The following is a 50,822-nucleotide window of genomic DNA, read 5'->3' as shown; positions in this document are numbered from 1 at the left end:
TCGCCGCTGTGGAAGAGCTGGTGAAGGCAGGGGAAGTCCTTCTGCAAAAGGGGGGATACGTCCTCAGCCGGAGCTTGGGGCTGCGCCCCGCCACAGTGGTGAAGGTGCTGCCCGCCTTTGGCTTTGCCCGCCCCGACGGGGAAGAGGAGGATGTCTTTCTCCCCGGCCGGGCGATGAAAGGGGCTATGCCTGGGGACCGGGTGCTGATTTCCAGCCGCCGCTCCAACGGGGAGCTGACCGAAGCGGAGGTGGTCCGCATTCTCCAGGAGGGGGATTACCGGTTCACCGGCGTGGTGGTCAAGGAGGAGGGGAAGCTCTCCATCCTGCCCGACCGCCAGGTGCGGTTCGCAATTGAGATCGGCCGTTCCAGCAAGATCAAGGTCAAAGAAGGGGACAAGGTGCTGGCAAACCTCTGTTACCGGGGGGACCGGCATTTCTCCCACAAAGCGGCGGTGCTGGAGAACTTCGGCGACGCCCAAAAGGCCAGCGGCTGCTGTGAGGCTATCCTGGCCGCCAACGGCATCGAGCGCCAGTTCCCGGCCGAGGCCATCGCCCAGGCCCGGCAGATCGAGGCCGACGGCAGCCACCCCAAAGAGCTGGCCGCCCGGCTGGACCTGCGGGGGGAGGACATCTTCACCATTGACGGGGCCGACACCAAGGACATCGACGACGCCATCTCCCTGAAAAAGTTGGAAGACGGCTGGCTGCTGGGGGTGCACATCGCCGATGTCAGCTATTACGTCACTGCTGGCAGCCCCCTGGACCAGGAGGCGTTTGAGCGGGGAAATTCGGTGTATTTCCCGGGTTCGGTGGTGCCCATGTTGCCCCCGGAGCTCTCCAACGGCATCTGCTCCCTCAACCCCGGGGAGGACCGCCTTGCCTTCTCCGCCCTGGTGGAGCTGGGGGAGGACACCTCCATCCGCTCCTACCGGTTTGTCAAATCGGTGATCCGATCCCAGGTCAAAGGGGTGTACAGTGAGATCAACACCCTTTACGATGGCACCGCCTCCCCGGAGATCCAGGAAAAATACGGGGAACTGAAGGACACTTTGTTCCTCATGAAGGATCTGGCCTCCCGCCTTGCCCAGGACCGCACCCGCCGGGGCGCACTGGACCTGGAATCGGTGGAGTCCAAAATCAAGCTGGATGAAAACGGGGTCGCGGTGGATATCCAGCCCCGGATACAGGGCATCAGCGAGGGGATGATTGAGGAATTCATGCTGGTGGCCAACCAAGCGGCTGCCCGCTTTGCCGGGGAGAGGGGCCTGCCCTTTGTCTACCGGGTTCATGAGTCCCCCAACCCAGAGAAGCTTCAGAACCTCAAAGAGACGCTGGACGCCCTGGGCATCCCCTCCAAATCCATCAAAGCAGGGGTGGCCCAGGGGGAGCTGTCCCGGATTTTGCGGGAATCCCGCCAAACCCCCTTTGGCAAGATTGTCAACAACACTCTGCTGCGGTCGATGGCCAAAGCAAAATATTCCGAGAAGAACATCGGCCACTACGGCCTTGTCATGGCGGATTACGCCCATTTCACCTCCCCCATCCGCCGGTATTCCGACCTGATGATCCACCGGATTATGACTGCCAGCCTGACCGGCATGCGCAAAGAGAACATCGAGCGCCGGTTCCGGGAGCAGGTGGGCACAGTGGCCCTGCGCACCAGTGAACGGGAGGTGCGGGCTATGCAGGTAGAGCGCAGCTGCGACGACTGCTACAAGGCGGAGTATATGAAATCCCACCTGGAGGAGGAGTTTGACGGGGTGATCTCCTCTGCGGTGAACCATGGGGTCTATGTGGAGCTGCCCAACACGGTGGAGGGCCTGATCCGGGTGGCGGATCTGGGCGATTACCAGTACGACGGCAAAATGGAGTTTGTGGACCAGCACAGCGGCCGGAAACTGCGGGTGGGCGACCCCATCCGGGTGACGGTGGCTGGGGTGGATGTCTCCGCCGGGCAGATTGACTTTGTCCCTGCGGATGAGGGGGAAGGCCAGTAGGCCTGTCCCCTTGTAACCGGGGGAAAAGTGTGATACTATGGACGTAGCAATCTGATTAAACAGTGATATAGGAGGCTTCGTTATGAAAATTGTATTGCTGGAATCTCTGGGCGTTCCCCAAGAGGTGTTGGAAGAATGTGCCAAACCCCTGATCGATGCCGGCCACAGCTTTACCGCCTACCCCAAGGACACCGACCCCAAGGTGCAGATTGAGCGGGCTAAAGACGCCGATGTGATCATGCTGGCCAACATGCCGCTGAAAGGGGAGGTCATCTCCGCCTGCGATAACCTGAAATACATCGATATCGCCTTCACCGGCGTGGACCATGTGGATCTGGAAGCCGCCAAGGCCAAAGGGGTCAAGGTGAGCAATGCTGCCGGATATTCCACCCAGGCGGTGGCCGAGCTGAGCATCGCTATGATGATCTCCCTGCTGCGCAACGTTCCCCAGGTGGAAGCCCGCTGCCGTGCAGGCCAGACCAAAGACGGCCTGGTGGGCAGCGAGCTGGGCAGCAAGACAGTGGGCATCATCGGCACGGGTGCCATCGGCCTTCGGACCGCACAGCTCTGCAAAGCTTTTGGCTGCAAGGTGATCGCCAACGCTCCCCATCCTAAGAAAGAGGCCGAGGGCATTGTGGAATATGTGGACTTGGAGACTTTGCTCAAAGAGTCGGACATCATCTCCCTTCACTGCCCCCTCAATGACAGCTCCCGCGGGCTGATCAACAAGGAGCGCATCGCCCTGATGAAACCCACCGCCATCGTCATCAACGCCGCCCGCGGCCCCGTAGTGGATTCCCAGGCTCTGGCTGACGCCCTCAACGAAGGACGCATCGCTGGCGCAGGCATTGACGTCTTTGAGGTGGAGCCTCCTTTGGATGTGAACCATCCCCTGCTCCACAGCAAAAACACCATTGTCACCCCTCATGTGGCCTTCGCTTCCGCCGAGTCTATGGAGGCCCGGTGCCACATCGTATTTGACAACATCACCAAATGGCTTGCCGGTGAGCAGGTCAACGTGATCCTGTAATTCCAGCCGCTAAAGTGACAGCGGGCCCTGGCTCTGTCTCCCCATGGGAGGCGGCCAAGGCCCGCTTTTTTCTTTTGGGGCTGCGCCCCCAGCCAGGCGGGCTTTGGCAAGATTCCATCTTGTGATTAGTTTGTAGGGGAGCGCACCCCCACACCCCGATTATGCAGGCGCTCCGCCCTGCACCCGGCACTATTTTCTTCAGGAAAGTTTCCCTGATACCCGGTAGCCTGGGGCTTCCAGCCCCCGCACCCCCGGCCAGGCGCCTTTTTATGTGAAAAAGGCCCTGGACCCAAAAGCACATTTAAGGGGGGCCGAACCACTCGCGGCACAGGCGAAGTCAGTACGGTCAGCATCAGCTGACTGTGCCCCCTTAAAAATCCCCCTGTTCCTGGGATAGTATCATATAAAATTATGTATTTGTCTCCGTTTTGGGTTCTTCCAATAAAATGGTACCATGTTCTTCTTCAAATACCGAGATATATTTTTTGATTAAATGCAAAATCTGCCGATTCATTGATCGGCCCTCATAACGTGAAATATATAGAATTTTTCTATGTATCATGGCATCTATTCGAAGACTTAAATATTTCACCTTCGCCACAATCTCTCCCCCGCTTTCCAATTTGTAAATATTGTATCATGAAAGAGGGAAGAAAGGCGAATATGCGACCACTTGGTAGCAGAGTAGAAATAACTTTTACTATGCCCCGCGAGGGCATCCGCGAAGCGGAAAAATCCTTCGCTCGAGGCGTGGAGAGCCTCTAAGAGGGATTTTCCGAGCGTACTAATTGCCGCGAAGCAGGGGGGCCGGGGTCTCCCCGGCGAGCTTTTGTCCCTTTCTCTCGTTAGAAAGGCACCACGGGGGTTTGGGGGCGTGTAGCGCCCCATAAAACTGGCCTACAAGATGGAATCTTGAATGGGCGACCGGGTGCAGGGCGGAGCGCCTTCAAAAACGATTGTGAGATGGAATCTTGAATAAGACGCTGGGTGTGCAGGGGCGAGCAGCACCCCATAAATCAGTCGGATATGGCTACGATGGGGTCAAAAATATCATACTTACGGTAGTATTCCTTGGATTCCTCATCCCGTTCTACCGTGGCCTTGTTCTGGGAAAGGAGCCGGACAATCTCATAGGCGTTGATCCAGATTTCATTTTCCTCGGCTTGGGATTCATCGAAAATCAGCTGGATGCCGAAGTGAAGATGGGGCCGGGTCATGCCGTTGACGTTCTCGCTGGTGGAGTAGCCGGTCATCCCCAAGTAGCCGATGACCTCCCCAGCCTTGACCACCTTTCCTTCATATAAGTCTCTGTGATAGGGGTGGTCTTTGCGCATGTGGGCGTAGTAGTAATACCGTTTGCCATCCAGGCTGCGGATGCCAACCCGCCAGCCGCCGTATTGGTTCCAGCCCAAGTGCTCTACAATGCCGGATTCCACTGAGACGATAGGGGTGCCCACCGCCCCCAGCAGATCGTTGCCCAGATGCCGCCGGCGGTAGCCGTAATCCCGGGAGTTTCCGAAGTCGTCATAATGGCTGTAGCCGAATCCTTCTGCAATCGGGCAGTAGGCTTTAAGGCCGTATTTTTCCACGATGGTTTTTTCCCCAGGCCGGCTGGGATCGGGGGCTTCCTTGCGGTAGGGGCCGACCATCCCGCCCAGCACCGCTTCATAGGCTTCGGCATAATAGCTGTAGTATTTGTTGTCCGCCATCAATTCTTCAGCGGAGGTGGAGGAGAGGGTATCCGCCATCTTTTGCAGGTCAGCATACCGGTACTCTCCCCAATTCCCGCCATATTTGACCCCCAGACAGGCCAAAAGATCGATCCAGCTCACCGGGTGATTGGTGTCATAGGTGTCGATGTCCACTTCCAAAGCGGCGTTTAAGGCGGAGTAGGGGATGTCAAACTCCACCCATTTCAAGTAGCCTTCTGCCGGGAGGGATTCCTCTTCCTTGGGCGACAGGAGAAAGAGGGAGAGGCAGCACAAAAGCACAGCAGCTAGGCAGATTTTTTTCTTCACAAAGCTTCCCCCTTATTCAGACGTTCCTCTGAATTCATATGCGACGGGAGGGGGGAGGAATGCCCATACAGGGGATATTTTTGAAAACGATAGGGAAAAAGCCTCCCTTCCAGATGGAAGGGAGGCTTTTTCTCTTGGAAAGCAGGATTACTTGTTGAATACGTATTGGTCGAACCGGCGCATGGCCTCTTCGCACTGGCTTCTGGGGCAGGCCAGGTTCATGCGGACATGGGTCTTGCCGTTGAAGGTCCGGCCGTCGTTGACGATGACGCCGCAGGCATTCATCCGGTCCAGAACTTCCTGGATGTCCATGCCGCAGCCGGAGCAATCCAGCCACATTAGGTAAGTGCCTTCAGGGATATAGGTCTTGACCCCTTTGAAGTGTTCGGTGATGTAGTTGTATACATACTCCTGGTTGCCGCGGATGTAAGCATTGAGTTCATCCACCCACTCAGCACCGCCTTCATAAGCGCCGATCAGCGCGGTGCAGGACAGCACGTTGTTCTGGTTGTAATGAGGCATGGAGGCCACTTTGGCAACCCGGTTGCGGATGTACTCATTGTAAATCACCGAGTAGGAGCCCACCAGGCCGGCCAAGTTGAAGGTCTTGGAAGGGGCGTACATGGCCATGGTAATCTCCTTGGCCTTGTCGGAAACGGTGACGGTGGGGATGTGTTTCTTGCCGGAGGGGGTGAAGTCCGCCCAGATCTCATCGGCCAGCAGGATGACTTTGTGCTTGTAGCACAGGTCGACAACTGCCTCGATCTCCTCTTTGTCCCATACGCGGCCGGTGGGGTTGTGGGGAGAGCAGAAGATGTACAGGCCGATCTTGTTCTCCACGATCTTCTTCTCCATGTCCTCCAGGTCAAGGCGGAAGATACCGTCCTTATCCTGCACCAGTTCGCTCAGGCACAGCTGGCGGCCCAACCCTTTGACGGTGTTGGTAAAGCCGGTGTAGGTGGTGGCGTTGCAGAGGATCTGGTCGCCGGGCTGGGTAAAGGCGGAGATGCAGGAAGCCACGCCGCCCAGGACGCTGTTTTGGTAAGCGATGTATTCTTTCTTCAAGGTGTCGTTGCCAAAACGGGTTTTGTGCCAGTTGATGATGGCGTTAAAATACCGGTCGCTGAGAATGAAGTAGCCGAAGATGGGGTGTTCAATTCTCTCTTTCAGGGCGTCAATCACCGAAGGGGCGGTGGCGAAGTCCATGTCCGCAACCCACATGGGAACGATGTCGGTGGTGCCGTGGTCTGCAGCGGGCTTATCCCATTTGCTGGAATCCTTGCCAATGCGGTCCCATTTTTTGTCGAAATCGTATTTCATTTCAATCTACCTGGCCTTTCTTACAATATTGGAAAAAAGTAGTTCACTGCAAAGCGGCAGAACCGCCTTTAAAACGGGGAAAAAGCCCTTGTTCAGCGCGTAAACAATAGCCTTGTATCAGGATAGCACTGTGCCAAATCAATTGTCAATAGAAAACAAAATAGATAATCCCTATAGAAAATAGCCTTCTATAAAGGAAGAAAATACCACTTTTCTTTTCGAGAAAACACTGGGAGGACTACCGCCCCAGGCCCTCCTTCAGTTCTACAAACTGGCGGATCAGCTTCACCGCACCGTCGATGCCGATGAGGCCGCTGTTGATGCACAGGTCATAGTTTTCCAAGTGGCCCCATTTGCGGCTGGAGTAATAGTTATAGTAGCTGGCCCGTTTTTTGTCGATCTTATGGACGGTATCCTCTGCTTTTTCAGGCGAGATACCGTATTCGGTGGTAGCCCGTTGGATTCTTTTTTCCAGTTCCGCATGGATAAAGACCCGCACTAGGTCTGGGTTTTCCCGCAGGATATAATCGGCGCAGCGCCCCACGATGACACAGGGGCCCTCTTTGGCAAACTGCTTGATCAGATCCGCCTGGACAATGAAGAGGCGGTCGTTCATGGGCAGGTTGTAGAGGGTGGGGCCGGTGCCGGTGTGCAGGTTGACCATGCCGGTGGATAGGGAGTACAGCAAGCTGTTGCTGGCCCGCTCATCCACTTCTTTTAACAAATCTGCGCTCATGCCGCTTTTTTCTGCAGCGAGGGCAATCAATTCTTTATCATAAAAGGGGATGCCCAGCTCCTTGGACAGTTGCTCGCCGATGGCTTTGCCGCCGCTGCCGTACTGTCTGCCGATGGTGATGATGGTGTTGTTGCTCATGTGGATCCCTCTCTTTCTCATAGGCGGATCATCGCTGGTGCGCAGTTGATCCTTTCTTTAAGGATAGCACAAAATTATACAACATACAATATAAAATAGATATTATATTGTAAAATTTTAGATAGATTGATGATAATGTACCCCTGTTTTTGGCGATTCTATTTGAGACTTCCCCTGCATACAATGGGGAACAAGGCCAAACGACAAGGGAGTGGATTGCATGCAGGAACAATTGGACCGTATGATAGAAGACCTAAACCGGGAAATCGATATTTTTTTAAATGCTTGGAGCAAAACCGGGGTGCAGCGGGAGATGAAGGACCTGCAGATGCAGCTGGGCAACGTAAAACGCCAACTCTCCGCTATCCGGCTGGGGGAACGGGAGGCTCGGCTCAATCTGCAATCGGTGCGGATGGCCCAGCGCTCGATCAACAATGTACAGCGGATGATGCGCCCCTCCATGCTGCGCCCGCGGCCCATGTGGGCCATCAACCGCACCCAGGGTATCGCCCAGCGGATGGGGCGGATTTTTCAGTATGTCCAGAGCCAATCCCAGCAGCAGCCGCAGCAGCAGAACCGGTTCCAGCAGTTTTCCCGGCAGCAACAACAGCCGCCGGTGGAGAAGACCCCCACCCCCCGCAGCCAGCCAGGGAACTTTTCCCGGAGCTTTTCCCCTTTCCGCACTGGGGTGTACAACGGGGATGGCACCCCCACAGCCCAGCATGTGGAGGACGATCTGCCCGAGGAATTGGGCGGCGGTGTGGAGTACCAGCCCAACAAGACCTTTACTCCCCAAGAGCTGGCACGGTTTTACAATGGGATGGGGGGCCGGCCAGCCTACATCGCGGCAGCGGGGTATGTATTTGATGTGACCGCCCATCCTTCCTGGCGGGCGGGGAGCCACCACGGCATATTAGCGGGCCAAGATGTGACTGACCGCCTGCTGGAAAACCACCCGGAGGGTTTGCAGATGCTTTTGGAGAACCTACCTGTGGTGGGCCGCCTGCGCCCCTCCCCAAAGAAAGGGTTTTAGGGGGCACTTTGATAAAAAAAGCCGGCAGAACCCGAGCACCGGCCGATGGGTTCCGCCTTTCCTAGATTGTGTTCGGGTGGAAGGATAAAGCCCCTCTGCTCCCCAAGGAGCAGAGGGGCTTTATCGCGCTGTCAGCTGTGGAGGGCTTTGCCCCCAAATGGATCCAATGGGCCAGCCATTCCCGTCCGAAGCTTGGAGTCCAACCCGCCGGCGGGCGGTACGTAGCCGCTGCATTTAGGGTCGGGCGATGTAAGCAAAGCCCACTGCACCCGGCCCAGCGTGAGCGCCGATGACCGTCCCCACCTCCACCTGGACGGCGCCCGTGCAGTCCACGCCCTGCTGGCGCAACAGCTGAACAAACTGGTTGAGGCCCTCCGGGGAATCGGCGTGGGCGAGAGCGATCGGGTAATCCGGATCGGCGGGACAGGCCCGGTACTGGTCCAGCATCCATTGGAAGGCCCCGGAAGAGCCTCGGGCTTTGGCCACAGCCTCCAATTTTCCATCCACCAGGGAGACAAGAGGCTTCACCCCCAGCAGTTCCCCGATGACCGCAGTGGCGGCGGGGAGGCGTCCCCCCATTTTCAGGAATTTGAGGGTGTCCACCATGGCAAAAAATTTCATCCGGCCTTTGAGTTCCTCCGCTTTGGCGGCGATCTCTCGGGCGGAAGTGCCCTCGTCCCGCATCCGCGCCATCTGGGTGAGCAGCAGGGCCATGCCAAAGGTGGCGCTGTGGGAATCCACCAGGAAAATCCCCTCTTCCCCAGCCATTTGGGCGGCGATCACCGCCGATTGGTAGGTGCCGCTGATCTGGCTGGACAGGGTGAGGACCACAATCTCATCCCCCTGGGCCCGGTAAGTTTGAAATAGGGAGAGAAATGCCTCCGGGTTGACCTGGCTGGTGGTGGGCAGGGACTTAGCCTGGCGCAGCCGGTCATAGAATTCCCGCCGGCCCATACCGGTGCCGTCGGCATATTCCTGCCCGTCGAAAATCAACTTTAACGGCAGCACATCAATGTGAAGGCGCTGGGCCTCTTGAGGGGTGAAATCACAGGTGCTGTCGGTGATGATGCGAATTGCCATAACTGTTTGCCTTTCCGCCCTGCGGAACCCGCTGGGGCTTAGGTTTTTTCTTTGTTTTTGAAATACCGCTGGATGGAGTGAAGGCCCCGTGTCAAGGCCACCAGTTCCTCCGGGTTCAAAACTTCAATGATCGAGGCGGCCATCTCGTGGTGGAAGTGGCTGTGAATCCGGTTGACCTCCAAGGCGGATTGGGTGGGGAAGAGGCGGACCACCCGTTTGTCCCCGCTGTCCCGCCGCCGCTCCAGGTAACCTTTGCGTTCCAAGGTGTTGACCGCCACCGTCAACGTGCCGGCGGTGACCCCCAATGCTTCGGCGATGGCGCTGGCCCGGTTGTCCCCACCGGTTTGGGAGGCGTTGCACACCGCTTCAATGATGTGAATCTCCTTGATGGAGAGGTTTTTAAACTCGTTGCTGCTCAGGCAGTGCTCTTCAATGCGCAGTATGTCGTTGAACAGGTTGACCAGAAAATCATTGAGCTGGGTATAGCTGTCCTCCGGCATCCTTTCATCCCCTTCCCAAAATAGTTTGAACTTCAAAACAATTGTATCATAACACAAACGGATGGGGTTGTAAAGCGGGGCTGAAACAAAACCGGCGGCACAAACGGCCGCCGGATGAGGGGTTATAGGCTGTAGTAGTCCCGGTTTTCGTTTTGCAAAAGGTCGATGGCCCGGGCCAGCTGCTGGGTCATGGTCTCTTCATCCGGGGCGCTGGCCACCACGTTGATAAAACCCGCTTTATCTTCGGGGGAGAGGCAGGCAAAAAAGTGCTGGGCCGCCGGGTTCTCCGCCAAAGCCATGCTGAAGTTGATGGGGATAATCTCCGGTTCTCCATAGTTCTGCAAACAATCACCTCCTTTGGGCTGTTTGGTGTTAGTTTGACCCAAATGGCGGCGAAAGATGCGGCTTTTCCGCAAATTTTGGGGGAATGGGAACAGGAGTGTCCCTCTCTTAGTATTTTGGTGGGATACAGGGGATTTTTTCCGACTAATTTGCCAGGATATATCGCGAACAAATATTCCTTATTTTCTGCAATCCGGTTGATTTTAGCCGCCTGGTGAGCTATAATGTTTGTAATGTGGGCTGGGGAGAAGAAGGGGAAGAACCCTTGCCCGGCCGCACATATTTGCCCTGTGACACACAAGAAATTGAGAAAACAAACGCCACTGCGCCGCCTTGGGCTGCGCCGCTGGATGATGGAGGAGAAAACGCCTATGGCAGACAAGGACAAGGCACAAGCGCTGGAAACTGCGCTGAACCAAATTGAAAAACAATTCGGCAAGGGCGCGGTGATGCGCCTGGGGCAGAATTCCACCATGAATGTGGAGGCCATCCCCACCGGGTCGCTGGCGCTGGATATCGCCCTTGGCATCGGCGGCGTGCCCAAAGGCCGCATCATCGAGATCTATGGGCCGGAGAGCTCCGGCAAGACCACCGTCGCCCTGCACATCGTGGCGGAGGCCCAGAAGATGGGCGGCGACGCGGTGTTCATCGATGTGGAGCATGCCCTCGATCCGGTTTATGCCCAGGCGTTGGGGGTGGACATCGATTCCCTGCTGGTCTCCCAGCCGGACACCGGTGAGCAGGCGCTGGAGATCGCCGAAGCCTTGGTCCGCTCCGGTGCCATCGATGTGGTGGTGGTGGACTCGGTGGCCGCCATGGTCACCAAGGCGGAGATCGAAGGGGAGATGGGCGACTCCCATGTGGGTGTCCAGGCCCGCCTGATGAGCCAGGCCCTGCGCAAGCTGACCGGTGCCATCAGCAAATCCAACTGTGTGGCTATCTTCATCAACCAGCTGCGGGAGAAGATCGGCGTGGTCTACGGCAACCCGGAAACCACCCCCGGTGGCCGGGCCCTGAAGTTTTATTCCTCGGTGCGGCTGGATGTCCGCCGGGTGGAACAGCTGAAGCAGAACGGCGAGGTGGTGGGCAACCGCACCCGGGTGAAAGTGGTGAAAAACAAGGTGGCCCCGCCCTTTAAAGAGGCGGAGTTTGACATCATGTACGGCCAGGGCATCTCCAAAGAAGGGGAGATCCTGGATATGGCGGTGAAGCTGGACATCATCAACAAATCCGGCGCCTGGTTCACCTATGGCGACGCCCGGTTCCAGGGCCGCGACAACCTGAAGGAATACCTGAAGGAACACCCCGATATTGTGGAGGAACTGGCCCAGAAGATCCGGGAGAACGCCGACAAACTGACCGGGAAACCTGCCAAAAAAGGTGGAAAAGCTCCGGCAGCGGCAGCTCCCGCCCCGGCTCCTGCGCCTTCCACTGCCAAAATTGACATCACGGTGGAGGATGAGGCGTAAGGATGCGGATCACCGACCTTTCCCGGACCAAACGGGGCCGCTACGCCGTAAGCGTGGAGGGGCAGTACCTTTTTTCGCTGCACGAAGAGGTCTTTTACACCGCTCGCTTGGCGGTGGGGATGGATCTTTCGGTGGAGGAATTGGAGGCGCTGCGCCGGGAATCCGATTATAAAACCGCCAAAGAGCGGGCGCTGCGGCTCCTCTCCGCCCGGGGATATACCGCCCATCAGCTGAAGGAGAAGCTCTCCCGCTACGCCGATGAGGAGGCTTCCCAGGCGGCGGTGGACCGGATGGAGGAGCTGGGCTTGGTCAACGACGGGGACTATGCCTTCTGCTGCGCCCGGGATCTATACAACCTAAAGCATTATTCCCCCCGGCGGATCGAGCAGGAGCTGCAAAGGAGGGGCATCCCCCAGGACATCTGCCGGGAGGCCGCCGCCCAGTTCGACGAGGAGGAGACCCAGTCCCAGCTGGAGGGAGTCATCCGCCGCAAATACCTGCGGTACCTGGGGGAAGAAAAAGGCTGGAATAAAACAGTCGGGGCCCTTTCCCGGCTGGGGTATTCCTACGACCAGATTAAATCCGCCATCCGGCGGGTCATGGAAGAGGAAGAGGCGGATTAGCCTTTTCCCAAGTTGCCGGGAACCCGGCGGAATGGAGAGAATACAACTATGGCATATAAAGTGGGCATGGTCTCCCTGGGCTGTTCCAAGAACCAGGTGGACGCGGAAATCATGCTGGCCCTGATCCAGGAAAATGGGTTTGAGCTCTGCGCCGACGCCGAGCAGTGCGACGTGGTCATCATCAACACCTGCGGCTTCATTGAGGACGCCAAAAAGGAATCCATCGAGACGATTTTGGAGTTCTGCCAAATGAAGGCGGAGGGAAAAATCAAGGTGGTGGTGGTTACCGGCTGCCTGGCCGAGCGGTACCAAAAAGAAGTGGCTCTGGAGATCCCCGAGGCGGATGTGGTGCTGGGCATCGGCTGCAACGGGGAAATCGTCAAGGCCATTAAACAGGCGCTGGCAGGGGAGCGGGTCGTCTCCTTTGCCGACAAGACCCTGATGCCCTTAAGCGGCAACCGGGTGCTGGCCAATGCGCCCTTCTTCGCCTATGTGAAGCTGGCCGACGGCTGCAACAACCGCTGCGCTTTCTGCGCCATTCCCCTCATCCGGGGGGACTTCCGCAGCCGCCCCATGGAGGACGTGCTGGACGAGGTCAAACGGCTTGCCGCCCAGGGGGTGAAAGAGGTCAACGTGGTGGCCCAGGACACCACCCGCTACGGCGACGACCTCTATGGGCGGTTGGTGCTGCCCGAACTTCTGCGGGAGATCTGCAAAATCGATGGCATCCGCTGGGTGCGCATCCTGTACTGCTACCCCGACCGAATCACCGACGAGCTTCTGGAGGTCATGGCCCAGGAGGAGAAGATCGTCAAATATGTGGATGTGCCCATTCAGCACGCCAGCGGGGAGGTCCTCAGGGCCATGAACCGCAAGGGCAACGCGGACACCCTCAAGGCGCTGCTGCAAAAGATCCGGGACAAGGTGCCCGGCGTGGTGCTGCGCACCACCATGATTGTCGGCTTCCCCGGGGAGACGGAGGAGCAGTTTGAAGAACTGTGCAACTTCATCCACGAGGTGAAATTTGAGCGCCTGGGCTGCTTTACCTACTCCCGGGAGGAGGACACCCCCGCGGCGGAGATGGCGGATCAGATTGATCCGGAGGTGATGCAGCGCCGGGCGGAGGTGCTGATGACCGAACAGCTCTCCATCGCCGAGGAGATCAACAAAACCTTTGTGGGGAAAACCTTCACCGTCATGGTGGAGGATATGGACGAGGAGTCCGGCCTCTATTACGGCCGCAGCTATATGGACGCCCCGGACATCGACACCAAGGTCTATTTCTCCAGCGAGGAAGACCTCTGCCCCGGCGATTTCGTGGAGGTGGTTATCGAAAATTTTGTGGAGTACGACCTTGTGGGCCACATCAAAGAATAAGGGGGGCTGCTGATGAACACGCCCAATAAGCTGACCTTGATCCGGGTAATCCTCATCCCGTTTTTTGTCCTGTTCCTGATGACCGACCTGCTGCCAGCCTCCCAGCTGTGGGCGCTGGCGGTGTTTGCCATTGCCTCCTNCTTCATCAACCAGCTGCGGGAGAAGATCGGCGTGGTCTACGGCAACCCGGAAACCACCCCCGGTGGCCGGGCCCTGAAGTTTTATTCCTCGGTGCGGCTGGATGTCCGCCGGGTGGAACAGCTGAAGCAGAACGGCGAGGTGGTGGGCAACCGCACCCGGGTGAAAGTGGTGAAAAACAAGGTGGCCCCGCCCTTTAAAGAGGCGGAGTTTGACATCATGTACGGCCAGGGCATCTCCAAAGAAGGGGAGATCCTGGATATGGCGGTGAAGCTGGACATCATCAACAAATCCGGCGCCTGGTTCACCTATGGCGACGCCCGGTTCCAGGGCCGCGACAACCTGAAGGAATACCTGAAGGAACACCCCGATATTGTGGAGGAACTGGCCCAGAAGATCCGGGAGAACGCCGACAAACTGACCGGGAAACCTGCCAAAAAAGGTGGAAAAGCTCCGGCAGCGGCAGCTCCCGCCCCGGCTCCTGCGCCTTCCACTGCCAAAATTGACATCACGGTGGAGGATGAGGCGTAAGGATGCGGATCACCGACCTTTCCCGGACCAAACGGGGCCGCTACGCCGTAAGCGTGGAGGGGCAGTACCTTTTTTCGCTGCACGAAGAGGTCTTTTACACCGCTCGCTTGGCGGTGGGGATGGATCTTTCGGTGGAGGAATTGGAGGCGCTGCGCCGGGAATCCGATTATAAAACCGCCAAAGAGCGGGCGCTGCGGCTCCTCTCCGCCCGGGGATATACCGCCCATCAGCTGAAGGAGAAGCTCTCCCGCTACGCCGATGAGGAGGCTTCCCAGGCGGCGGTGGACCGGATGGAGGAGCTGGGCTTGGTCAACGACGGGGACTATGCCTTCTGCTGCGCCCGGGATCTATACAACCTAAAGCATTATTCCCCCCGGCGGATCGAGCAGGAGCTGCAAAGGAGGGGCATCCCCCAGGACATCTGCCGGGAGGCCGCCGCCCAGTTCGACGAGGAGGAGACCCAGTCCCAGCTGGAGGGAGTCATCCGCCGCAAATACCTGCGGTACCTGGGGGAAGAAAAAGGCTGGAATAAAACAGTCGGGGCCCTTTCCCGGCTGGGGTATTCCTACGACCAGATTAAATCCGCCATCCGGCGGGTCATGGAAGAGGAAGAGGCGGATTAGCCTTTTCCCAAGTTGCCGGGAACCCGGCGGAATGGAGAGAATACAACTATGGCATATAAAGTGGGCATGGTCTCCCTGGGCTGTTCCAAGAACCAGGTGGACGCGGAAATCATGCTGGCCCTGATCCAGGAAAATGGGTTTGAGCTCTGCGCCGACGCCGAGCAGTGCGACGTGGTCATCATCAACACCTGCGGCTTCATTGAGGACGCCAAAAAGGAATCCATCGAGACGATTTTGGAGTTCTGCCAAATGAAGGCGGAGGGAAAAATCAAGGTGGTGGTGGTTACCGGCTGCCTGGCCGAGCGGTACCAAAAAGAAGTGGCTCTGGAGATCCCCGAGGCGGATGTGGTGCTGGGCATCGGCTGCAACGGGGAAATCGTCAAGGCCATTAAACAGGCGCTGGCAGGGGAGCGGGTCGTCTCCTTTGCCGACAAGACCCTGATGCCCTTAAGCGGCAACCGGGTGCTGGCCAATGCGCCCTTCTTCGCCTATGTGAAGCTGGCCGACGGCTGCAACAACCGCTGCGCTTTCTGCGCCATTCCCCTCATCCGGGGGGACTTCCGCAGCCGCCCCATGGAGGACGTGCTGGACGAGGTCAAACGGCTTGCCGCCCAGGGGGTGAAAGAGGTCAACGTGGTGGCCCAGGACACCACCCGCTACGGCGACGACCTCTATGGGCGGTTGGTGCTGCCCGAACTTCTGCGGGAGATCTGCAAAATCGATGGCATCCGCTGGGTGCGCATCCTGTACTGCTACCCCGACCGAATCACCGACGAGCTTCTGGAGGTCATGGCCCAGGAGGAGAAGATCGTCAAATATGTGGATGTGCCCATTCAGCACGCCAGCGGGGAGGTCCTCAGGGCCATGAACCGCAAGGGCAACGCGGACACCCTCAAGGCGCTGCTGCAAAAGATCCGGGACAAGGTGCCCGGCGTGGTGCTGCGCACCACCATGATTGTCGGCTTCCCCGGGGAGACGGAGGAGCAGTTTGAAGAACTGTGCAACTTCATCCACGAGGTGAAATTTGAGCGCCTGGGCTGCTTTACCTACTCCCGGGAGGAGGACACCCCCGCGGCGGAGATGGCGGATCAGATTGATCCGGAGGTGATGCAGCGCCGGGCGGAGGTGCTGATGACCGAACAGCTCTCCATCGCCGAGGAGATCAACAAAACCTTTGTGGGGAAAACCTTCACCGTCATGGTGGAGGATATGGACGAGGAGTCCGGCCTCTATTACGGCCGCAGCTATATGGACGCCCCGGACATCGACACCAAGGTCTATTTCTCCAGCGAGGAAGACCTCTGCCCCGGCGATTTCGTGGAGGTGGTTATCGAAAATTTTGTGGAGTACGACCTTGTGGGCCACATCAAAGAATAAGGGGGGCTGCTGATGAACACGCCCAATAAGCTGACCTTGATCCGGGTAATCCTCATCCCGTTTTTTGTCCTGTTCCTGATGACCGACCTGCTGCCAGCCTCCCAGCTGTGGGCGCTGGCGGTGTTTGCCATTGCCTCCTTCACCGACTTTCTGGACGGCTACCTGGCCCGGCGGGATCAGCTGGTCACCAACTTTGGCAAGCTGATGGACCCCCTGGCCGACAAGCTGTTGGTCACCGCCGCTCTCATCTGTTTTGTGGAGATCGGCCTAGCTCCGGCTTGGGTGGTTATCATCATCATCTCCCGGGAGTTTTTGGTCACCTCCATCCGGCTGGTGGCCGCCGGGGAAGGCAAGGTCATCGCCGCTGACAAGTCCGGCAAGTACAAAACTGCCACCCAGATGGTCTGGGTCTGCTACGCCATCCTTTTGCAGTTTCTGGCCGGGCAGATGGCGCTGCCTTCATTCCTCTGGGGGCTCCATTACGCTTTGATGGCCGCTGTGGTGATCCTCACCGTTTACAGCGGGATGCACTATGTATTGGGCAACCGGGAGTTCTTCGCCCAGTAAAAATTCCCTTGAATTTCCTGTCCCTTTGTGATAAAATAGCTACCAAAGCGGTGGATATTCGATTTATCCCATCCCAAAGGGAATCAGGACAGCCACTGCGGCATATACTAGGAAAATAGACCGATGCAACGACGCGGGAAGAGTACCGCCGACACCCCCTTGGCAGAGAGGAAATGGGACTGCGCTGAAACCGTTTCCAGGGGAGGATGGCCGGGAAGTGCGCCCGAGGAGCACGGGGTGGGAACCGGGAAAGGGATTTCCCCCAGTATCACCCTGCGGGATGGCTTCCCGTTACCACCGCCTGTGGAGTGAAAAACCAGAGTGGAACCGCGAGTCCCCATCGCCTCTGTTTCGGGAGAGATCCCGGAACGGGGCGTTTTTTGTTGGCTGGCAAATGTACCCCGCTGGGGGGAGTTTTTTGGAGGTAATCATGAAGATTTACAACACCCTGACACGGCAAAAAGAAGAGTTTGTGCCCATTGAGCCCGGAAAGGTGAAGATCTACGCCTGCGGCCCTACCGTGTACAACTACATCCATATCGGAAACGCCCGGCCCATCTGCGTCTTTGACACCCTGCGCCGTTACCTGGAGTACCGGGGGTATGAGGTCACCTTTGTGCAGAACTTTACCGACATCGACGACAAGCTGATCAAAAAGGCCGCTGAAGAGGGGATCACCGTCAAAGAGGTGGCCGAGCGGTACATCAAGGAATATGAGGTGGACGCCAAGGGCCTTGGGGTCAAGGAGGCCACCTTCCATCCCCGCGCCACCGAAACGGTGGACACCATCATCGAAATTGTCAAGACCCTGGAGGACAAGGGCTACGCCTATGCCAAAAACGGGGATGTTTACTTCCGCACCAAAAAGTTTCAGGACTACGGCAAGCTCTCCCACATGCCGCTGGAGGAGCTGGACGCCGGAAACCGGATCGATGTCAGCGACCAGAAGGAGGACGCCCTGGACTTTGTTTTGTGGAAGGCTGCCAAGCCCGGCGAACCCGCTTGGGAATCCCCCTGGGGGATGGGCCGCCCCGGCTGGCACATTGAGTGCACCGCTATGATCCACAAGTACCTGGGCGACACCATTGACATCCACTGCGGCGGCAACGACCTGGTGTTCCCCCACCATGAAAATGAGATCGCCCAAGGGGAGTGCTGCACCGGCAAGCCCTACGCCCACTACTGGATGCACAACGGCTTTATCAACGTGGATAACCGGAAGATGAGCAAATCTTTGGGCAACTTCTTTACCACCCGGGAGGTGGCGGAAAAATTCGGCTATGAGCCCATCAAATTTATGATGCTCCAAGCCCATTACCGCAGCCCCATCAACTACAGCTACGACGTCATTGAACAGTGCAAGGCATCCCTGGCGCGGCTGTATAACTGCCGGGAGAATATGGATTTCGCCCTGAAAAACGCCCTGCCCGAAGCTGGGGAAGGGGATGAGGCCTTCTTTGCGGCTATCGACAACCGGGTGGCACAGTTTGTGGAGGCCATGGACGACGATCTGAACACCGCAGACGGCATCGCCGCCCTGTTTGAAATGGCCCGGGAGATCAACACCTACCTGTCTGAGCCCCGGTCCAAAGCCGCAGTAGAGTATGCCGCCAAAAAGTTTGACGAGTTGGCCGACGTGCTGGGCCTTCTGTACAACCGGGATGACGGAAGCTTGGATGCCCAGGTGGAGGAGCTGATTGCCAAGCGGCAGGAGGCCCGGAAGAACAAGGACTTTAAAACCGCCGACGCCATCCGGGATCAGCTGGCCGATATGGGCATCGTGCTCAAGGACACCCCTCAAGGCGTCCAGTGGAGCCGGAAATAACAGTATTTTTACAGATAAAAAAGGGCTGCCAATCGGCAGCCCTTTGCTTTTTAAAAAACAAGGTGGAAAGGGAGAGCTCTTCCTTGTTTCGGTTTATAAACTCATCCAAAGAAGTAGGCGATGGCACAGGCGGCGGCCGCCATCACTAGACAGCCAGCGCCCATCCGCTGGAAAGAGACGGTGAATTTCTGGGATGCCGATTCCTCTTTGACATAGTAGTTCTGGGGGTTGCCAGGCTGGAAGTACACCGATACCGGGTCGCCGGGTTCAAACTGGGAGGTATACCAGGCGAAGCTGGATTCCACCGTGTATTTCTGTCCTTCTGCGAAGTAGGTGAACACCGGGTAATAGGCAACCTGCCCCCGGCGGTGGGTGCGGGTGTGGATTTCCGCCACGGTACCTGCGGCTAGTTGGGTACACAGCTTTTGGCGGCGCTTTTGATCCCGGGAGATGTTCCACCCCACCAGGAACAGAACAGCCCCCACCAACCCCCAGATCCCGCCAAAGGAGAGGGCGAACATAGTGCTTTGGCTCATTAAAAAATCCTCCTTATCCTATGTGAACTTGGAAAAACGCGCGAAAAACAGCTGGGTGCTTAGGGTTATGAGGAACCCTTCGCTGGGAGCCTGCTGTGTCCCCCAGCCTCAATTCCATCTTTCCCGTCAATCCGAAAAGATGGTGGTGGCGTAGGCGATGGTCATATCCCCCTCCTGGGCCAGGTAGATGCCCACCCCGATTTTGGTGTAGGTGTCCCGCAGCATGTTTTCATAATGGGGCGGGCTCTCGATCCAGGTGGTGACCCAATAATCCCCATCATAGGCGTAGGTGCCGCTTGGGTCGTTGTACTCTACCGAGGCCAAGTTTTCTCCTGCGTGATGGAAGGCGTACAGAAGGTCCTGGGTCAGCACGGTGACCCAAGAGTCCCCGTTGGGCCGGGTGTGGTCAAAGTGATCGTTTTCATACAGCTCCCGGCTGCGGATGCGGGCTGCCTCCCCTAGGGTGGAGTCGGTCTCCAAGCGGTTGAGGCCGTTGCGTTCCCGCTCGTCGTTAGTGAGCTCGATGACCTTCTTTTCCACCTTGCTCAAAAAGGCGTCACCGCTGGCATATGCGGAAAAGTTTTCCAATTTCTGCTGTTGTTCCATTTCCTGGGCCTTGTGCTCTTCTTCCGCCTTCTGAGCGTCAGCCTGCTGTTCAGCTGCCCGTTGGGCGGCAACCTGTTCCCCTGCGTCCTCCTGTTCCGATTGGTTGGATTCAGAGGAACGTTCCGGCGCAGAGGATGCTGGGCGCTCCTCCAGCTCCTGGAAGGAGGGTTCAGAGGAGGACTCCATGGTACTGGACAGGTCCCCCGGTTGGGAGGGCTCCTCCGCCGGCTGGCAGCCGGCAAGGACCAGCGAGAGGGCGGCCAGCCATATGAGGACAATTCGTTTCAAACACGGTCACTCCTTTCTAAGACGAAGATAGTTGGGGATGGGAAGAGAATACCACCCCTCGGTGACAAAAGGGTGAAAACCGAATCCAGATGATAAGATTTTATAAATCGGCGCAGACGGCACCGGTCAGTTCCGCCAGATAGACGGCTTGTTTTAGGTCGATTTTTGCCTGCTTAAGCCGGCAGGAGAGCATGTCGCAACCGGACAAGGTGGCGCCTCGCAGGTCAGCTTTGTCCAGTTTGGCGGCGGATACCACCGCTTGGGAGAGGTCGCATCCCCGCAGGTCGGCTTCACAGAGGTCACAGCGGGAGAGATCGGCGTGGTCCAGCCGGGCGCCGTCGAACTTCATCCGGGAGAGGTCGCACTCCGAAAAGCAGACATAGGAGTAGCTGCCGCCGGAGAACTGGGTGCCGATTAAGGTGGAACCCATAAAGGAGCTCCCAGTGCATTTACACTGGTGGAAAGAGGCGCAGAACAGGCTGGTGGAGAGAAATTCGCAGTTGATAAAGGCGCTGTTTTGATGGTCGGAGCCGTTGAGCTGGGCCATGGAAAAATCGCAGCTTGTAAACAGGCAGCGCTTGGTGGAAAGGTCGCTCAGTTTACAGCAGCGGAACTTGCAGTGGGAAAAGGTGTAACCGCAAAGATCCATGCCAGAAAAATCCATGCCGGAAAAGTCCTCGTGCTCGTATTGGGTGCAAAGCTCGGTGATCATGGCGGTCCTCCCTGGAATATTTGTTCTTATTGTATCACGAATGCTCTCCCTTCGCAAGGTGGGAATCCCCCCCCGGGGCAAGGAGATGATAAATTTGTCAAACGATGAGAAGGGATTTACAATCCTTGGCAGCTGTGGTACCATAGAAGCATCGGTTGCGACAAAAAACAGGGGGGATGCCGGTAAAAAACTGGCGGGATTTTCCGAAGAATACGGCCTTTTGGCCGACTTTGACAAGGAGGCGGATTTGATGTTTGATTTATTGCTGATCAACGGTTGTGTCATCACAGTGGACAGCGCCCACACCGTCTATCAGCCTGGATATGTGGCAGTGGAGAAGGACACCATTGCGGCTATCGGCCCCATGAGCGACCTTCCTGTTCTGCCGGAGGCGGGTCGGGTCATCGACCTGTGCGGCCATGCGGTTCTGCCCGGTTTGGTGGACGCCCACGGCCACGCTGGCCATTGCCTCATCAAAAACCTGTTTGAATACCGGGACGACTGGGATGATCTGGCGGAGCAGGTCTATTACCAATGCACCGACACCGAATTCTGGCGGGCGGAGGGCTCTCTGGCCGCAGCGGAGCGGATAAAATTCGGCATTACCACCGGCGTTTCCATGGTGGGGAGCACCCCCCGCATCGACATCATCGAGCCGGTGGGGGCTAACCTGGAGGGCTCCAGCCGGGTGGGCATCCGCCAGCTGAGCGGCATCGGCTGTGCCAATGGCCCCTGGCCTAAAAAAGCCCGGGCCTGGAATGGGAAGGAGTACACCGAATCCACCGTCACCCCTAAGATGGCCTACCGTTCCACCGAAGAGGCGCTGAAGGCTTACAATGGCCGCCACCCCTTGGAGACCTGCATCGTCGCCCCCGGCCGGATGGGTTTGCGGCCAGGGGAATCGGCGGAGGACAACATCGCCCACAACAGGGAGATGTACCGTTTGGCGGAGGAATATGGGGTGCCGCTGCACACCCACGCCTTTGCTGGGGATATTCAGTTCCTCTACGACACCACTCCGGAGGTCCTCAAGGTGGGGCTTTCCCTGACCCACAGCACCGGACTCTCCCAGGAGGAGATCGCCATCCTGGCCAAGACCGGGGCCTATGTGTTCCACGGCCCGGCCACCCACTCCAACATCCTGAAAACCTGTCCGGTTTACGAGCTTCTGCAAGCTGGGGCCCATGTGGCGGTGGTCACCGACGGCACCGCCCCCGACCGCAGCTACGACATCTGGCGGGATATGAAGATGCTCCAGGTCTTGCAGCGGGGCCGGTTCCACGACCTGTCCCTGCTGCCCTGCGGCAAGGTGCTGGAGCTGTGTACCATCGAGCCGGCCAAGGCCCTCAAGCTGGATCATTTGATCGGCTCCCTAGAAGTGGGAAAGAAGGCGGACATCATCGCAGTAGATGTGGAACAGCCCCATCTGGCCCCCTTTGGGGATATGCCGGTACAGCGGCTGGTGTACCACGCCATGGGCCAGGATGTGGATTTGACTATTGTAGACGGCGCCGTGGTCATGGAGGGCCGCAAGCTCACCAAGGTGGATGAGAAGAAGATCATCGCCGACGCCCGCGGGGCATACGCCACCATGCTGGAGCGCCTGGGCGACCCGACCGTCACCCAAAACCCAAAACTGTACGAGCTCACCCAGAAAATGTAATCCAATGGGGGAAGAACCAGTGGAACGCCCCGCCTTGGCAGCACCGGGGCTTTCGGGCGTCCAGTGGTTCGCCCAAACAAATAATGATTAGGGGGAAACACAACCATGGCAACCAAACGGGATGCCGTCATCATCGGCGGGGGCATCATCGGCTGTTCCATCGCCTACTACCTGGCAAAAAAGGGAATCCGCCCCATCGTGGTGGAGCGCCGGGGCGTAGGGGAGGGGACTTCCAGCGCCTGTGACGGCTTCATTTTCATGCAGACCAAAAAACCGGGACTTCCATTGACCTTGGCGATGGAGAGCGCCGGCATCTACCAGACCCTTTCCAAGGAGTTGGGGAGCGAGGTCTATTACCAGCGCCCCGGCGGCTTGATTTTGATTGAAACAGAAGAACAGCTGGCCGTCATGGAGGAAGTGGTGGCCAACCAGAAAAAGTGCGGCATGGAGGTGGAGATCATCTCTGGGGACGACGCCCGTAAAATGGAGCCCTACCTCTCCAAGAACATCGCTGCCGCAGCCTACAGCGCCTTAGACGGCCACGCCGACCCCATTGCCACCACCTTGGCCTTTGCCAAGAAGGCAAAGGAATTGGGGGCGGAGTTCTGGACCCACACCCAGGTCACCGGCATCACGGTGAAGAACGGCGCCGTCCGCGGGGTGCAGACCAGCCGCGGGGAGATTGAGACCGAATGTGCGGTGGTAGCCGCCGGGGCATGGTCCCCCTTCATCGGGGAGATGGTGGGCCTGGATGTGCCCATCCGCCCCCGCCGGGGCCAGACGATGGTCACCGAGCCGCTGCCGCCCATCTTCCACAAAGAGCTGCTCTGTGCCCGGTACATCGCCATCAAGCACCATCCTGAACTGGCCAAGGGTTCCGACGATCCCGGCCTGAAGCTGGGGGTGGGCCTCTCTATCGAACAGACCGAACATGGAAACCTGCTCATCGGCAACAACCGGGAATTCGCCGGGTATGATGTCTCCACCAGCTTTGAGGTCCTCCGGGAGGTCTGCAACTATGTCACCCGGTTTGTGCCCTTCCTCAAGGATGTCAACATCATCCGCACATTTTCCGGCCTGCGGCCCTTCTGTGAGGACGGCTCCCCGATTATCGGCGCCACCAAAGCACTGCCGGGCCTGATCTTCGCCACCGGCCACGAGGGGGACGGCATTGCCTTGGCCCCCATCACCGGGGAACTGGTTTCTGACCTGATCAAAGAGGGAAAGACGAAGCATGATATCTCGTCCTTCTCCTACGACCGGTTTATCAAATAGCGGGAGGGAGAAAAGCGACCATGAACCGAATGGAACAACATCCTATCCTCACCTTTGACAAGGGGAGGAAGGTCACATTTACTTTTGAAGGCAAAACACTGGAGGGCTACGAAGGGGAGTCAGTGGCGGCGGCGCTCCACGCAAACGGCGTGCGGGTACTCCACGAAAGTGAGGTCAAACACCGGCCCCGGGGCCTTTTCTGCGCCATTGGCAACTGTTCCTCTTGCATGATGAAGGTGGACGGCGTGCCCAATGTGCGAACCTGTGTGGAGCCCCTTCGGGAGGGGCTGCGGGTGGAGCGGCAGGAAGGCCATGCCCATCCCAAGCTGGATGTGGAGATCGAGAGCCGCCTTGGGGAAAGACGCAACCTGATCGAAACCGATATCCTAGTGGTGGGCGCGGGCCCGGCTGGCATGTGCGCCGCCATCGAGGCCGCCAAAGGCGGGGCCAAGGTCATCCTGGTGGAGCGGGGTCAGAAGCTGGGCGGCCAGCTGGTGAAGCAGACCCATAAATTCTTCGGGTCGGAGAAGCAGCAGGCCGGCACCCGGGGCATCACCATCGCCGAAGGTTTGGAGAAGGAGATCGCCGCCAGCCCCAACATCGAACTATGGGTCAACACCTCCGCCTTAGGGTATTATGCAGATGGCATCGTCATGGTGGAGCGGGATCACCAGGTGGAGGGCATCCTCCCCAAGCGGGTGATCGTGGCAACCGGGGCCTTTGAGAAGAACCTGGTATTCCCCAACAACGACCTGCCCGGCGTCTACGGCGCGGGCGCGGTACAGACCCTGATGAACCTGGAAGGGGTGCTCCCCGGCAAGGACGTCATCATGATTGGCGCGGGGAACATCGGCCTCNCTCAAGGTGGGGCTTTCCCTGACCCACAGCACCGGACTCTCCCAGGAGGAGATCGCCATCCTGGCCAAGACCGGGGCCTATGTGTTCCACGGCCCGGCCACCCACTCCAACATCCTGAAAACCTGTCCGGTTTACGAGCTTCTGCAAGCTGGGGCCCATGTGGCGGTGGTCACCGACGGCACCGCCCCCGACCGCAGCTACGACATCTGGCGGGATATGAAGATGCTCCAGGTCTTGCAGCGGGGCCGGTTCCACGACCTGTCCCTGCTGCCCTGCGGCAAGGTGCTGGAGCTGTGTACCATCGAGCCGGCCAAGGCCCTCAAGCTGGATCATTTGATCGGCTCCCTAGAAGTGGGAAAGAAGGCGGACATCATCGCAGTAGATGTGGAACAGCCCCATCTGGCCCCCTTTGGGGATATGCCGGTACAGCGGCTGGTGTACCACGCCATGGGCCAGGATGTGGATTTGACTATTGTAGACGGCGCCGTGGTCATGGAGGGCCGCAAGCTCACCAAGGTGGATGAGAAGAAGATCATCGCCGACGCCCGCGGGGCATACGCCACCATGCTGGAGCGCCTGGGCGACCCGACCGTCACCCAAAACCCAAAACTGTACGAGCTCACCCAGAAAATGTAATCCAATGGGGGAAGAACCAGTGGAACGCCCCGCCTTGGCAGCACCGGGGCTTTCGGGCGTCCAGTGGTTCGCCCAAACAAATAATGATTAGGGGGAAACACAACCATGGCAACCAAACGGGATGCCGTCATCATCGGCGGGGGCATCATCGGCTGTTCCATCGCCTACTACCTGGCAAAAAAGGGAATCCGCCCCATCGTGGTGGAGCGCCGGGGCGTAGGGGAGGGGACTTCCAGCGCCTGTGACGGCTTCATTTTCATGCAGACCAAAAAACCGGGACTTCCATTGACCTTGGCGATGGAGAGCGCCGGCATCTACCAGACCCTTTCCAAGGAGTTGGGGAGCGAGGTCTATTACCAGCGCCCCGGCGGCTTGATTTTGATTGAAACAGAAGAACAGCTGGCCGTCATGGAGGAAGTGGTGGCCAACCAGAAAAAGTGCGGCATGGAGGTGGAGATCATCTCTGGGGACGACGCCCGTAAAATGGAGCCCTACCTCTCCAAGAACATCGCTGCCGCAGCCTACAGCGCCTTAGACGGCCACGCCGACCCCATTGCCACCACCTTGGCCTTTGCCAAGAAGGCAAAGGAATTGGGGGCGGAGTTCTGGACCCACACCCAGGTCACCGGCATCACGGTGAAGAACGGCGCCGTCCGCGGGGTGCAGACCAGCCGCGGGGAGATTGAGACCGAATGTGCGGTGGTAGCCGCCGGGGCATGGTCCCCCTTCATCGGGGAGATGGTGGGCCTGGATGTGCCCATCCGCCCCCGCCGGGGCCAGACGATGGTCACCGAGCCGCTGCCGCCCATCTTCCACAAAGAGCTGCTCTGTGCCCGGTACATCGCCATCAAGCACCATCCTGAACTGGCCAAGGGTTCCGACGATCCCGGCCTGAAGCTGGGGGTGGGCCTCTCTATCGAACAGACCGAACATGGAAACCTGCTCATCGGCAACAACCGGGAATTCGCCGGGTATGATGTCTCCACCAGCTTTGAGGTCCTCCGGGAGGTCTGCAACTATGTCACCCGGTTTGTGCCCTTCCTCAAGGATGTCAACATCATCCGCACATTTTCCGGCCTGCGGCCCTTCTGTGAGGACGGCTCCCCGATTATCGGCGCCACCAAAGCACTGCCGGGCCTGATCTTCGCCACCGGCCACGAGGGGGACGGCATTGCCTTGGCCCCCATCACCGGGGAACTGGTTTCTGACCTGATCAAAGAGGGAAAGACGAAGCATGATATCTCGTCCTTCTCCTACGACCGGTTTATCAAATAGCGGGAGGGAGAAAAGCGACCATGAACCGAATGGAACAACATCCTATCCTCACCTTTGACAAGGGGAGGAAGGTCACATTTACTTTTGAAGGCAAAACACTGGAGGGCTACGAAGGGGAGTCAGTGGCGGCGGCGCTCCACGCAAACGGCGTGCGGGTACTCCACGAAAGTGAGGTCAAACACCGGCCCCGGGGCCTTTTCTGCGCCATTGGCAACTGTTCCTCTTGCATGATGAAGGTGGACGGCGTGCCCAATGTGCGAACCTGTGTGGAGCCCCTTCGGGAGGGGCTGCGGGTGGAGCGGCAGGAAGGCCATGCCCATCCCAAGCTGGATGTGGAGATCGAGAGCCGCCTTGGGGAAAGACGCAACCTGATCGAAACCGATATCCTAGTGGTGGGCGCGGGCCCGGCTGGCATGTGCGCCGCCATCGAGGCCGCCAAAGGCGGGGCCAAGGTCATCCTGGTGGAGCGGGGTCAGAAGCTGGGCGGCCAGCTGGTGAAGCAGACCCATAAATTCTTCGGGTCGGAGAAGCAGCAGGCCGGCACCCGGGGCATCACCATCGCCGAAGGTTTGGAGAAGGAGATCGCCGCCAGCCCCAACATCGAACTATGGGTCAACACCTCCGCCTTAGGGTATTATGCAGATGGCATCGTCATGGTGGAGCGGGATCACCAGGTGGAGGGCATCCTCCCCAAGCGGGTGATCGTGGCAACCGGGGCCTTTGAGAAGAACCTGGTATTCCCCAACAACGACCTGCCCGGCGTCTACGGCGCGGGCGCGGTACAGACCCTGATGAACCTGGAAGGGGTGCTCCCCGGCAAGGACGTCATCATGATTGGCGCGGGGAACATCGGCCTCATCGTCAGCTACCAACTGCTCCAGGCCGGGGTCAATGTCAAAGCGGTGGTGGAGGCCGCCCCCCGCATCGGCGGGTATGAGGTCCACGCCGCCAAGCTGCGCCGGGCCGGGGTGCCCATCCTCACCAGCCACACCGTCTCTTACGCCTATGGCGAGGGGAAGCTGGAGGGTGCGGTCATCCATCAGCTGGATGAAAAGTGGCAGCCCATCCCCGGTACCGAAAAAGATATCAAGGCCGATATTATGTGCATGGCAGTGGGCCTTTCCCCCCTGGTGGAGCTCTTCTTCCAGGCGGGGTGCGAGATGAAGTTCGTCCCCGAGCTGGGGGGCTATGTCCCGGCTCTGGACGACTGCCGCCGCACCAGCGTGGGGACCATCTATGCCGCCGGCGATGCCAGCGGTGTGGAGGAGGCCTCCAGCGCCATGCTGACCGGCAAGATTGCCGGGTTGTCCGCTGCCAATGACCTTGCAGCCGTCGATGGATTCGAGGAAAAATTCGCCGATTACCAGGGCCAGCTCCAGATGCTGCGCCAGGGTCCGGGCGGAGCAAAGATCCGCAGCGGCGTTGAGAAACTGAAGGAAGGGAAGTGCGTTGACTATGCCAAATAGCCATGCCATGGAAGTGGAACAGAAAGTGCGGGAGCGCCTGCCCTCCCCCGAACGGCGGAAACAGGGCCCTTATGCGGTGTTTGAGTGCTTCCAGTCCATCCCCTGCAACCCCTGCTACACCGCCTGCAAATTCGGCGCGGTGAAGCCTTTGACCGACATCAACGACCTGCCGGAGGTCTACTACGATAAATGTACCGGCTGCGGCCTGTGCATGACCGCCTGCCCGGGCCTTGCGGTTTTTGTCATCGACGAGACCTATTCGGAGGACAAGACGGTGGTCCGCATTCCCTATGAGTTCCTCCCCCTGCCCCAGGTGGGGGATACCGTCGACGCGGTGGACCGGGACGGCCAAGTGGTGGGAAAAGCCCAGGTGGTCAAGGTGCAGAAATTCCCCAACAAGACCTCCATCGTCTCCTTGGCGGTGGACAACAGCCTGGCACAGACTGTCCGCGGCATGAAGCTTGCGGTTACCGAGGGCAACGGGGCATTCTCCGCTCCCCGGTGCAAAGGCTGCGGGGAGAGCATCGTCTGCCGCTGCGAGGACATCTCTATGGAAGAGCTGCTGAAAACCATCGGCGACGGCAACTTGACCCTCAATGAGGTGAAATTGGCAACCCGGGCCTCCATGGGCCCCTGCCAAGGCAAGACCTGTATCTCTCTGATTATGAAGGAACTTTCCACCGCTGCGGGAAAGCCGGTGGAGGAATTGGGCGGCCCGCGGTACCGGGTGCCGGTGAAGCCGGTGACCATCGGGGCTATCCGGGGGGATCGCTCCAAGTAAAACCCCAATATTTAAGCAGCGGCATGGCTATGGGGCCATGCCGCTGCTTCCTTTTTGAAAGAGTATCGAGGATGAATTCGTCAAAAAGACGGAAAAACCATAAAAAAATTGGAACAAAACTCTTTTTCCAACAGGTAGAATGTGCTATAATATCAAACTGGACTGCCGCAGAACCTTTGCCGGCAGGTGCGGAAAGGAAGGGGCGTATTGTGGAGACGGCCCTTCCAAGACCAAATCAGGCGGGTTGCTTCTGCCCGCCCCCGCCAATATCCTAATTTTTGGAGGTACTTGACCCATGTGGCTACTCTTTTCTCTGTTTTCCATCCTTGCCTGGAGCGGCTCCGATCTCTTTTCCAAACTGGGTTCCCGCCCCGACGATTCCTACAGCCATTGGAAGATGGTGATGGCAGTCGGCCTGGTGATGGGCGCTCACGCCATCTTTGAAATGACCATTGGCGGGGTGGACTTCGACTGGAACAGCGTGATGATCTACCTGCCGGTCTCCGCCCTATATATCCTCTCGATGATCTTCGGCTATGCCGGCCTCAGATACATCGAGCTTTCCATCTCCTCCCCCATCTGCAATTCCTCGGGGGCGATCACCTCGCTGCTGTGCTTCTTTGTCCTGGGCCAGAGCATGACCGGCCTCCAGTTTGTGGGCGTCACCCTGGTGTGCCTGGGGGTCATCGGCTTGGCGGCGCTGGAGCGCTCCCAGGCGGTGAAGGAGACGGTGGACAGCGGGGAGGAGGTCCCCTCCAAGTACTCCAAGAGCTTCTTGGCGGTGCTGTTCCCCATCCTGTACTGCATCATCGACGGCCTGGGCACCTTTGCCGACACGGTGGTGCTGGACAGCGGTATGCTGGCGGAGCGCCAGGCCAACATCGCCTATGAGCTGACCTTTTTGTGCATGGGCATCGCCGCTTTCATCTATGTGGTGCTGATTAAGAAACAGCCCCTGACGGTGGAGCGGGAGCGGCCCAAACTCCTTGCCGCCCTCTGCGAGACCGCCGGCCAGTTCACCTATGTGTTCGCCATCGGGGCCAACGCCATTCTGGCGGCTCCCACCATCGCCTCTTACAGCATCTTCTCGGTGCTGTGGTCCCGCATCTTCCTCAAGGAGAAATTGACCCCCAAACACTATGCCATCATCGGCATGGCAATGGTGGGCATCTTCATCCTTGGCATGGAATAATCAAATGGAAAAAATCCCCTCTCCTTCGATACGCACCAATAAAGAAGTTTCAGGCCGCCGATTCCATCGGCGGCCTGAAACTTTGAAGGGGCGCAAAGGAAACCAACCATTGGAACCGAGAAGATGCGCCCCTTGTGGAGGGGGGATTTTTTGCTGCAATTACAGGGTGTAGGCGCGGATCAGGTCGTAGGTGGCCTGGACCCCTTCCAAGTGGGTGCGCTCGTAGCCGTGGGAGACATAGACCCCCGCCCCGATGAGGGCGTGGCGCAGGTCGTGGCCGGCTGCCAGGGCGCTGTCGGCGTCACTGCCATAGAAGGGGTAGACGTCGGCTGCGTAGGGGATGCCCTTCTCCTTGGCAAGGGCGATGAGCCGGCTGGTCATCTCATAGTTGGAGGGGCCATTTTTGTCCTTGACGCAGATGGAGACCATGGTCTCATCGCACTCCAGGCCGTCGCCCACGCAGCCCATGTCCACGCAGAGCATCTCGGTGACACCGGCGGGGATGGATGCGGCGCCGCCGTGGCCCACCTCCTCAAAGACGGTGATGTGCAGGTAGGTGGGCCGGGCGGGGGTGAGATTCTCCTCCCGGAGGGATTTGGCATAGCCCAGCAGGATGGCCACGCTCAATTTGTCGTCCAGGAAACGGCTTTTGATGTATCCGCTGGCGGTGCGGATAAACCGGGGATCAAAGCATACAAAATCCCCGTTTCCAATGCCCAGGGCCTTGGTCTCCGCCTTGGACTTGGTCTTTTCATCAATGACCACCTCGGTGGTGTCAAAGGTGCGCTGGATGGTCTTGTAGTCCTCATTGACGTGAACCGATGGGTTGATCAACTGCAAGGTTCCGTCGTAGACTTTGCCCCCCCGGGTGTAGATGCGGCAGGTTTCGGCCTCGCCATTGTTGGCTTGCATACCGCCCACCGGAGAGAGGCGCAGCCGGCCGTTCTCTTTGACTTCGGCCACCATGGCGCCCAATGTGTCGATGTGGGCGCTCATGAGAAGGCCCTCCCCCTCCTTGCCGCCCAGGGCGCAGAGGACACCCCCTTTGGCGGTCTGCTGGGGCTGATAGCCCAGGCGGGTCAGTTCTTCTATGACATACTGGGCCGCCTTGTGGGTAAAGCCGGAGGGGCTGTCGATGGAAATCAGGTTCTGGAGCTGTTCCAGGATATAGTCGGTTGTGTTCATAGGATACCTCTCAATTCTGTATTTGGGGAGGGGAGCTCCCCACTCCCCCTTAGTATATCATAAAACCAGCACAAATCGGAAAAATCTCGGTGCCGGTATGTGGCAGGAGGGGCGTGCAAACAATCCTTCCAATTCACCCCTGGGGCGGAAAGGTGACATCAGCCCGGACGTGTGGTAATCTAAAGGAAAAGGAGGGGAAGGAAGATGACAAGCCGGTATTTAAACAAGCTGCTTCTCCACTGGGAACGGGTGGAGGGGGAGCCCTACTTCGCCAGCATCCCGGCCATCCGGTCGCTGAAAGAGCTAAATTTCCCCAGCAATGTCACCTTTTTTGTGGGGGAGAACGGCACTGGGAAATCCACTTTGCTGGAGGCCATCGCAGTGGAGTACGGCTTCAACCCAGAGGGGGGAAGCCGGAATTTCAACTTCACCACCCGGGACAGCCACTCGGATTTGTACCGCTGCATCTCCTTTCATAAAGGGCCAGTGCGGCCCAAAGATGGGTTCTTCCTACGGGCGGAATCCTTTTATAACCTGGCCAGCCAGGTGGATGAGTATGCTTCCGTCCCCGCCAGGGGCAATTTTTACCAGAACTATGGGGGGAAGTCCCTCCACCAGCAATCCCATGGGGAGAGCTTTTTCTCCCTCCTGAAAAACCGGTTTTGGGGCAATGGCCTCTACCTTCTAGATGAGCCGGAATCCGCCCTCTCCCCCCAGAGGCAGCTGGCGGTGCTGGCCCTTCTGTATCAACTGGGCCAGGAGGGTTCCCAATTGATCATCGCTACCCACTCCCCCATTCTGTTGGGGCTGCCGGAGGCTGCCATTTACTCCTTTGATGGGGAAGCTGTCCATCCGGTGTCCTATGAAGAGACTGAGAGTTACCAGGTTACCAAAATGTTCCTCACCCGCCGGGAACAGATGCTGGAGGAACTGCTGCGGCAATGATTATTTTGGAGGTAAGGAAAAATCTGCCGGTTTTTTGGCACTGAATAGATGAACCAAAAAATCGGGTCAGAAAGGGGAATATACTATGAAAAAAGCAATACTCGCCCTTGTGCTGGCAGGGGCTCTGGTGATGTCTCTGGCGGGGTGCGGGGCGCAGCCACAAGGGATGGCAGCCTCGCAGACGGTGACGGTCAATGGCACCGGTGAAGTGGAGGCCATCCCGGATATCGCCATCCTGCAATTGGGGGTCGAGTCCAAAGGGGCAACTTCAGAGGCGGCCCGCAGCGCCAATGCTGAGGCCATTAACGCCACCGTTGAGGCGGTGAAGGAACTGGGGGTAGCCGAGGAGGATGTACAGACCTCAAATATGTATCTGCGCCCCACCTATGGGGATGCGGGCAACGTCACCGGCTACCGGATGAGTGTGGATATGGAGATCACGGTGCGGGATATTTCCAAGGCCGGTGAGGTCATCGATGCGGCCATCGGCTCCGGCTCCAACACATTGGACCGCTTTTCTTACTCCATCAGCAATGAGAGCGATCTGTATGGCCAGGCGCTGGAGGCCGCGGTAAAGAGCGCCCGCCTCACGGCGGAAAAATTGGCCGCCGCAGATGGCCGGACAGTGGGCAAGATGATTTCGGTCACCGAGTACGGCTCCGGCGTGGTGGTACGGGAAAATCCTGAAACTGGAGGCGGGGCCAATAAGGCGCGGGCTATGGCGGACACCACTGTGATGGCGGGAACCGATACCATCTCCGCCCAGGTGGAAGTGGTATTTGAACTGCAATAGAGGTGAGTTTGAGAGAGGCTAGAAGTTGGAGGATCTGAAACAGTAAGGCGTGACTGGTTATCCCTTTGCCAGGCATGTCAACACCGCTAAAAACTTGAGGGAGATTCCCTTTGTGTCGTTGGAGCCCTCTGCAAAGTTCACCCCAGCTCTCTATGAGAAAAAGGGGCGTTCTGGGAAGGTGGGAGCATCAGCATCTTCTCCCCAGTGCTGAAATTAACCTTGTTGGAGCGCTTCTCCCAGGATGGCCTGGAAGTGGTGGAGACCATGGAGGTAAACGGTGTGTGGACCCTTGGGTGTGATCGGCCCCTGGAGTACCGCCGAATCAACAACCCCATACAATAAACTTATTGAAAGCCTCGGAGGAGCTTGTACAGCCTCCGGGGCTTTTTCGTGGAGGGCGGGCGCCGCCAAGAGTGGGGGACAGGGTGGTGGGGACGCAGCGCAATCCTCACCGTTTGTGCGCATTTTGTGGTACAATGGCCACAGGTTCCCTGTGGCTATCCGAAGAGCCGCTGTCAGGCCAGGGGCTTCCTGCCGCAAGGCGGCACCGCGGCGCTTCGGGTTTCAATGGTTTTTGTGGTATAGGAGGCAATTATGAATCATCTGTTGATCGTGGAAGACGACCGGGCATTGGGAGAAGGCGTCCGCTTGGCCCTGCAGGGGCCGGCTTTGGAAGTCAAGCTCTGCCACTGCCTGGCCGATGCCCGGGTTTTGCTGAAAGAGCAGTCTTTTGATTTGATCGTTTTGGATATCAACCTGCCCGACGGAAGCGGCCTTACCTTTTTGCAGCAGCTGCGCCAGGGCGGCGGTCCTCCCATCATCCTGCTGACGGCCAACGACCTGGAGACCGATATTGTAGCGGGTTTGGAGCTGGGCGCTGACGACTACATCACCAAGCCCTTTTCCCTGGCGGTGCTGCGGGCAAGGGTCAATGCCCAGCTGCGCAAAGCCGTTTCACCCGCCCGGTACGCAGGGGAGGGGCTGGTCTTTGACTTTGACCGGATGGAATATTTCAAAAATGGGGCTGCGGTGGAGCTGAGCAAGACCGAACAAAAACTCCTGCGGCTGTTGGTGCAGAACCGGGGGAGGACCCTCTCCCGGGCGGACCTGGTGGACCGCATCTGGACCGACGGCGCCGACTATGTGGATGAAAACGCCTTGTCGGTGGCAGTCAAACGGCTGCGGGATAAGCTGGAAGACACCCCGTCCAAACCCCGTTTCCTCAAGACGGTATACGGCGTGGGGTACACATGGGCGGTGAAGGGATGAATCTATGGGAAATTCTAGCCCTGGTGTCCATCTTAGGGGCAGGGGCCGTTGTGGTGTGGGACCGCTGGAGACTGCGGCAGACCTTGCGCCGGATGGACGCCATGCTGGAGAGGGCTATCCGGGGGGATTTCACCGAGGATACCTTCGATGAAACCCTCCTCTCCTCGGTGGGGACCAAATTGGCTCACTACCTCACTGCCTCGGCGGTATCCGCCCGGAATTTGCAGGCGGAAAAGGACGCCATCAACACCTTGATCGCCGATATCTCCCACCAGACCAAGACCCCCATCGCCAACCTGCTGCTCTACGCCCAGCTCCTTTCGGAACAGGATTTGCCCCAGGACAGCCGCCGGTGCGCTGCCGCCCTGGAACAACAGGCGGAAAAACTCCGCTTTTTGGTGGAGTCCTTGGTGAAAATGTCGCGGTTGGAGACCGGCATTCTGGAAATGCACCCCAAACTGTCACCCCTTCAGCCCATCCTGGAGGATGCGGTCTCCCAGGTTACCCCAAAAGCCGAGGCCAAAGGGATAGCCCTGACCATGGAGCCCACCGGGGAGGTCGCTTTATGTGATCCCAAGTGGACAGCAGAGGCGTTGTACAACCTGCTGGACAATGCGGTGAAGTACACCCCTGCCGGCGGGAAGGTCGCCGTCCGGTCAAAGAGTTATGACTTCTTCTGCCGCATCGACGTGGCGGACACCGGCACCGGCATCCCGGAAGGGGAACAGGCCAAAATCTTCCAGCGGTTTTACCGGGCGGACTCCGCTTACCAAGAGGAAGGGGTGGGCATTGGGCTGTACCTCAGCCGCCAGATTGCCGCTGGGCAGGGGGGATACCTTAAGGTCTCCTCCGCACCGGGGAAAGGCTCGACCTTTTCCTTGTTCCTGCCCCGCAGGTAGGGCGGACCCAAAAATCTTGCAGAACTGTTAGATTTCAGAAAGAACCTGGAAAGATTGGTGTGGTAAAGTCTGTATTGTGGAAACCCGATACAGACTTTTCTTTATGGAGGAAACCCAGTATGATTATTCTACAAACCAAGGATTTGCGGAAAACCTACGGCGCCGGAGAGGCGGAAGTACACGCCTTGGACGGGGTGGACCTGGCTGTGGAAAAAGGCGAGTTTGTGGCGGTTGTGGGGACGTCCGGTTCCGGAAAATCCACCCTGCTCCACATGCTGGGGGGATTGGACCGACCCACCAGCGGCACCGTCACGGTGGACGGCAAGGAGCTCTCCACCCTGAAAGATGAAGAGCTGACCATCTTCCGCCGTCGGAAGATCGGCTTTGTGTTCCAGAATTACAACCTGGTTCCGGTGCTCAACGTGTATGAAAACATCGTGCTGCCTATCCAGCTGGACGGCAGCCAGCCGGATGAGGCCTACGTGGGCCGCATCATCGAGATCTTGGGCCTGCAAAGCAAGCTGCAAAACCTGCCCAACAACCTTTCCGGCGGCCAGCAGCAGCGGGTGGCCATCGCACGGGCGCTGGCGGCCAAACCTGCCATCATCCTGGCCGACGAGCCCACCGGCAACCTGGACAGCAAGACCAGCCAGGATGTAATGGGCCTTTTAAAGGTTACCAGCCAAACCTTCAGCCAGACCATTGTGATGATCACCCACAACGAGGAGATCGCCCAGATGGCTGACCGGATCATCCGCATTGAGGATGGCCGCATCGTAGTAAGGGGGTAATCGCCGTGGTAAAGGTATCCAACCGCTCCTGCATCCGGCGCCTGGGCATGAAGAGCATGAAAGCGGCCCGCACCCGGAACATCATCGCCATATTGGCCATTGCCTTGACCACCGTGCTGTTTACCTCCCTGTTCACCATCGCCATGTCCATCAACGATGGCTTCCAGCAGAACAATTTCCGCCAGGTGGGGGGCTTCTCCCACGGCGGGTTTAAGTACCTGACCCAGGAGCAGTTTGAAGAGCTGCGGGAGGACCCCCTCATCCACCAGTGGGGGCTGCGGCGGTTTTTGGGCATGCCCAATGAGCAACCCTTCAACAAATCCCATGTGGAGGTGGGGTACTCCGACGCCAACCAGGCCCACTGGATGTACTGCGACCCAGTGGAAGGCCGCCTGCCCAAGGAGGGCACCGACGAGGCTGCAACCGATCTCCATGTGCTGGAACTTCTCGGGGTGGAGCCCCGGCTGGGGGCGGAATTCACCCTCTCCTTTGAGGTGGATGGCCAAAAGACCACCCAGACCTTCACCCTCTGCGGCTGGTGGGAGTATGACAGTGCCATCGTGGCAAACCACATCCTCATCCCAGAAAGCCGGGTAAATGCCATTTTGGAGGAGACCGGGGTAGACCCTGCCTCTTCCCAGGACGGTATGACCGGCTCTTGGAACCTGGATGTGATGTTCCAAAACTCCCTGCACATCGAGCGGGATATGGAACAGGTGCTGCAAAACCATGGCTATCAGAATGAGAGCCGATCTTCAGGGGATAACTTCATCCGCACCGGTGTCAACTGGGGCTACTCTGGCGCCCAGCTGGCGGAAAGTTTAGATCCCACTGTGGTCATTGCCATTGGGGTCATGCTCCTGCTGATCATCTTTACCGGGTATTTGATTATCTACAACGTGTTTCAGATCTCGGTGACCAACGATATCCGGTTTTATGGCCTTTTGAAGACCATTGGCACCACGCCCCGGCAGCTCCGGCAGATCATCCGCCAGCAGGCCCTGCTCCTGAGCGCTGTGGGGATTCCCCTAGGCTTGCTTATCGGCTGGTTCGTGGGCGGCAAACTCACCCCGGTGATCGTCGACCGGCTCAACGGCATCTCCTGTGTGGTTTCGGTTAACCCGGTTATCTTTATAGCTTCGGCCCTGTTCTCCCTGTTGACCGTAACCCTCTCCTGCCGGAAGCCGGGCCGCATGGCCGCTAAAGTCTCCCCGGTAGAGGCGGTGCGGTACACCGAGGGCAGCGGAAGCATCCCCAAAAAGCAGGTGAAAAAATCCACCAAAGGGGCGGGCCTCTTTTCCATGGCTTGGGCCAACTTGGGCCGCAGCCGGAGCAAAACAGTGGTCACCGTCCTCTCCCTCTCTCTGGCGGTGGTGCTGCTCAACATGACTGTCACCTTTACCGGCGGCTTTGACATGGACAAATACCTGGCCAACAATGTGGTATCCGACTTTATTTTAGCCGACGCTGGGTATTTCCAGGTGGGCGGCGACCTGTTCCACGCCGGGATGAGCCTCCCTGAGGATGCCATCAAGACGGTCACAGCCCAAGGTGGGGTCGCCGACGGGGGCCGGATTTACGGCCGGACCAGCAATATTCAGGAGTTTGTAGACGAGGATTACTACCGCTCCATCTGGAGCCGCTGGAACCCCGCCGATGTGGTGGATCAGCTGGTTGCCCGGGAGGACCGGAACGAGGCGGGGCAGCTGTCGGTGAATGCCCAGCTCTTTGGGATGGAACCCTTTGCCCTGGATCAATTGACGGTGTTGGAGGGCGACCTTTCCAAGCTCCACGACCCGGATGAAAGGTACATTGCCGCCGTATATGGAGAAGACGACTACGGCAACCCGGAGATGGGCTCCCATTGGGCCCGTTTGGGCGACACAGTGACCCTCCGGTACGTGGACGAGATCGAGTACTACTACACCGACACCGGTGAGATCATTGCGGATTTTGACCAGGTGGACCCAGATGGGGCCCGAGACTTTGATTCCCGTGTGGTGAGCTACCGGGATGTGGAATACACCGTGGCGGCCCTGGTCTCGGTTCCCCATGCCATCAGCTACCGCTATTATGGAAGCGATGAGTTTGTGCTCAATGCCCAGACTTTTATCCAAGATACCGGCACCGACAAGGTGATGCTCTACGCCTTCAATATGGAGGACGATGCTGCCAATGACGCCATGGAATCCTTCTTGGCCGATTATACCGAGACCCAGGCGCCCCAGTACGATTACGAGAGCAAGGCCACCTATGAGGCGGAGTTTGAGAGCTTTCGTTCCATGTTCTTCCTGCTGGGCAGCGTCCTCAGCTTTATCGTCGGCCTGGTGGGCATCCTCAACTTTTTTAACGCCATCCTCACTGGCATCCTCACCCGCCGCCGGGAATTTGCCGTGCTCCAGTCGGTGGGAATGACCGGTCGGCAATTAAAAACCATGCTGGTCTGGGAAGGGCTTCTCTATGGAATCGGCGCCATCGGTTTGGCGGTTCTTCTCAGTGTGGTGGCTGGGCCCCAGTTAGGCACCGCCATGAACAGCATGTTCTGGTTTTTCAGCTACCGGTTTACCCTGTTGCCTATTTTAGCAGTGCTCCCAGTATTCCTTCTGCTGGGTGTAACTCTTCCACTGGGCGTCTATCACTTTGTGGCCAAATCCACCATTGTGGAGCGGCTTCGGGAGACAGAGTAACCCCAATAAACGTGAGAGCAATCCCCTGGTTCCAGCGTCGGAACCCAGGGGATTGTTTTAACTGTGGGGAAAAGGGCAGAGGCATTTTGATTGAGCGGTACCAACACAAAACCGCACCACAATAAGAGAGGTTGCTATAAAAATAAGCCGGAGCAAAGCGAACTTTGCTCCGGCTTATCTATTGAGGATAGAAAAGATGTCTTATATCCAGCGGCAGGCCGAATGGCATTTGCCGCTTTCCCCTTCGGGGGTGTCAGGAGGTTTTTAGAGCGGTAGCGGAGAAAACCGACATCCAAAGGGGGCAGAGCCCCATAGGAAAAATGCGGCATATGAATCTCTGTTTCCAGAAAACTCATACGCCGCATTTTTGGCAGGCGGGAACACTTTAGATCTCCTGTCTGGCCTTGCCTATTTATGTCCTATCACATTTTCACCATGCATACCCATGCGGAACGATCCCTCCCTGCCATGACAGTAAACTGATCATAAATAGATAACCATGGAGATATTTTCTGCCGGGCGTTTTTACTCCATAAAACCCTCCCAACCACTTATGCTTGTTCCTCACTTTTTCCAATCACATCCGCCAATTGAGCACTGACAGTATCTATGTAGAGATACACCCCGTCCCTGTCGCAGTGATACAGGTTGGAATAGCTTGTACTCTCATTCGGACTGATGGGGTTTGGCTCTACCACTTCAGTGGCTTCCAGCAGGCCGGCGCCCAGTTCTGCAGCGGCAGAAAGTGCTTTTTTCAGCACAGCAATCTGTCCATTGCTCCAAATCCTCTCCAGATCTTCACACACTTTGGGGTCCTGCTCCATGTCTTTGAGAAGCTGCATAACTTGATCTGGAGACAGATATACACCGGAGCAATAGTTTTCGATGATTCGGTTCTGCATGGGGTTTGGAAAGGAAACAGGAGTCACTTGATCCCACGAGGTGAAGTACCGCTCATATTCTGGCTTTTCTTCCACCAGGAAAGAAAAGGCACTGCCTCTGGTGTAATAGTAATCCCGGAAAAAACCCTGGATCACTGCAATATAGAAGCCATGGCTTTTGTCAAACAGCTCGTCGGATTCTGTTCCAGCTCCAACCCGCAGGGTATCCAGATATTTTTCTGCATAGAAATCCTCTATTCCATACTGTGCGGCGAGTGCCAGCACCTTTTCCTCCTGTCCCTGCTGTATCCAGGTTAAGGGAGTAAAATACCATTCCCGTATTTCCTCTGGTGAAATCGGGTGAAAACTCACATCGTATCCCATAAAAAAACCTCCTTAGTAATCCAGCAGGATGGGCACCTGCTGTTCCTCTGCAAACCGCATAGCCTGCCAGAACATGGAGAAGGCAAACTTGGCCAGGGATTGGGTATCAAACTGGGTATGCTCCTGAATATCTGCCCTGCTGATTTTCCCATGCGCGGGAATAATGCCGTCTGTCGGATAGCCTTCCGTTTCACTCCAGCTCAGAATGGTATCCTCATCGGCCTGCCACGCCAGTTCGTTGAGCCGTTCCAGCTCTTTGCGCAGGGCACCTACTGTACTGAATACCGCTGTATTTCCATTGGGTACCGGTCCATGGAACATGATGGGATCTGACAGGGGAATCCACCACGTCGCTCCATGAAACAGCGACCACACCCGCTTCTCATCCGATCCAAGGCGGGTGATCAGGGGATGCTCCCCGAAATCCCAGTCCTTTTCCACCGTGGGGGGCACCGGCTCATCGTATGTATGGCAGGCGGCCACCAGCAGCATAGCACCGAAGGCATCCCAATCAGGTTTATCGGTGTAATAGGGTTTCTCATTATCCTCCAGCCAGGGGGCATAAGGGGGCTGGTCTGGCTGAGAAATGGCAGTCAGCACCTGATCCCGCCAGTTCTCCACCGCCGCCTGGACCTCAGCTGGGGACATTTCTTCCTCGTTGTCAGCAGGTTCTCCATCCGGCGTGATTTTTTGAAAGCCCCACCCGTTTTTCTCCGCCCACAGCTGTGTGACGGTCTTCCAGTTGTGAGAATAGTACCGGGTCAATGTTCCGGCATAGATGTCAAGTCCCATAACAATTCCTCCTTTTGCGTTCTGTCAAAGCCGTTCCAGGGTACAGTCGTGCCCGGAATGGTCCGTATCCAAAATGATTTCCACAATGGTGTCCATAGTCTCTTTCCCGAGATTACGGACGCTTTTTTCATAGGCCAGCCACTGGATGTGGATGGGTTGTCCATACGCATGCCGCCCAAAGCCGCCCCGGAGAATATCGTTGAAAGCGTTCAGGTTCCGACCGATCTTCCAGTCCAGGCCGCAGGTAAACACCCGCTCCACCTCGTCATAAAAACCTGCCATGTTAGAAAAGCGACGACCGTCGATGGTAAACTCTTGCCGCTGTGGTTGCTTTGCCAGCATGGTATTCCTCCGCACTTATATCATTTCATACAGCAGGGCAGTGTTATCCTGTACCAGTTCCAGATGGGAGCGCAGCGCTTCAAGTCCGCTTTGCACCGCCTCGGTGGACAGATCCCAGTCTGGAGCAATTTCAGCAGCCAGCTCCGGGAGGTCCTGCTCCCGGAGAACTGCCAGCAGTTTAGATGCCAGCTCTCCTTCCAGCAGAGCACAGTCCAGAGTATCCTCCGTCTGGGGAGCAGGAAAACGGACATCCAGATCCAGCTCGCTCTCACACCAGTCCCAGATGGCCATATAGACCGCGCCGGAGCAGTCACCGTTAGACAGTTCCTGCCGCTGGCCGTCTTTGAGAAGATAAAAGGATGCAATCTGTGACATAATTGTTCCTCCTGCATGTTATTCTTTTTCCATCAGCCCTTCTGCCTGCATCCGGATCACATAGAAGGCCCGCACCCAGTCCAGCTCCTGCTCCATGGATTCCTCCAAAGCCAGCAGGCGGCGCTTTCCCAGCCTTCGATCCAGGAGAGCAAAGATGCGGACAAGAGGATTCTCGCTGACAAGGCTTTTCTCGATGCTCTGGTTGTCAAATTCGTGAAATGCCTCATAGAAAAAAATGTTGTCAAAACAGCCGTCGTTCAGCGTCCCTTCATGGGCCATCCGGAAGGGGGCCTTCGGGTCGTCCTCTCCGACACCCTCCCGCCGCAGGGCCTGATATCTGTTCCAGTAGTTCTGTTCATAGGCGTAGTAGTTACTTCGCAGCACCTCCACGCCGTCCAGTCGAATGGCCGCCCGGCCTGTTTGGTCATGGCTTTCCCAGTAACTGGTGGCAAAATACTGGATGCGGCCCCGGAGCGCCGGGCACAGGTAGTCACTCTCCAGTTTGTTTCGGATTCCGTTCCAGGTTGACATAGGTACTTGTTTCCTTTCTGATGCCGTTGCGGGCGTTGCCCTTTCCGCAGAATTTGCCTTTTGTGTTTGAAGTGTTATCCGTTGAATCCGCCGACTTCAATTTTATATTTGCAGTCGACCTCGATACAAACTAAATGTCCCATGAAATAGTCGGGTTCCGCATCCAAATCGATGTAAAAGCCAGTTTCACTTCCATTTACAAATATTGCTACATTGTTTACGAATAGTGCTTTTACAAACTCATCTTCTGAAATCTTCCCATCTGCTTCCAGCGTTCCATCTTCGATCATTTCATTCACGACGTCTATGCAGTCATCGTTTTCCTCCAAAAATGCTCGAATAATGGTATCTTTATGGTCATTGACCCAATTTACCTTTTCCAAAACGATATCGCCTATATTTCCCTCTGTGCTCTGAAACTCAAGGAGAATTTTAGTCTTTCTATCCCATACGGTCCATTCTCCAACATGAAAGCCGAGTTTGCGGTCAAATACAAATTCCGTATTCCCCAAAATGATCTTATCCGGCATTTCGACCCTTTTCTTCAAAAACAGTCCCATAATACACCTCTAAAAGTTCCAATTTATTGTCCAGTATGATAGCCCATTCGATTACTGCTTTTGGAGATACTTCCGGAAGCATTCGATGAACTCCCGATTCCGCTTTGGAACATCGAATCCCTTCCGATGGGGAAAGAATCCTTCCCGTTCCACATCGTCCAACAGCTTCGGCAAGTCGGAAAACCGGGCAAAGAACGGTAGTGCATAGTCCTGGATCTGCCCGGAAATCTCCTGGATGGAGCGTTCCCGCTCCAGCAGAGTAGATACCTCATAGCGGGGGAAGTCATCATACCGGCGGGTCAGCCGGGCGATGGAGGTACCCACGATACCATCATAGGTTTCCTCCGTCCCTTCCTGCTCACTGCGCCATTGGGCAATCACCGGGGAACTCACATCGAAGAAGGCAGTAAAAGTGGTGGAGCCAAAGCGGATGGAGGGGGAAAAGTAAAAGGAGAACACAAAGATGCCGTCTTTTTTGTAGATGTCATTTTTGCTCTTGCGGTATTTGTAACCCAGCGGGATCAAGGGCTCCGCGATCCGCTCACAGGTATAGACGAAGATCTCGCGGGGCTTGGTTCCCTTGGGGAAATCCTTCTTCTCCATGTTGCCACCTTCCTTCACTCATTTACCGTTCCACTCTCAACCGCCGCATTGTTTTTATTGCTCATTGAGATACCTCGCCAGTTTCTTCTCCAGCAGTTCTGTCATATCATTGCAGAGGCGCTTTACCTTGTCCTGCTCATGGGCGTAGTACCAGATGGTTTCCTCTCCGGGGCGGAGCAGGAGCTGGTCGCCGTCCGCTTCTTTCCAGAACTCGCCCAGCACACAATACCGCTCGCCATGAATGGTCAGATCAAACATCCCGGAAAGGGTAAGGATCACGCCTGTGGATACATTGATGCCTGCGGTCAGCAGGAAGAACTCCCGCACCTGGGACGGGAGCGTGAAGCCCAGCACGCTTTCTTGATTCCCAATCTGCTCCTCCGTGGCGGCAGGCTTGATCTCATCAGAGGTGTCCAGCACCTTTGCCAGCGTCTTGGAGAACTTGGGGTAGCGTCGAAACATCTCCGGGTTGTCGGCCTTGAATTTCGCTTGCTTTTCCCGCTGCACCCGCTCCTGCTCCTTGCAGAAAGCGTCCAGTTCGGCCAGATACCGCTCCTGGTAGAGATTGCTGGCTTCAAATGCTAAGCCGCTCTTTTCCAGAATGGCGATGGCTCCCTTTTGGCTGCCAAACACCGGGACCCACTGAAAACCATGCCGGCAGGGCTTCAGTTTCAGGAATTCACCCCGACTCAGCAGGGCTTCCAACTCCGTCTCATGTTCGTCCCACCAGTTCCGCCAACTTTCCGGTGTTTCCCGGCCTTCGACCAGGTCCAGGAGCTTTGCTGTCAATGATTCTGTGTTCATAGGTGTCCACGCTCTTTCTCCGCCATCACTTCCACATTACTCGGTAGCACAAAGCTCATTCATTTTTGGAATCAGTATTTTATCCATCCACTGACAAACAATCTCAAAGGCATTGTAAATCTTTTCTTCATTTCCTATATCAAGATATATTTCATTGTCTCTTAAACTGTAAAACAGTGGTTGTGTGTTGGCGTCTGGTTTGGCGTAACCATAAGGGTCGTATGGACGGGTGTTGATTATATAGCAAACCTCAATGCTTATGTTATCCTTTGTGTTCCCGCCAAATGAAGAAAACGCAATCATATAGGTGAAATTTTTACTGTGCTTCGTAAGCGTTTTGTCGGATTTTTTATACTTAAAGCCTAAATGTCCGTATTTTCCTTGCAACTTGCTTCCAAGCATTTGCATTGCTTCGTTAAAGGTCATTATGCCCCCTCCATTTTCCCATTGTAAGTTTGTTTGTGGCGGGGTTGAGGAAGTTTTTTCCATCCTCATTCCTGATCCGCGAAGTTACCGGAAAAATCGCTCTCATCATCATAAAAGCCTATAGATTCCAGCCTGGCCTGGTTGTAGGGAGAAATGCCTTCATAGGGTCCCACATAAAGAATCCGCTCACCGCTGATGGTGATTTCCAAGCCGTGCTCTACCTCCCAAGCGCATCCACATTCCACATGGAAAGCAATGCCGTCTGTATTCGGATGGGTTTCGGCCATCAGCAAAGACGGTGTGATGTAAGAAAGTATGTCTCTGCCATTTATGCCGGTTGGGATTTCGAATTCGTCCTCATCGAAAAATTCCGCAGAGCATCACAATAGTGTAGGCAGTAAGCACATAGGCGGTCAACCATCTCCTGCGGAAGATTGCTAAAATACTCGGCACACTGCTGGGCGTATGCCTGATCTGCCTCTCCAGGGAAACAAATGGTCAGATCTGTCTGGAACAATTCGTTCCAAACTGTCCCCTCAAACTCTCCAAAATCATTTTTATGTATCTCACGAATCATAGCCGCATTTTCCTTTCTTCATTTTCTAGAACAGAGGCAGTATCTCTGCATGATTCCCAGCAGTACCTCCGCTTCCCAAATTTCCTCATTGAGCAGGTCATCATAATCATGTTCCAGCTGCTCCGCCTGGTCGGAGATCCAGCCAAGCTGTTCCTGTGCCTGAGCATACTGCTGATGGACAAACCAGTATTCACCCAAAAGGCAGCGGACTTGGGTTTCGCTGACGGTATCTCTGTCCTGACAGGCAAAACCCGCCAACAGACTTTCCAGGCTTTTGGGAGATATAATTGTGCGGTCATAGGGAAACTCCTCAATCAAAATCCATCCAGACCAGGTGTTTTCCGCAGTGGAGGCACTGAAACAGATAGCATTGCAGATGCCCGCCATTGACGGATTCCTGAATCATTTCCCTCTGCTCCTCGTCCCACATGGAATCGTCCAGCACATCCTCCAGCACACCCAGCGCCCGCAGTTCTCTGGCACCCACATGGCCCAGATAGGCGCAGTAGTCGCCGCAGTGGGCACGCCAGTATTCCTGCTGCCAGCCGGAGTAGCCGGGAGTTCGGTGGATGAGCTCGTCCAACCGAGCCTGGTCCTCCACCCCATCGTCCACGGAGCAATCATCCTGAAAGCTGCCGTTGTATTTCCGGGCCGCTTCACCGCTGGCGATACACTCCGGGCACAGATACTCAATATCCTCCACAGCATAAAAAGGGCCTGTATAGAAAATGTGGGTCGTCTTGCCGCAGCAGTCGCAGGCAACGCCATCCGCGGACTCCTCAAAAGCCCCGGTATCCAAAGGGTCTGGATGATACCGAAAAGAAGGGAGACCAAGGTTGTCCCGCTTTTCCTTGTCTTTTTGTTTCTCCGCTTTGGTTTTAGGCTTGCGGAGGGCAAAGGAGTCTCCCCAGTCATCGGCACATTCTTTCATAATCGCCAGACGCCGGAAAATTTTTGGATTCGACCGATCTCCAATTTTAGAAAGCAATTCATAGGCACTTTTTTTGAAGTCCAATAGGTCATAAACATACACCAATACTTCTTTAGCCTGTGTATCTTCGCCCTGCTCTAGTTCTTCTTTGAACGCATAAAGCGCACGAACACTGTCCGCTTTTCCTTTTGTCTCCCGAAACTGCTTTTGGAGTTCGATATATTGCTTCAGGTATTCGTTCATGGTCACAATCTCCTATCAATCCCACCAGAAGTACCAGACGGTGGACTGCCACAGGGCATCTGCCAAGGAGCCAATGCTCCCATCCTCATTCTGATCCAGATCCGGGCAGAAGCCATACAGTTCCACCGCTGCATCCATGGCCTTCTCCTTGGGGACGGGAGCCGGGAGCAGGAACTCCAGCTCATCGTGGCTCATGGCGGCAGGCACTGCGCCGTACTGCTCGAACCAGTATTTGGCCGCAGCCATCAGCTCCGGTGTGTCGGGGCAGTCGTTCCAGTTTCCGAAGGGCAGGTAAGCGAAGATCTCCCAGGGATTCTTCACCGGGATCTTGGCCAGGATAAGCGGATAGGTCATCTCGGTATCATCATCCCAGTAGCTGGAGAAGCGGTCATTGGGTCCTCCTCCCTCCATCTCGCCCAGGACTTCCTCCTCCCAGTCCATATCGTCATCTTCGGCCTCCGTTTTCCGCTGACCGATCAATTCCTCCAAAACCGCCTTTCCGTCCTTATCAGGGGCGGAGAGCATCTTCTTCCGGTACTCCGTTACAGTTTTGAGGTCAAATTCGTAAATGTCCGCATCATTCTCCGGGTCGGCGTTCATCACCAGACATTCCAGCAGCGTTTCGTCATCCGCCTTGATGAACACCGGCACAAAGCCTTCTTTGACACTTTCCCGTTTGGCATAGCTGTATGCCGACATGATGGGATCATCGTCCTTCATAGAGGGGAAATAGGTGCATTCACAGTCCAGATACTCCATGATGGCCTCAGCCACCTCGGAAGGCTCCAGCGTGTCCTCGTCGAAGTCCTGTCCCTGCCAGTTGGTGAAGCGTTCCTCGATCACCTTTGCCATAGCCTGGTAGTAGTCCTCGTCAAAGGGGATGAACAGGTAGGCTTCATCTTGGAACTCATTGGAGTGATACCGTTGCGGGCCGAAGAAGCGGAGGGCGTTGTCATCAACATCGGCAGGATAGTAGGGGCTGTCGCCCTCTCCATAGTAATAGCCTGCAAAAGCACGGCCTTGCTGATTGAATAGCACAGAGAACAAGCAGCCGTCCAACTCATTCTGGATGAATGCCCGCAGGTCCACACTGACAGGGTTGGCTTTGACCTGCTTGGCCACTTTGCCGTATTCTTTCAGGAAATCCTCGCCCATCAAATCATGCTCCATACACCAACGCAAGTAGATGGCCATATGGTTGTAGGCATTGATGGGGTCAATGGGCAGCCCCTTCTCCTCAATACTCTCGATATGATAGGAGGCATCGTCCATCTCACCGTCAAAATCATCATTGGAAAGGGTGCCACGAGTGATAGCATCCTGACGGTCAGGCTCCACCACAAAGCTGATGCCGTTCATTTTGTCCAGCAGAGCGTCCGCGTCATGGGCCAGCTTATATTCCAATTCATCCCGGTAGAGAGGGATCACCTGATAGAAGTTGACCTCCTCGCCGCTCGGCAGGATGCAGACCTCGCTGCCATCTTCGGTGTCCTGGGGACCGGTCAGAATGGCGGCGCACAGCTTTGTATCCTTTGCAAAGTCCTCTTCATTGTCCATGGTATGGCCGAAGCCCAGCCAGGTATCACTGGCAATGGGCAGACGGGCAAGGGTTTTCAGCAGGCGGATGGGCCAATACCACCGCTCATTCTTCAAATCCTCATGCTTCAGTTTCCAGTTCCCCGGCAGCGCAATAGTCAGCTCCGCCCGCTCCAACTTGTATTTCGCCAGTTCCTCCGGCACATTCATCCGGTGAGCACCCATGCCCATGGTGACCAGGGTGTAGTAGTCCCGCTCCTCGGAGGGCGGAACAACACAGATATCCACATGGATGTCCGGGGAAGCAAGCTCATGGAACACATTCTCAACCGTGCCGAAATATTGCTCAATATGCCCCTCGACGGCTTCCATCTCTTCCTCAGTGTAGGCCTCGGGAACACCGGTTTCTTCATCCTCGGGTGCTTCGCCGTCCAGGTCATCATCAGGGTCACCGTCCAATGACGCCCAGGAGATTTTCAGAGTCATCTGCTCCTCCGGCAGGCCGACGCCCGGGCTGCGGGTGATGGTGTGCTTATCATCTGCCGCAAAACCGATGGTCTCCCCATCGTGCAGTTCCACATCATTCTCCAGCACATAGGAGGTAAGGTTTGCCAGGAAGTTTCGCAGATCGCTCGGCTTGGCATTGGTGCCCAGCACCTCCATCTCGTCTTTGCCAAACACATCCAGGCCGTAGGTGTAGCCGTTCATGCCATTTTCATCCCGCCAGAGACCGAACCAGATCCAGTTGAAGATGGGCAGTTCGTCCTCCTGCATCATGTCAGCAAAGCCTTCATAGAACCGGGGCTCAAACACCACGTCGCTGGTATAGATGCCGGTGGCATATTTCTGGCGGCAGCAGGCAGCCACCACCTTGGCGAACAGCTTACCCTTTTCCAGCAGGTCCTCCTCTTTGCCCAGCACCGCAACCATGATGTGGGCGCTGTGTTCCTTGGCAACCTTGACTGCATCCTCCCACATATAGTTATTTTCCGCATTGGCCTCGGCCTCGCCGCCGGGAATGGGATAGGTGGCCAAGCTGACAGCGGCCAACATATCGCCCACTTCAAACACCAGTGCGTCGTCGTCTTTCTCCTCGCTGGCGTCGTATTCCTCCACTGGGATGTCCCATTTTTCCTTCATGTCCCGGATGAACTGCCCTTTATCCCATTCTGCCTTGGACAGCAGCACAAAGCCGGTGAAGACACCTGTGTGGTCACTCTCGTCTTCGTTCTCTGCCTCGGCCCGTTTTTCTATCTCCTTCTGACACTCCTGAATCACCACTGGGGCATCCTCGTCCTCAGGGTCCAGCTCCGCCCACCGCTGGGCGTAGGGGATGGCCTTTTCCTCCTGCCCATAGAGATACTGGTAGGCATAGGCCATGCGCATATTCCACTGGGCCTTGTCCTGGCCCTCCTCCCGGACAGATTCCAGCACCTGGATGGCACGCCGCAGGGCCTTGTCCCCCTTGTAGTTGGGGGTTCCCTCATTGTGGTCGCCCAGGATGGCATAGTTCTCCAGCGCCCGTGCCATGGCATAGGCAATGCGGTAGTTCCGCCAGTCCTCCGGGATGGCGTTGAGCGCCTGAATACAGCGGGTGTACTCGTCCTCATCGTTCCACTGCTCGATCTGTGCGAAGAATTCTTCCTCATTCAGCTGTGTATAAGGGATATAGTCCATATCCGTCAGCGTTTCGTCCAACTCGGGGGCCTGATCCTCATCATCTGGCTCCTCCTCGTGCGGTGTTTTCAGGTTCACAGTGCCTGCCTCCCGGCGGAAGGTGTGGAAGCTGGCCCAAGGGATGTCACTGCCCTCAAAGAATTCCTTGGCCATCTGGAGCGCCGTGTGAATATCCCAGGCGATGAAGTCCACATAGCCGCAGTAGAGTCCGGTGGCTCCGCCGGTGAGGGTGAGTATCTCCGGGCCATCGCCGGTGGTGAACACTTCTTCCAGCTTATCCCGGAAGTCGAAGATCTTATCCGTTCCTTCCTCTTCCCGCAGAGTATCCAGAGGATAACAGAAGAAGCCCGCTACCGCTCCGTCGGCATGGAGATCGTCCATGAAGTCATTGTCAGCGTTCAGATAGCCGTTGATGAGCGGAGCACAGTTAGTGGAACCGGCAATTACATCCAATCGCCAGTCGGCTTCCGGGTCCTTGTTGGGTTCCATTTTGTAGCCAAGGTAACTGTCCAGATAGGCTTCCGGGTCGGTGGAGAGGTTCGTTCCCTTTTCCTTCAGCATATCGGGCAGCTGGGACAGGAGGAAGGACTGCTCTGCCTTGGGCTCTTCCAGCACATTGAAGTCATCAATGTACCACATGTGGGAGATCTCGCCCAGCACTTGATCAGTGAGGGTGGTGAGCATCCACCAGGCTCGGCCTTCCGCCTCCCGAAGCATGGGCAGCAGCTTTTCGCAGTAGGCGGAGATGGCGAAGCTGTTTTCACCCTGCTCCTCCAGCCAGATCTGCACATCATCCCCAGAGATATTCCATCCGTCCTCGGTACGCAGGCCGATGTTTTGAATCGGTTGACGGCCCACCAGGATATTCCAGTGCTCCAGCACCTCCTTGGAGGCGTGTTTCTGGAAATAGACCAGTTCAAACAATTTGACCTTGTCGCCCTCCGGGGTGAGGATCAGTTCATATTTTTCGCCGTTGAAGCCCATCTCGAAAGAGATTTCATCAAAAACCAGATTCAGGGTTTCCTCCATTTGGGCCACGATCTCCGCTCCACGGGTGTGATCCTTGTCGTCGTCCATCATCTGGCGCAATTCTGCTTCCATCTCGGCAAAGGTTTCCCACCAGTCCTCTGTCCGTTCCCGGAAGCACTCCGAGAACTGAGGCAGAGAAATGCCCTTCTTGCACCCATCGATCAGCTGCATGGTGTCCTCGTCGTCGGGGCGGGCCTCCAATGCCTTTTCAAAGTAACGAAGAGCCCTGCCCTCCTGATCCAGATAGTAATAGGAATAGCCCATGCGAAAGTTCCAGTAGTAGTCTCCCTCAAAGTATTCCTCATGAGGTTTCAAGAGAGCGATGGCCTTTTTGAGCATAGCTCTGCCTTCCGGCGTTCTGTGATCTGCCTCGTTGTTGTACGCCCTTGCAAGCTGGCTGTCCATTTCCGGAGTGTGCTCCTCAATGCCCTCCAGTGCTTCAATGATCTTGTGATGCTCGTTATTCTCATGCCACTTCTGGCACTGTTTCAAAATGTCCATATCAGGGTCCTCCTCGTCCTCATCCGATTTCCAGTCTTTGATCTGCTGG

Annotated in this window: 48 protein-coding genes and 1 pseudogene; 25 read left to right on the top strand and 24 right to left on the bottom strand. The window is 56.8% G+C overall.

Annotated elements, in window-relative coordinates:
* The coding region (gene rnr, locus BQ5353_RS03425; RefSeq protein WP_071427313.1) for a ribonuclease R at nt 1–1,997 on the top strand (1,997 nt) is incomplete at its 5' end.
* Between the two features lie 82 nt (nt 1,998–2,079).
* Nucleotides 2,080–3,027: a 2-hydroxyacid dehydrogenase gene (locus BQ5353_RS03420; protein WP_054330750.1), complete on the top strand. Its 948-nt coding sequence runs from the start codon at nt 2,080–2,082 to the stop codon at nt 3,025–3,027.
* A gap of 1,016 nt (nt 3,028–4,043) precedes the next feature.
* Here the strand turns inward: BQ5353_RS03420 and BQ5353_RS03415 are convergent.
* The 3 genes from BQ5353_RS03415 to BQ5353_RS03405 all read right to left on the bottom strand — a co-directional run bounded on the left by BQ5353_RS03415 (nt 4,044) and on the right by BQ5353_RS03405 (nt 7,239).
* Nucleotides 4,044–5,045 carry a M23 family metallopeptidase gene (locus tag BQ5353_RS03415; protein WP_054330753.1) on the bottom strand — a complete coding sequence of 334 codons (1,002 nt, stop codon included), beginning with the start codon at nt 5,043–5,045 and terminating at the stop codon, nt 4,044–4,046.
* Between the two features lie 147 nt (nt 5,046–5,192).
* Complete coding sequence (locus BQ5353_RS03410) at nt 5,193–6,365, bottom strand: MalY/PatB family protein (protein ID WP_054330754.1); 1,173 nt, start codon at nt 6,363–6,365, stop codon at nt 5,193–5,195.
* A 238-nt stretch (nt 6,366–6,603) separates the two neighbouring features.
* Nucleotides 6,604–7,239, bottom strand: a complete 636-nt coding sequence (locus BQ5353_RS03405) for a cytidylate kinase-like family protein (protein WP_054330755.1) — start codon at nt 7,237–7,239, stop codon at nt 6,604–6,606.
* 220 nt (nt 7,240–7,459) lie between these two features.
* Between BQ5353_RS03405 and BQ5353_RS13265 the strand changes: the two genes are divergently transcribed.
* The gene (locus BQ5353_RS13265; RefSeq protein ID WP_233424494.1) at nt 7,460–8,272 is read left to right on the top strand and encodes a cytochrome b5-like heme/steroid binding domain-containing protein; all 813 of its coding nucleotides are present in this window, start codon (nt 7,460–7,462) and stop codon (nt 8,270–8,272) included.
* Nucleotides 8,273–8,506: 234 nt separating this feature from the next.
* On the opposite strand, the gene BQ5353_RS03395 is transcribed toward BQ5353_RS13265, so the two are convergent.
* From BQ5353_RS03395 to BQ5353_RS03385, 3 genes are all read right to left on the bottom strand, one after another.
* A complete protein-coding gene (locus BQ5353_RS03395) occupies nt 8,507–9,352 on the bottom strand; it encodes a DegV family protein (RefSeq protein ID WP_071427312.1) in 846 nt (281 codons plus the stop codon).
* Nucleotides 9,353–9,390: 38 nt separating this feature from the next.
* A complete protein-coding gene (locus BQ5353_RS03390; RefSeq protein ID WP_054330757.1) occupies nt 9,391–9,852 on the bottom strand; it encodes a MarR family winged helix-turn-helix transcriptional regulator in 462 nt (153 codons plus the stop codon).
* Nucleotides 9,853–9,974: 122 nt separating this feature from the next.
* Nucleotides 9,975–10,196: a YdeI/OmpD-associated family protein gene (locus tag BQ5353_RS03385; protein WP_054330758.1), complete on the bottom strand. Its 222-nt coding sequence runs from the start codon at nt 10,194–10,196 to the stop codon at nt 9,975–9,977.
* A gap of 369 nt (nt 10,197–10,565) precedes the next feature.
* Between BQ5353_RS03385 and recA the strand changes: the two genes are divergently transcribed.
* From recA to cysS, 8 genes are all read left to right on the top strand, one after another.
* Entirely contained in the window at nt 10,566–11,663 is a 1,098-nt protein-coding gene (gene recA, locus BQ5353_RS03380; RefSeq protein WP_074026304.1) for a recombinase RecA, read from the top strand.
* 2 nt (nt 11,664–11,665) lie between these two features.
* The gene (locus BQ5353_RS03375; RefSeq protein WP_071427311.1) at nt 11,666–12,286 is read left to right on the top strand and encodes a regulatory protein RecX; all 621 of its coding nucleotides are present in this window, start codon (nt 11,666–11,668) and stop codon (nt 12,284–12,286) included.
* Between the two features lie 48 nt (nt 12,287–12,334).
* Nucleotides 12,335–13,663, top strand: coding sequence for a 30S ribosomal protein S12 methylthiotransferase RimO (gene rimO / locus BQ5353_RS03370; protein WP_071427310.1), 1,329 nt, complete (start codon nt 12,335–12,337; stop codon nt 13,661–13,663).
* Between the two features lie 12 nt (nt 13,664–13,675).
* Nucleotides 13,676–14,332, top strand: a complete 657-nt coding sequence (locus tag BQ5353_RS13260; RefSeq protein ID WP_083386364.1) for a CDP-alcohol phosphatidyltransferase family protein — start codon at nt 13,676–13,678, stop codon at nt 14,330–14,332.
* Nucleotides 14,333–14,334: 2 nt separating this feature from the next.
* Complete coding sequence (locus BQ5353_RS03360; protein WP_071427311.1) at nt 14,335–14,955, top strand: regulatory protein RecX; 621 nt, start codon at nt 14,335–14,337, stop codon at nt 14,953–14,955.
* Nucleotides 14,956–15,003: 48 nt separating this feature from the next.
* On the top strand, nt 15,004–16,332 hold the full coding sequence (rimO, locus tag BQ5353_RS03355; protein WP_071427310.1) for a 30S ribosomal protein S12 methylthiotransferase RimO: 1,329 nt from the start codon (nt 15,004–15,006) through the stop codon (nt 16,330–16,332).
* Between the two features lie 12 nt (nt 16,333–16,344).
* On the top strand, nt 16,345–16,899 hold the full coding sequence (gene pgsA, locus BQ5353_RS03350) for a CDP-diacylglycerol--glycerol-3-phosphate 3-phosphatidyltransferase (RefSeq protein WP_071427309.1): 555 nt from the start codon (nt 16,345–16,347) through the stop codon (nt 16,897–16,899).
* Nucleotides 16,900–17,329: 430 nt separating this feature from the next.
* Nucleotides 17,330–18,724: a cysteine--tRNA ligase gene (cysS, locus tag BQ5353_RS03345; RefSeq protein ID WP_054330762.1), complete on the top strand. Its 1,395-nt coding sequence runs from the start codon at nt 17,330–17,332 to the stop codon at nt 18,722–18,724.
* A 101-nt stretch (nt 18,725–18,825) separates the two neighbouring features.
* Here cysS and BQ5353_RS03340 read toward each other — a convergent pair whose 3' ends face one another.
* From BQ5353_RS03340 to BQ5353_RS12520, 3 genes are all read right to left on the bottom strand, one after another.
* Nucleotides 18,826–19,260, bottom strand: coding sequence for a DUF3592 domain-containing protein (locus tag BQ5353_RS03340; RefSeq protein WP_054330763.1), 435 nt, complete (start codon nt 19,258–19,260; stop codon nt 18,826–18,828).
* Nucleotides 19,261–19,386: 126 nt separating this feature from the next.
* On the bottom strand, nt 19,387–20,154 hold the full coding sequence (locus BQ5353_RS03335) for a CAP domain-containing protein (protein ID WP_054330764.1): 768 nt from the start codon (nt 20,152–20,154) through the stop codon (nt 19,387–19,389).
* A 100-nt stretch (nt 20,155–20,254) separates the two neighbouring features.
* Nucleotides 20,255–20,866, bottom strand: coding sequence for a pentapeptide repeat-containing protein (locus BQ5353_RS12520; RefSeq protein WP_054330765.1), 612 nt, complete (start codon nt 20,864–20,866; stop codon nt 20,255–20,257).
* Nucleotides 20,867–20,960: 94 nt separating this feature from the next.
* Between BQ5353_RS12520 and BQ5353_RS03325 the strand changes: the two genes are divergently transcribed.
* The 8 genes and pseudogenes from BQ5353_RS03325 (at nt 20,961) to BQ5353_RS03290 (ending at nt 30,012) form a co-directional block, all read left to right on the top strand.
* The gene (locus BQ5353_RS03325) at nt 20,961–22,529 is read left to right on the top strand and encodes an amidohydrolase family protein (RefSeq protein WP_071427308.1); all 1,569 of its coding nucleotides are present in this window, start codon (nt 20,961–20,963) and stop codon (nt 22,527–22,529) included.
* A 105-nt stretch (nt 22,530–22,634) separates the two neighbouring features.
* Nucleotides 22,635–23,804, top strand: a complete 1,170-nt coding sequence (locus BQ5353_RS03320; RefSeq protein WP_071427305.1) for an NAD(P)/FAD-dependent oxidoreductase — start codon at nt 22,635–22,637, stop codon at nt 23,802–23,804.
* A 20-nt stretch (nt 23,805–23,824) separates the two neighbouring features.
* A pseudogene (locus BQ5353_RS13465) lies at nt 23,825–24,619 on the top strand (2Fe-2S iron-sulfur cluster-binding protein); the annotation flags it as partial.
* 49 nt (nt 24,620–24,668) lie between these two features.
* Complete coding sequence (locus BQ5353_RS13000; protein WP_071427306.1) at nt 24,669–25,298, top strand: amidohydrolase family protein; 630 nt, start codon at nt 24,669–24,671, stop codon at nt 25,296–25,298.
* Nucleotides 25,299–25,403: 105 nt separating this feature from the next.
* Nucleotides 25,404–26,573, top strand: a complete 1,170-nt coding sequence (locus BQ5353_RS03305) for an NAD(P)/FAD-dependent oxidoreductase (RefSeq protein ID WP_071427305.1) — start codon at nt 25,404–25,406, stop codon at nt 26,571–26,573.
* Nucleotides 26,574–26,593: 20 nt separating this feature from the next.
* Nucleotides 26,594–28,039, top strand: a complete 1,446-nt coding sequence (locus tag BQ5353_RS03300; protein WP_071427304.1) for an FAD-dependent oxidoreductase — start codon at nt 26,594–26,596, stop codon at nt 28,037–28,039.
* Nucleotides 28,029–28,820, top strand: a complete 792-nt coding sequence (locus BQ5353_RS13250; RefSeq protein ID WP_071427303.1) for a (2Fe-2S)-binding protein — start codon at nt 28,029–28,031, stop codon at nt 28,818–28,820. The genes BQ5353_RS03300 and BQ5353_RS13250 overlap by 11 nt, the downstream gene beginning before the upstream one ends.
* A 295-nt stretch (nt 28,821–29,115) precedes the next feature.
* Complete coding sequence (locus BQ5353_RS03290) at nt 29,116–30,012, top strand: EamA family transporter (protein ID WP_054330767.1); 897 nt, start codon at nt 29,116–29,118, stop codon at nt 30,010–30,012.
* 159 nt (nt 30,013–30,171) lie between these two features.
* Here BQ5353_RS03290 and BQ5353_RS03285 read toward each other — a convergent pair whose 3' ends face one another.
* A complete protein-coding gene (locus BQ5353_RS03285) occupies nt 30,172–31,197 on the bottom strand; it encodes a M42 family metallopeptidase (RefSeq protein WP_071427302.1) in 1,026 nt (341 codons plus the stop codon).
* 204 nt (nt 31,198–31,401) lie between these two features.
* On the opposite strand from BQ5353_RS03285, the gene BQ5353_RS03280 reads away from it, so the two are divergent.
* From BQ5353_RS03280 to BQ5353_RS03255, 6 genes are all read left to right on the top strand, one after another.
* Nucleotides 31,402–32,142 (top strand): AAA family ATPase, encoded by a 741-nt coding sequence (locus BQ5353_RS03280; protein WP_071427301.1) that lies wholly within the window; start codon nt 31,402–31,404, stop codon nt 32,140–32,142.
* Between the two features lie 85 nt (nt 32,143–32,227).
* A complete protein-coding gene (locus BQ5353_RS03275) occupies nt 32,228–32,935 on the top strand; it encodes an SIMPL domain-containing protein (protein WP_054330769.1) in 708 nt (235 codons plus the stop codon).
* Between the two features lie 594 nt (nt 32,936–33,529).
* A complete protein-coding gene (locus tag BQ5353_RS03270; protein WP_054331231.1) occupies nt 33,530–34,204 on the top strand; it encodes a response regulator transcription factor in 675 nt (224 codons plus the stop codon).
* On the top strand, nt 34,201–35,103 hold the full coding sequence (locus BQ5353_RS03265) for a sensor histidine kinase (protein WP_143117144.1): 903 nt from the start codon (nt 34,201–34,203) through the stop codon (nt 35,101–35,103). Before BQ5353_RS03270 ends, BQ5353_RS03265 begins: the two co-directional genes overlap by 4 nt.
* A gap of 119 nt (nt 35,104–35,222) precedes the next feature.
* Complete coding sequence (locus tag BQ5353_RS03260) at nt 35,223–35,894, top strand: ABC transporter ATP-binding protein (RefSeq protein WP_054330771.1); 672 nt, start codon at nt 35,223–35,225, stop codon at nt 35,892–35,894.
* Between the two features lie 5 nt (nt 35,895–35,899).
* Nucleotides 35,900–38,581 carry an ABC transporter permease gene (locus tag BQ5353_RS03255; RefSeq protein WP_407657154.1) on the top strand — a complete coding sequence of 894 codons (2,682 nt, stop codon included), beginning with the start codon at nt 35,900–35,902 and terminating at the stop codon, nt 38,579–38,581.
* Between the two features lie 551 nt (nt 38,582–39,132).
* Here the strand turns inward: BQ5353_RS03255 and BQ5353_RS03250 are convergent.
* The 14 genes from BQ5353_RS03250 to BQ5353_RS03190 form a co-directional block, all read right to left on the bottom strand.
* Nucleotides 39,133–39,846, bottom strand: coding sequence for a YjfB family protein (locus BQ5353_RS03250; RefSeq protein ID WP_054330772.1), 714 nt, complete (start codon nt 39,844–39,846; stop codon nt 39,133–39,135).
* A gap of 12 nt (nt 39,847–39,858) precedes the next feature.
* Entirely contained in the window at nt 39,859–40,638 is a 780-nt protein-coding gene (locus tag BQ5353_RS03245) for a hypothetical protein (RefSeq protein ID WP_054330773.1), read from the bottom strand.
* A gap of 24 nt (nt 40,639–40,662) precedes the next feature.
* Nucleotides 40,663–40,980 carry a barstar family protein gene (locus BQ5353_RS03240; RefSeq protein ID WP_071427300.1) on the bottom strand — a complete coding sequence of 106 codons (318 nt, stop codon included), beginning with the start codon at nt 40,978–40,980 and terminating at the stop codon, nt 40,663–40,665.
* A gap of 15 nt (nt 40,981–40,995) precedes the next feature.
* Entirely contained in the window at nt 40,996–41,355 is a 360-nt protein-coding gene (locus BQ5353_RS03235; RefSeq protein ID WP_054330774.1) for a hypothetical protein, read from the bottom strand.
* Nucleotides 41,356–41,373: 18 nt separating this feature from the next.
* Nucleotides 41,374–41,886 carry an SF0329 family protein gene (locus BQ5353_RS03230; protein ID WP_071427299.1) on the bottom strand — a complete coding sequence of 171 codons (513 nt, stop codon included), beginning with the start codon at nt 41,884–41,886 and terminating at the stop codon, nt 41,374–41,376.
* Between the two features lie 74 nt (nt 41,887–41,960).
* Nucleotides 41,961–42,446 carry a DUF2262 domain-containing protein gene (locus tag BQ5353_RS03225; RefSeq protein WP_233424493.1) on the bottom strand — a complete coding sequence of 162 codons (486 nt, stop codon included), beginning with the start codon at nt 42,444–42,446 and terminating at the stop codon, nt 41,961–41,963.
* A gap of 51 nt (nt 42,447–42,497) precedes the next feature.
* Nucleotides 42,498–43,049: a DUF4304 domain-containing protein gene (locus BQ5353_RS03220; protein ID WP_054330775.1), complete on the bottom strand. Its 552-nt coding sequence runs from the start codon at nt 43,047–43,049 to the stop codon at nt 42,498–42,500.
* A 54-nt stretch (nt 43,050–43,103) separates the two neighbouring features.
* Nucleotides 43,104–43,853 carry an SMI1/KNR4 family protein gene (locus tag BQ5353_RS03215; protein ID WP_054330776.1) on the bottom strand — a complete coding sequence of 250 codons (750 nt, stop codon included), beginning with the start codon at nt 43,851–43,853 and terminating at the stop codon, nt 43,104–43,106.
* Between the two features lie 36 nt (nt 43,854–43,889).
* On the bottom strand, nt 43,890–44,279 hold the full coding sequence (locus BQ5353_RS03210; RefSeq protein ID WP_054330777.1) for a hypothetical protein: 390 nt from the start codon (nt 44,277–44,279) through the stop codon (nt 43,890–43,892).
* Nucleotides 44,280–44,344: 65 nt separating this feature from the next.
* Complete coding sequence (locus BQ5353_RS13460; protein WP_407657174.1) at nt 44,345–44,623, bottom strand: DUF6985 domain-containing protein; 279 nt, start codon at nt 44,621–44,623, stop codon at nt 44,345–44,347.
* Nucleotides 44,608–44,856: a DUF6985 domain-containing protein gene (locus tag BQ5353_RS13455; protein ID WP_054330778.1), complete on the bottom strand. Its 249-nt coding sequence runs from the start codon at nt 44,854–44,856 to the stop codon at nt 44,608–44,610. Before BQ5353_RS13455 ends, BQ5353_RS13460 begins: the two co-directional genes overlap by 16 nt.
* An 18-nt stretch (nt 44,857–44,874) precedes the next feature.
* Nucleotides 44,875–45,174 carry a hypothetical protein gene (locus tag BQ5353_RS03200; RefSeq protein WP_143117141.1) on the bottom strand — a complete coding sequence of 100 codons (300 nt, stop codon included), beginning with the start codon at nt 45,172–45,174 and terminating at the stop codon, nt 44,875–44,877.
* Nucleotides 45,167–46,030 (bottom strand): CbrC family protein, encoded by an 864-nt coding sequence (locus BQ5353_RS03195; protein ID WP_054330779.1) that lies wholly within the window; start codon nt 46,028–46,030, stop codon nt 45,167–45,169. Before BQ5353_RS03195 ends, BQ5353_RS03200 begins: the two co-directional genes overlap by 8 nt.
* A 15-nt stretch (nt 46,031–46,045) precedes the next feature.
* Nucleotides 46,046–50,822 (bottom strand): suppressor of fused domain protein (locus BQ5353_RS03190; protein ID WP_233424492.1); only part of this gene is annotated, 4,777 nt, incomplete at its 5' end.

This window comes from Merdimmobilis hominis, assembly GCF_900104615.1.
GTDB lineage: Bacteria > Bacillota > Clostridia > Oscillospirales > Ruminococcaceae > Merdimmobilis > Merdimmobilis hominis.
Note: the sequence above shows the minus strand (reverse complement) of the source record. Positions and strands in the feature narration are given on the sequence as shown.

Bases quoted from the DNA above. Each gene is read 5' to 3' on its own strand.
- BQ5353_RS03275 (WP_054330769.1), top strand. From the start codon at position 32,228: ATGAAAAAAGCAATACTCGCCCTTGTGCTGGCAGGGGCTCTGGTGATG.
- BQ5353_RS03235 (WP_054330774.1), bottom strand. From the start codon at position 41,355: ATGTCACAGATTGCATCCTTTTATCTTCTCAAAGACGGCCAGCGGCAG.
- BQ5353_RS13265 (WP_233424494.1), top strand. From the start codon at position 7,460: ATGCAGGAACAATTGGACCGTATGATAGAAGACCTAAACCGGGAAATC.
- BQ5353_RS13455 (WP_054330778.1), bottom strand. From the start codon at position 44,856: ATGATTCGTGAGATACATAAAAATGATTTTGGAGAGTTTGAGGGGACA.
- BQ5353_RS03250 (WP_054330772.1), bottom strand. From the start codon at position 39,846: ATGGGATACGATGTGAGTTTTCACCCGATTTCACCAGAGGAAATACGG.
- BQ5353_RS03390 (WP_054330757.1), bottom strand. From the start codon at position 9,852: ATGCCGGAGGACAGCTATACCCAGCTCAATGATTTTCTGGTCAACCTG.
- BQ5353_RS03225 (WP_233424493.1), bottom strand. From the start codon at position 42,446: ATGGGACTGTTTTTGAAGAAAAGGGTCGAAATGCCGGATAAGATCATT.
- BQ5353_RS03245 (WP_054330773.1), bottom strand. From the start codon at position 40,638: ATGGGACTTGACATCTATGCCGGAACATTGACCCGGTACTATTCTCAC.
- recA (WP_074026304.1), top strand. From the start codon at position 10,566: ATGGCAGACAAGGACAAGGCACAAGCGCTGGAAACTGCGCTGAACCAA.
- BQ5353_RS03220 (WP_054330775.1), bottom strand. From the start codon at position 43,049: ATGGAGAAGAAGGATTTCCCCAAGGGAACCAAGCCCCGCGAGATCTTC.
- BQ5353_RS03195 (WP_054330779.1), bottom strand. From the start codon at position 46,030: ATGAACGAATACCTGAAGCAATATATCGAACTCCAAAAGCAGTTTCGG.
- pgsA (WP_071427309.1), top strand. From the start codon at position 16,345: ATGAACACGCCCAATAAGCTGACCTTGATCCGGGTAATCCTCATCCCG.
- BQ5353_RS03280 (WP_071427301.1), top strand. From the start codon at position 31,402: ATGACAAGCCGGTATTTAAACAAGCTGCTTCTCCACTGGGAACGGGTG.
- rimO (WP_071427310.1), top strand. From the start codon at position 15,004: ATGGCATATAAAGTGGGCATGGTCTCCCTGGGCTGTTCCAAGAACCAG.
- BQ5353_RS03405 (WP_054330755.1), bottom strand. From the start codon at position 7,239: ATGAGCAACAACACCATCATCACCATCGGCAGACAGTACGGCAGCGGC.
- BQ5353_RS03285 (WP_071427302.1), bottom strand. From the start codon at position 31,197: ATGAACACAACCGACTATATCCTGGAACAGCTCCAGAACCTGATTTCC.
- cysS (WP_054330762.1), top strand. From the start codon at position 17,330: ATGAAGATTTACAACACCCTGACACGGCAAAAAGAAGAGTTTGTGCCC.
- BQ5353_RS03265 (WP_143117144.1), top strand. From the start codon at position 34,201: ATGAATCTATGGGAAATTCTAGCCCTGGTGTCCATCTTAGGGGCAGGG.
- BQ5353_RS03210 (WP_054330777.1), bottom strand. From the start codon at position 44,279: ATGACCTTTAACGAAGCAATGCAAATGCTTGGAAGCAAGTTGCAAGGA.
- BQ5353_RS03230 (WP_071427299.1), bottom strand. From the start codon at position 41,886: ATGTCAACCTGGAACGGAATCCGAAACAAACTGGAGAGTGACTACCTG.
- BQ5353_RS03260 (WP_054330771.1), top strand. From the start codon at position 35,223: ATGATTATTCTACAAACCAAGGATTTGCGGAAAACCTACGGCGCCGGA.
- BQ5353_RS03420 (WP_054330750.1), top strand. From the start codon at position 2,080: ATGAAAATTGTATTGCTGGAATCTCTGGGCGTTCCCCAAGAGGTGTTG.
- BQ5353_RS03375 (WP_071427311.1), top strand. From the start codon at position 11,666: ATGCGGATCACCGACCTTTCCCGGACCAAACGGGGCCGCTACGCCGTA.
- BQ5353_RS03340 (WP_054330763.1), bottom strand. From the start codon at position 19,260: ATGAGCCAAAGCACTATGTTCGCCCTCTCCTTTGGCGGGATCTGGGGG.
- BQ5353_RS03320 (WP_071427305.1), top strand. From the start codon at position 22,635: ATGGCAACCAAACGGGATGCCGTCATCATCGGCGGGGGCATCATCGGC.
- BQ5353_RS03290 (WP_054330767.1), top strand. From the start codon at position 29,116: ATGTGGCTACTCTTTTCTCTGTTTTCCATCCTTGCCTGGAGCGGCTCC.
- BQ5353_RS03395 (WP_071427312.1), bottom strand. From the start codon at position 9,352: ATGGCAATTCGCATCATCACCGACAGCACCTGTGATTTCACCCCTCAA.
- BQ5353_RS03215 (WP_054330776.1), bottom strand. From the start codon at position 43,853: ATGAACACAGAATCATTGACAGCAAAGCTCCTGGACCTGGTCGAAGGC.
- BQ5353_RS12520 (WP_054330765.1), bottom strand. From the start codon at position 20,866: ATGATCACCGAGCTTTGCACCCAATACGAGCACGAGGACTTTTCCGGC.
- BQ5353_RS13250 (WP_071427303.1), top strand. From the start codon at position 28,029: ATGCCAAATAGCCATGCCATGGAAGTGGAACAGAAAGTGCGGGAGCGC.
- BQ5353_RS03360 (WP_071427311.1), top strand. From the start codon at position 14,335: ATGCGGATCACCGACCTTTCCCGGACCAAACGGGGCCGCTACGCCGTA.
- rimO (WP_071427310.1), top strand. From the start codon at position 12,335: ATGGCATATAAAGTGGGCATGGTCTCCCTGGGCTGTTCCAAGAACCAG.
- BQ5353_RS03305 (WP_071427305.1), top strand. From the start codon at position 25,404: ATGGCAACCAAACGGGATGCCGTCATCATCGGCGGGGGCATCATCGGC.
- BQ5353_RS03270 (WP_054331231.1), top strand. From the start codon at position 33,530: ATGAATCATCTGTTGATCGTGGAAGACGACCGGGCATTGGGAGAAGGC.
- BQ5353_RS03240 (WP_071427300.1), bottom strand. From the start codon at position 40,980: ATGCTGGCAAAGCAACCACAGCGGCAAGAGTTTACCATCGACGGTCGT.
- BQ5353_RS03410 (WP_054330754.1), bottom strand. From the start codon at position 6,365: ATGAAATACGATTTCGACAAAAAATGGGACCGCATTGGCAAGGATTCC.
- BQ5353_RS03300 (WP_071427304.1), top strand. From the start codon at position 26,594: ATGAACCGAATGGAACAACATCCTATCCTCACCTTTGACAAGGGGAGG.